The organism is Micromonospora sp. CA-240977 (genome assembly GCF_050942285.1).
GTDB lineage: Bacteria > Actinomycetota > Actinomycetes > Mycobacteriales > Micromonosporaceae > Micromonospora.
This window is the reverse complement of record NZ_CP192055.1, coordinates 3,696,964-3,750,481: the sequence shown is the minus strand read 5'-3', so window position 1 is coordinate 3,750,481 and position 53,518 is coordinate 3,696,964. Positions and strand designations below refer to the sequence as shown.

General features: G+C 72.2%; 60 protein-coding genes (2 of these 60 running past the window's edge). 22 read left to right on the top strand and 38 right to left on the bottom strand.

The window, feature by feature from the left end; all coding sequences use genetic code 11:
- Together ACQPWW_RS17335 and ACQPWW_RS17330 are read right to left on the bottom strand one after the other, a co-directional pair.
- On the bottom strand, positions 1–245 hold the beginning of the coding sequence (locus ACQPWW_RS17335) for a DUF664 domain-containing protein (protein ID WP_433133984.1). It extends 262 nt beyond the left edge of the window; the window shows 245 of its 507 coding nt (coding positions 1–245); the start codon lies at positions 243–245; its stop codon lies off the left edge, out of view.
- Positions 242–1,273, bottom strand: a complete 1,032-nt coding sequence (locus ACQPWW_RS17330) for an aldo/keto reductase (protein WP_433133981.1) — start codon at positions 1,271–1,273, stop codon at positions 242–244. Before ACQPWW_RS17330 ends, ACQPWW_RS17335 begins: the two co-directional genes overlap by 4 nt.
- A 122-nt stretch (positions 1,274–1,395) precedes the next feature.
- Between ACQPWW_RS17330 and ACQPWW_RS17325 the strand changes: the two genes are divergently transcribed.
- Positions 1,396–2,940, top strand: coding sequence for an ArnT family glycosyltransferase (locus ACQPWW_RS17325; protein ID WP_433133979.1), 1,545 nt, complete (start codon positions 1,396–1,398; stop codon positions 2,938–2,940).
- Between the two features lie 6 nt (positions 2,941–2,946).
- On the opposite strand, the gene ACQPWW_RS17320 is transcribed toward ACQPWW_RS17325, so the two are convergent.
- Positions 2,947–3,429, bottom strand: coding sequence for an RrF2 family transcriptional regulator (locus ACQPWW_RS17320; RefSeq protein ID WP_433133977.1), 483 nt, complete (start codon positions 3,427–3,429; stop codon positions 2,947–2,949).
- A gap of 124 nt (positions 3,430–3,553) precedes the next feature.
- Between ACQPWW_RS17320 and ACQPWW_RS17315 the strand changes: the two genes are divergently transcribed.
- Together ACQPWW_RS17315 and ACQPWW_RS17310 are read left to right on the top strand one after the other, a co-directional pair.
- Positions 3,554–4,294, top strand: coding sequence for an SDR family oxidoreductase (locus ACQPWW_RS17315; protein WP_433133975.1), 741 nt, complete (start codon positions 3,554–3,556; stop codon positions 4,292–4,294).
- A gap of 131 nt (positions 4,295–4,425) precedes the next feature.
- Positions 4,426–5,160 (top strand): SMI1/KNR4 family protein, encoded by a 735-nt coding sequence (locus ACQPWW_RS17310; RefSeq protein WP_433133973.1) that lies wholly within the window; start codon positions 4,426–4,428, stop codon positions 5,158–5,160.
- 29 nt (positions 5,161–5,189) lie between these two features.
- On the opposite strand, the gene ACQPWW_RS17305 is transcribed toward ACQPWW_RS17310, so the two are convergent.
- Complete coding sequence (locus ACQPWW_RS17305; RefSeq protein ID WP_433133972.1) at positions 5,190–5,672, bottom strand: NUDIX hydrolase; 483 nt, start codon at positions 5,670–5,672, stop codon at positions 5,190–5,192.
- 136 nt (positions 5,673–5,808) lie between these two features.
- Complete coding sequence (locus tag ACQPWW_RS17300; protein ID WP_433133971.1) at positions 5,809–6,927, bottom strand: FAD-dependent oxidoreductase; 1,119 nt, start codon at positions 6,925–6,927, stop codon at positions 5,809–5,811.
- Positions 6,928–6,980: 53 nt separating this feature from the next.
- Here ACQPWW_RS17300 and ACQPWW_RS17295 point away from each other — a divergent pair, with 53 nt between their 5' ends.
- A complete protein-coding gene (locus ACQPWW_RS17295) occupies positions 6,981–7,673 on the top strand; it encodes a TetR/AcrR family transcriptional regulator (RefSeq protein WP_433133968.1) in 693 nt (230 codons plus the stop codon).
- A gap of 3 nt (positions 7,674–7,676) precedes the next feature.
- On the opposite strand, the gene ACQPWW_RS17290 is transcribed toward ACQPWW_RS17295, so the two are convergent.
- A complete protein-coding gene (locus ACQPWW_RS17290) occupies positions 7,677–8,501 on the bottom strand; it encodes a hypothetical protein (RefSeq protein WP_433133966.1) in 825 nt (274 codons plus the stop codon).
- On the bottom strand, positions 8,429–8,860 hold the full coding sequence (locus tag ACQPWW_RS17285; protein WP_433134397.1) for an SDR family NAD(P)-dependent oxidoreductase: 432 nt from the start codon (positions 8,858–8,860) through the stop codon (positions 8,429–8,431). Before ACQPWW_RS17285 ends, ACQPWW_RS17290 begins: the two co-directional genes overlap by 73 nt.
- Between ACQPWW_RS17285 and ACQPWW_RS17280 the strand changes: the two genes are divergently transcribed.
- The gene (locus tag ACQPWW_RS17280) at positions 8,820–9,368 is read left to right on the top strand and encodes a TetR/AcrR family transcriptional regulator (protein ID WP_433133964.1); all 549 of its coding nucleotides are present in this window, start codon (positions 8,820–8,822) and stop codon (positions 9,366–9,368) included. The two genes, ACQPWW_RS17285 and ACQPWW_RS17280, sit on opposite strands and share 41 nt — an antisense overlap.
- Before the next feature lie 21 nt (positions 9,369–9,389).
- Positions 9,390–9,851, top strand: coding sequence for an HNH endonuclease (locus ACQPWW_RS17275; protein ID WP_433133961.1), 462 nt, complete (start codon positions 9,390–9,392; stop codon positions 9,849–9,851).
- Between the two features lie 524 nt (positions 9,852–10,375).
- On the opposite strand, the gene ACQPWW_RS17270 is transcribed toward ACQPWW_RS17275, so the two are convergent.
- From ACQPWW_RS17270 to ACQPWW_RS17255, 4 genes are all read right to left on the bottom strand, one after another.
- Positions 10,376–10,687 (bottom strand): methyltransferase domain-containing protein, encoded by a 312-nt coding sequence (locus ACQPWW_RS17270; protein WP_433133958.1) that lies wholly within the window; start codon positions 10,685–10,687, stop codon positions 10,376–10,378.
- Positions 10,688–10,695: 8 nt separating this feature from the next.
- The gene (locus tag ACQPWW_RS17265) at positions 10,696–12,597 is read right to left on the bottom strand and encodes a S9 family peptidase (RefSeq protein ID WP_433133956.1); all 1,902 of its coding nucleotides are present in this window, start codon (positions 12,595–12,597) and stop codon (positions 10,696–10,698) included.
- Between the two features lie 134 nt (positions 12,598–12,731).
- A complete protein-coding gene (gene rox, locus ACQPWW_RS17260; protein WP_433134395.1) occupies positions 12,732–14,207 on the bottom strand; it encodes a rifampin monooxygenase in 1,476 nt (491 codons plus the stop codon).
- Between the two features lie 258 nt (positions 14,208–14,465).
- Positions 14,466–15,191, bottom strand: coding sequence for a TetR/AcrR family transcriptional regulator (locus tag ACQPWW_RS17255; protein ID WP_433133953.1), 726 nt, complete (start codon positions 15,189–15,191; stop codon positions 14,466–14,468).
- 85 nt (positions 15,192–15,276) lie between these two features.
- On the opposite strand from ACQPWW_RS17255, the gene ACQPWW_RS17250 reads away from it, so the two are divergent.
- A complete protein-coding gene (locus tag ACQPWW_RS17250) occupies positions 15,277–16,140 on the top strand; it encodes an NmrA family NAD(P)-binding protein (protein WP_433133950.1) in 864 nt (287 codons plus the stop codon).
- Between the two features lie 95 nt (positions 16,141–16,235).
- Here the strand turns inward: ACQPWW_RS17250 and ACQPWW_RS17245 are convergent, their stop codons facing one another.
- Positions 16,236–16,853, bottom strand: coding sequence for a TetR/AcrR family transcriptional regulator (locus ACQPWW_RS17245; protein ID WP_433133948.1), 618 nt, complete (start codon positions 16,851–16,853; stop codon positions 16,236–16,238).
- 94 nt (positions 16,854–16,947) lie between these two features.
- Between ACQPWW_RS17245 and ACQPWW_RS17240 the strand changes: the two genes are divergently transcribed.
- The 4 genes from ACQPWW_RS17240 (at position 16,948) to ACQPWW_RS17225 (ending at position 19,228) form a co-directional block, all read left to right on the top strand.
- Complete coding sequence (locus tag ACQPWW_RS17240) at positions 16,948–17,373, top strand: nuclear transport factor 2 family protein (protein WP_433133946.1); 426 nt, start codon at positions 16,948–16,950, stop codon at positions 17,371–17,373.
- An 80-nt stretch (positions 17,374–17,453) separates the two neighbouring features.
- The gene (locus ACQPWW_RS17235; protein ID WP_433133944.1) at positions 17,454–17,996 is read left to right on the top strand and encodes a histidine phosphatase family protein; all 543 of its coding nucleotides are present in this window, start codon (positions 17,454–17,456) and stop codon (positions 17,994–17,996) included.
- An 80-nt stretch (positions 17,997–18,076) separates the two neighbouring features.
- On the top strand, positions 18,077–18,553 hold the full coding sequence (locus tag ACQPWW_RS17230) for a hypothetical protein (protein ID WP_433133942.1): 477 nt from the start codon (positions 18,077–18,079) through the stop codon (positions 18,551–18,553).
- Between the two features lie 147 nt (positions 18,554–18,700).
- Positions 18,701–19,228, top strand: coding sequence for a DUF4396 domain-containing protein (locus tag ACQPWW_RS17225; protein ID WP_433133940.1), 528 nt, complete (start codon positions 18,701–18,703; stop codon positions 19,226–19,228).
- 281 nt (positions 19,229–19,509) lie between these two features.
- Here ACQPWW_RS17225 and ACQPWW_RS17220 read toward each other — a convergent pair whose 3' ends face one another.
- Genes ACQPWW_RS17220 through ACQPWW_RS17210 form a run of 3 tightly spaced genes read right to left on the bottom strand, consistent with a single transcriptional unit; the run spans position 19,510 to position 22,074 of the window.
- Entirely contained in the window at positions 19,510–20,292 is a 783-nt protein-coding gene (locus tag ACQPWW_RS17220; protein WP_433133938.1) for an ABC transporter permease, read from the bottom strand.
- A 31-nt stretch (positions 20,293–20,323) separates the two neighbouring features.
- On the bottom strand, positions 20,324–21,082 hold the full coding sequence (locus ACQPWW_RS17215; protein ID WP_433133936.1) for an ABC transporter permease: 759 nt from the start codon (positions 21,080–21,082) through the stop codon (positions 20,324–20,326).
- A gap of 14 nt (positions 21,083–21,096) precedes the next feature.
- Positions 21,097–22,074, bottom strand: a complete 978-nt coding sequence (locus ACQPWW_RS17210; protein ID WP_433133933.1) for an ABC transporter ATP-binding protein — start codon at positions 22,072–22,074, stop codon at positions 21,097–21,099.
- Positions 22,075–22,188: 114 nt separating this feature from the next.
- Between ACQPWW_RS17210 and ACQPWW_RS17205 the strand changes: the two genes are divergently transcribed.
- Positions 22,189–22,764: a maleylpyruvate isomerase N-terminal domain-containing protein gene (locus ACQPWW_RS17205; protein WP_433133930.1), complete on the top strand. Its 576-nt coding sequence runs from the start codon at positions 22,189–22,191 to the stop codon at positions 22,762–22,764.
- A 6-nt stretch (positions 22,765–22,770) separates the two neighbouring features.
- Here the strand turns inward: ACQPWW_RS17205 and ACQPWW_RS17200 are convergent, their stop codons facing one another.
- Together ACQPWW_RS17200 and ACQPWW_RS17195 are read right to left on the bottom strand one after the other, a co-directional pair.
- Complete coding sequence (locus tag ACQPWW_RS17200) at positions 22,771–23,313, bottom strand: GNAT family N-acetyltransferase (protein ID WP_433133927.1); 543 nt, start codon at positions 23,311–23,313, stop codon at positions 22,771–22,773.
- 42 nt (positions 23,314–23,355) lie between these two features.
- Entirely contained in the window at positions 23,356–23,841 is a 486-nt protein-coding gene (locus ACQPWW_RS17195) for a DUF1992 domain-containing protein (protein ID WP_433133925.1), read from the bottom strand.
- Positions 23,842–24,068: 227 nt separating this feature from the next.
- Between ACQPWW_RS17195 and ACQPWW_RS17190 the strand changes: the two genes are divergently transcribed.
- Positions 24,069–24,719, top strand: a complete 651-nt coding sequence (locus ACQPWW_RS17190) for a LysE family translocator (protein WP_433133923.1) — start codon at positions 24,069–24,071, stop codon at positions 24,717–24,719.
- Between the two features lie 10 nt (positions 24,720–24,729).
- Here the strand turns inward: ACQPWW_RS17190 and ACQPWW_RS17185 are convergent, their stop codons facing one another.
- The 3 genes from ACQPWW_RS17185 to ACQPWW_RS17175 are packed head-to-tail and all read right to left on the bottom strand — an operon-like array spanning position 24,730 to position 27,596.
- On the bottom strand, positions 24,730–25,551 hold the full coding sequence (locus tag ACQPWW_RS17185; protein ID WP_433133921.1) for an SDR family NAD(P)-dependent oxidoreductase: 822 nt from the start codon (positions 25,549–25,551) through the stop codon (positions 24,730–24,732).
- Entirely contained in the window at positions 25,548–26,891 is a 1,344-nt protein-coding gene (locus ACQPWW_RS17180) for a flavin-containing monooxygenase (protein WP_433133918.1), read from the bottom strand. Before ACQPWW_RS17180 ends, ACQPWW_RS17185 begins: the two co-directional genes overlap by 4 nt.
- Before the next feature lie 57 nt (positions 26,892–26,948).
- The gene (locus ACQPWW_RS17175) at positions 26,949–27,596 is read right to left on the bottom strand and encodes a TetR/AcrR family transcriptional regulator (protein WP_433133916.1); all 648 of its coding nucleotides are present in this window, start codon (positions 27,594–27,596) and stop codon (positions 26,949–26,951) included.
- 57 nt (positions 27,597–27,653) lie between these two features.
- On the opposite strand from ACQPWW_RS17175, the gene ACQPWW_RS17170 reads away from it, so the two are divergent.
- The 3 genes from ACQPWW_RS17170 to ACQPWW_RS17160 all read left to right on the top strand — a co-directional run bounded on the left by ACQPWW_RS17170 (position 27,654) and on the right by ACQPWW_RS17160 (position 30,789).
- Positions 27,654–29,015 (top strand): MFS transporter, encoded by a 1,362-nt coding sequence (locus ACQPWW_RS17170; protein ID WP_433133914.1) that lies wholly within the window; start codon positions 27,654–27,656, stop codon positions 29,013–29,015.
- Between the two features lie 50 nt (positions 29,016–29,065).
- A complete protein-coding gene (locus tag ACQPWW_RS17165) occupies positions 29,066–30,214 on the top strand; it encodes a hypothetical protein (RefSeq protein WP_433133912.1) in 1,149 nt (382 codons plus the stop codon).
- A 233-nt stretch (positions 30,215–30,447) separates the two neighbouring features.
- Positions 30,448–30,789, top strand: a complete 342-nt coding sequence (locus tag ACQPWW_RS17160) for an RNA polymerase-binding protein RbpA (protein WP_030489777.1) — start codon at positions 30,448–30,450, stop codon at positions 30,787–30,789.
- Positions 30,790–30,857: 68 nt separating this feature from the next.
- On the opposite strand, the gene ACQPWW_RS17155 is transcribed toward ACQPWW_RS17160, so the two are convergent.
- From ACQPWW_RS17155 to ACQPWW_RS17115, 9 genes are all read right to left on the bottom strand, one after another.
- Complete coding sequence (locus ACQPWW_RS17155; RefSeq protein WP_433133910.1) at positions 30,858–31,376, bottom strand: FxsA family protein; 519 nt, start codon at positions 31,374–31,376, stop codon at positions 30,858–30,860.
- 67 nt (positions 31,377–31,443) lie between these two features.
- A complete protein-coding gene (locus tag ACQPWW_RS17150) occupies positions 31,444–32,253 on the bottom strand; it encodes a polyprenol monophosphomannose synthase (protein WP_433133908.1) in 810 nt (269 codons plus the stop codon).
- 34 nt (positions 32,254–32,287) lie between these two features.
- The gene (lnt, locus tag ACQPWW_RS17145; protein WP_433133906.1) at positions 32,288–33,997 is read right to left on the bottom strand and encodes an apolipoprotein N-acyltransferase; all 1,710 of its coding nucleotides are present in this window, start codon (positions 33,995–33,997) and stop codon (positions 32,288–32,290) included.
- 504 nt (positions 33,998–34,501) lie between these two features.
- A complete protein-coding gene (locus ACQPWW_RS17140) occupies positions 34,502–35,839 on the bottom strand; it encodes a glutamate mutase L (protein WP_433133903.1) in 1,338 nt (445 codons plus the stop codon).
- Positions 35,836–36,228 carry a hotdog domain-containing protein gene (locus ACQPWW_RS17135; protein WP_357814941.1) on the bottom strand — a complete coding sequence of 131 codons (393 nt, stop codon included), beginning with the start codon at positions 36,226–36,228 and terminating at the stop codon, positions 35,836–35,838. The genes ACQPWW_RS17140 and ACQPWW_RS17135 overlap by 4 nt, the downstream gene beginning before the upstream one ends.
- Positions 36,225–37,010: an OAM dimerization domain-containing protein gene (locus ACQPWW_RS17130; RefSeq protein ID WP_433133900.1), complete on the bottom strand. Its 786-nt coding sequence runs from the start codon at positions 37,008–37,010 to the stop codon at positions 36,225–36,227. Before ACQPWW_RS17130 ends, ACQPWW_RS17135 begins: the two co-directional genes overlap by 4 nt.
- Positions 37,007–38,563 carry a lysine 5,6-aminomutase subunit alpha gene (locus tag ACQPWW_RS17125; RefSeq protein ID WP_433133897.1) on the bottom strand — a complete coding sequence of 519 codons (1,557 nt, stop codon included), beginning with the start codon at positions 38,561–38,563 and terminating at the stop codon, positions 37,007–37,009. The genes ACQPWW_RS17130 and ACQPWW_RS17125 overlap by 4 nt, the downstream gene beginning before the upstream one ends.
- Before the next feature lie 39 nt (positions 38,564–38,602).
- Positions 38,603–40,168, bottom strand: coding sequence for an amidohydrolase (locus ACQPWW_RS17120; RefSeq protein ID WP_433133894.1), 1,566 nt, complete (start codon positions 40,166–40,168; stop codon positions 38,603–38,605).
- Positions 40,169–40,172: 4 nt separating this feature from the next.
- Entirely contained in the window at positions 40,173–41,222 is a 1,050-nt protein-coding gene (locus tag ACQPWW_RS17115) for a zinc-binding alcohol dehydrogenase (RefSeq protein ID WP_433134393.1), read from the bottom strand.
- A gap of 152 nt (positions 41,223–41,374) precedes the next feature.
- Between ACQPWW_RS17115 and ACQPWW_RS17110 the strand changes: the two genes are divergently transcribed.
- Entirely contained in the window at positions 41,375–42,766 is a 1,392-nt protein-coding gene (locus ACQPWW_RS17110) for a KamA family radical SAM protein (protein ID WP_433133892.1), read from the top strand.
- A gap of 232 nt (positions 42,767–42,998) precedes the next feature.
- Positions 42,999–43,334, top strand: coding sequence for a low temperature requirement protein A (locus ACQPWW_RS17105; RefSeq protein WP_433133890.1), 336 nt, complete (start codon positions 42,999–43,001; stop codon positions 43,332–43,334).
- 18 nt (positions 43,335–43,352) lie between these two features.
- On the opposite strand, the gene ACQPWW_RS17100 is transcribed toward ACQPWW_RS17105, so the two are convergent.
- Entirely contained in the window at positions 43,353–44,015 is a 663-nt protein-coding gene (locus ACQPWW_RS17100) for a polysaccharide deacetylase family protein (protein WP_433133887.1), read from the bottom strand.
- Positions 44,016–44,372: 357 nt separating this feature from the next.
- On the opposite strand from ACQPWW_RS17100, the gene ACQPWW_RS17095 reads away from it, so the two are divergent.
- Entirely contained in the window at positions 44,373–44,891 is a 519-nt protein-coding gene (locus ACQPWW_RS17095) for a DinB family protein (protein WP_433133884.1), read from the top strand.
- 4 nt (positions 44,892–44,895) lie between these two features.
- Entirely contained in the window at positions 44,896–45,186 is a 291-nt protein-coding gene (locus tag ACQPWW_RS17090) for a YciI family protein (protein ID WP_433133882.1), read from the top strand.
- A gap of 9 nt (positions 45,187–45,195) precedes the next feature.
- Here ACQPWW_RS17090 and ACQPWW_RS17085 read toward each other — a convergent pair whose 3' ends face one another.
- Entirely contained in the window at positions 45,196–45,537 is a 342-nt protein-coding gene (locus ACQPWW_RS17085; RefSeq protein WP_433133880.1) for a YnfA family protein, read from the bottom strand.
- Between the two features lie 74 nt (positions 45,538–45,611).
- Entirely contained in the window at positions 45,612–45,806 is a 195-nt protein-coding gene (locus tag ACQPWW_RS17080; RefSeq protein ID WP_203125302.1) for a CsbD family protein, read from the bottom strand.
- Positions 45,807–45,962: 156 nt separating this feature from the next.
- Between ACQPWW_RS17080 and ACQPWW_RS17075 the strand changes: the two genes are divergently transcribed.
- Positions 45,963–46,574: a histidine phosphatase family protein gene (locus tag ACQPWW_RS17075; RefSeq protein WP_433133878.1), complete on the top strand. Its 612-nt coding sequence runs from the start codon at positions 45,963–45,965 to the stop codon at positions 46,572–46,574.
- On the opposite strand, the gene ACQPWW_RS17070 is transcribed toward ACQPWW_RS17075, so the two are convergent.
- The 3 genes from ACQPWW_RS17070 to ACQPWW_RS17060 all read right to left on the bottom strand — a co-directional run bounded on the left by ACQPWW_RS17070 (position 46,504) and on the right by ACQPWW_RS17060 (position 49,363).
- Positions 46,504–47,010, bottom strand: coding sequence for an Lrp/AsnC family transcriptional regulator (locus ACQPWW_RS17070; RefSeq protein ID WP_357101411.1), 507 nt, complete (start codon positions 47,008–47,010; stop codon positions 46,504–46,506). The genes ACQPWW_RS17075 and ACQPWW_RS17070 overlap by 71 nt on opposite strands.
- Before the next feature lie 104 nt (positions 47,011–47,114).
- Positions 47,115–48,257: an acyl-CoA dehydrogenase family protein gene (locus ACQPWW_RS17065; RefSeq protein WP_433133876.1), complete on the bottom strand. Its 1,143-nt coding sequence runs from the start codon at positions 48,255–48,257 to the stop codon at positions 47,115–47,117.
- A complete protein-coding gene (locus ACQPWW_RS17060) occupies positions 48,254–49,363 on the bottom strand; it encodes a M24 family metallopeptidase (protein ID WP_433133874.1) in 1,110 nt (369 codons plus the stop codon). The genes ACQPWW_RS17065 and ACQPWW_RS17060 overlap by 4 nt, the downstream gene beginning before the upstream one ends.
- Positions 49,364–49,564: 201 nt before the next feature.
- Between ACQPWW_RS17060 and ACQPWW_RS17055 the strand changes: the two genes are divergently transcribed.
- The gene (locus tag ACQPWW_RS17055) at positions 49,565–50,932 is read left to right on the top strand and encodes a glycosyl hydrolase family 18 protein (protein ID WP_433133872.1); all 1,368 of its coding nucleotides are present in this window, start codon (positions 49,565–49,567) and stop codon (positions 50,930–50,932) included.
- A 37-nt stretch (positions 50,933–50,969) separates the two neighbouring features.
- Here ACQPWW_RS17055 and ACQPWW_RS17050 read toward each other — a convergent pair whose 3' ends face one another.
- The 3 genes from ACQPWW_RS17050 to ACQPWW_RS17040 form a co-directional block, all read right to left on the bottom strand.
- Positions 50,970–51,857, bottom strand: coding sequence for a winged helix-turn-helix transcriptional regulator (locus tag ACQPWW_RS17050; protein ID WP_433133870.1), 888 nt, complete (start codon positions 51,855–51,857; stop codon positions 50,970–50,972).
- A 257-nt stretch (positions 51,858–52,114) separates the two neighbouring features.
- Entirely contained in the window at positions 52,115–52,765 is a 651-nt protein-coding gene (locus ACQPWW_RS17045; RefSeq protein ID WP_433133868.1) for a hypothetical protein, read from the bottom strand.
- 14 nt (positions 52,766–52,779) lie between these two features.
- Positions 52,780–53,518, bottom strand: partial view of a WXG100 family type VII secretion target gene (locus tag ACQPWW_RS17040; protein WP_433133866.1) — the 3' portion only. The gene runs 152 nt beyond the window's last position; the window shows 739 of its 891 coding nt (coding positions 153–891); its start codon lies beyond the right edge, outside the window; the stop codon is at positions 52,780–52,782.

Genomic DNA, 53,518 nt, shown 5'->3' with positions numbered 1-53,518 from the left:
TCGCCCCACGGCTCGGCGACGTCCCGGCCCTGGAAACCCCACTCGATCCAGCGCCGCTCGACGTGCCGCAGGTGTGTCAGCAGCTCCAGCGGTGTCCACCCGGACGGCAGCCGGCTGTGCCGCAGCTCCGACTCGGCAAGCGCCGACACCCGGGCCACAGTGGACTCCCGGAAGTAGTCCAGGTAGCGCAGGAAGACCTCGGTGCGACTGCCGGCCGGGACGGTCGGCTCGGGAAAGGGAATCACGACCCGGTCGGCAGGTCCCGGGCGCGCTGTCGCACACCCGCCCCGCCGTACGGGTAGTCGCCCACCAGCGGGGCGCTCGCCTCGTCCAGCAGCCGCATCTGCTCGGCGTCGAGAACCAGGTCGGCGGCGGTCAGGTTGTCGTCGAGCTGCTCGGTGGTACGCGCGCCGAGGATCACCGAGGTGACCGCCGGTCGAGCCGCCAGCCAGGCCAGCGCCACCGCCGACATGGACACGCCACGGTCCCCGGCCACCTGGCGCACCGCGTCGAGCACCCGCCAGGTGCGCTCCTCGGCGTTACGACCGGCGTACGCCTCGACGCCGCGCTGCGGGTTCTCGCCGAGCCGGGTCGCGCCGGTGGGCGTGCTGTCGCGCTGGTACTTGCCGGTCAGCCAGCCGCCACCCAGCGGCGACCACGGCAGGATGCCGATGCCCTCGTTCTCGCAGACCGGCACCAGCTCGAACTCGATCTCGCGGGCCAGCAGGTTGTACTGCGGTTGCAGGGTCACGATCGGGGTGAGGTTGAGGTGCTGGGTGAGCAGGGCCGCCTTCTGCAACTGCCAACCGGTGAAGTTGCTGACGCCCGCGTAGCGGATCTTGCCCGCGCGCACCGCGTCGTCGAAGAACCGCAGCGTCTCCGGCAGCGGGGTCAGCGGATCCCAGGCGTGCGCCTGGTAGAGGTCGACGGCCTCGACGCCGAGGCGGCGCAGGCTGGCGTCCAGGGCGCGGGTGAGGTGCACCCGGGACAGGCCGGCGTCGTTCGCCCCCGACCCCATCGGGAACCGCCCCTTGGTGGCGATCACCAGTCGATCGCGCAGGTCGGGCCGGGTCCGCAGCCAGCGCCCCACGATGTCCTCGGAGACACCGGCGGAGTAGACGTCGGCGGTGTCGACGAAGGTGCCACCGGCCTCGACGAACCGGTCGAGCTGGGCGAAGCTGCCGGCCTCGTCGGTCTCCGCGCCGAAGGTCATCGTGCCCAGGCAGAGGGTCGACACCACAGTGCCGGTGGCGCCCAGAGTGCGATAGCGCATATCGTCCTTTCGGTCCGAGTGACAAAGCCGATCTTCGCACCCGGTGGGGCCACCCGCACACGGAGGCCGCCGGGCCCCGGCACGGGCACCCGCGCGGCCACGGCGCCGGTCATCATGAGCGGGTGAGCGAGCCCGCGATCGACATCGACCGACCGCAGCAGCCGACCCAGTCGCCACCGCCGGCGCAGCCGGGTTCGCCCACCCGCGGCCCGTGGCTGGTGGCCCTGACGACAAGCGTGATCCTGCTGCTGCTCGCCGGTCGCTACGGCTATCACCGTGACGAGTTGTACTTCCTGCTCGCCGGCCGGCACCTCGACTGGGGTTACGTCGACCAGGGCCCGCTGGTCCCGGCGCTGGCCCGGCTGCTGGACACGATCGCGCCGGGCAACCTGGTGATTCTGCGGACCCCGTCGGCGCTGCTGGCCGGCGGCGCGGTGCTGCTTGTCGCCGCCATCGCCCGCGAGCTGGGCGCCGGTCGCGGCGCGCAGACCTGCGCGGCGGTGCTGGCCGCGCTGTCCGGCATCGTGCTCGCCAGCGGGCACCTGCTCAGCACCACCACCGTCGACCTGCTGGTCTGGCTGGCCGCGGCGTGGTGTGCGGTGCGGTTGCTGCGCACCGGCGACAGTCGCTGGGCCCTGGGCATCGGGCTGGCGCTCGGCGTGGGCATGCTCAGCAAGCTGCTGCCGGCGCTGCTGGCCGTGGGCCTGGTCGCCGGGGTGCTCATCGCCGGGCCGCGTCGGCTGTTGCGCGACCGCTGGGTGCTCGCCGCCGCCGGGATCGCCGTGGTGCTTGCCGCGCCGAACCTGATCTGGCAGGCGGCGCACGGCTTTCCGCAGCTCGGCGTGGCGGCCTCCATCGCCGACGGCGACAGCTCATACAGTGGCCGCCTCGACGCGTTGACCCTCCAGTTCGTCATCATCAGCCCGTACGCGGTACCCATCTGGATCGCCGGCCTCGTCGCGCTGTTGCGCCGACCGGCGTGGCGGGCCTACCGGGCGGTGGGCTGGGCCTGGGTGGTGGTGGTCGGCATCGTGCTGATCGCCGGTGGCAAGGGCTACTACGACGCGCCGCTGCTGCTGGTGTTGACCGCCGCTGGCGCGGTGGTGACCGTCGGGTGGGCGTCGCGCGGGTCGGTCCGGCTGCGTCGGGGGCTGCTCGCGCTGGGTGTGGTGCCGTTCCTGTTACCCAACATCGTGCTGCTGCTGCCGGTGCTGCCCGCCGAGCGGCTGCCCGGTTTCGTTGTCGACGTCAACTACGACGCGGGCGAGACGATCGGTTGGCCGGCGTTCGCCGACTCGGTCGCCGCGGTCCATCGTGCGCTGCCGCCCGAGGACCGCTCCCGGGCGGTCATCCTGACCGGCAACTACGGCGAGGCCGGCGCGCTGGCCCGTTACGGTCCGGTCCGTGAGCTGCCCCGGGCGTACTCCGGGCACAACAGCATGGTCGACTTCGGCCGGCCGCCCGCCGACGCGGACGTGGTCATCGCCGTCGGCTGGGAGCGCCCCGACCAGCTCGACGCGTGGTTCGACGAGTGCACGCTCGCGGGGCGGGTGGACCAGCGGGTCGAGGTGGACAACGACGAGAACGGCGGCCCGATCCACGTGTGTCGGGGGCTGCGGCGTCCGTGGGCGCAGATCTGGGACACCGAGGTACGCCACACCGGCTGACGATGGTCAGCCGGCTCCGCTGGTCAGCCAGGTCTGGATGCCGGCCAGGGCCTCGGGGCCGGAGTTGGTGTCGACGTCGCGGGCGAGGTCGGCGATCGTGACCGCGGCGAGCGCCTGACGCCAGGCGTCCTCGGCTGCCCACATCGCGCGGGCGACCGGGCACGGTGTGGTGCAGGCGTCGGCCGGGGTCGCGAAGGGGCCGCGCTGGCGGATCTCCGTGCAGACGAAGGTCGGGCCGGGGCCGTCGACGGCCCGGACCACGTCGAGCAGGGTGATGCTCTGCGGCGCCCGGGTCAGGACGTAGCCGCCCGACTTGCCCTGCACCGAGTGGATCAGGCCGGCGCGGGCCAGCGACTGGAGCTGCTTGGCGAGGTAGCTGCTGGAGACGTCGTGCAGCTCCGCCAATTTGGCCGCCGGGACGGGCGCGCTGCTGGCGGTGAGCACCACGCAGCAGTGCAGCGCCCACTCGACCCCGCCGGACATCTTCATGCTCTCACCCTAGCCACCCCGCTACTCGGACTCATTGTGTCCGAGTATAGTTCTCGGACAAGAGAGGTCCGAGTTTGTTTCGCGTCAGCGACCGGGCCTCACAACCAGGGGAAGGTGCATGGGCATGAAGATCGCCGTACTGGGTGGGACCGGGCTCATCGGGTCGCAGGTCGTCAAGATCTTGCAGGCCGCGGGGCACGAGGCGGTGCCGCTTTCGCCGTCCACCGGGGTGGACCTGCTCACCGGGCAGGGCCTGGTCGACGGGCTCACCGGCGCCGAGGTCGTCGTCAACCTGACCAACTCACCGACCTTCGACGACGCCTCCCCCGCCTTCTTCCAGACGACCATGGACAACCTCCTCGCCGCGGCCGGTCGCGCGGGCGTCGGTCACGCCGTGGTGCTCTCCATCGTCGGCGTCGACCAGGTGCCCGACCTGGCCTACTACCGCGCCAAGGTCCTCCAGGAGGACATCCTGAAGGCCGGGCCGATTCCGTACTCGATCGTCCGCGCCACCCAGTTCTTCGAGTTCGTCGACGCGATCCTGTCCTGGACGTCCGACGACACCACCGTCCGCCTGCCCAGCACCCCCGTGCAGCCCATGGCCGCTGCCGACGTGGCGCAGGCCGTCGCCGAGGTCAGCATGGGAGCACCCCTGCGCGGTGTCCGCAACGTCGCCGGCCCCGACGTCTTCGCCCTCGACGAGCTGGGACGGATCACGCTCGCCGCGCGCGGCGACAAGCGCACCGTCACCACCGACGACAGCGCCGGCATGTTCGCCGCCGTACCCGGTGCGGTTCTCATCGCCGCCGACGACGCCGTCCTCGCGCCCACCAGCTACCGGGAGTGGCTCGACCGCCAGGGCTGACGTGTCCACCGGCCCGCACGCCGCCGTGGCCGTCGAGGACCACGGCGGCGTACGGGCCGGGGCGGTCGTCAACCCCCGCTGCCCGTGGCTGGGGCCGCGAAGACGAACCGGTGATGGATAGAGTTCGCGTCGTGATCGACACCGGAGCCGAGGTCGACAGGCGCGTCGCCGAGGCGTGGGCGCGGATCGAGGCTGGCCTCGGTCGCGTCCTGCCGTCCTCCCTACGGCAGCTCAACGCGCCGGCCCCGGCACACGCGATCGATGCGGTGGAAACCGCCCTGGCCCTGACACTGCCGCCCGATTTCCGGGCAAGTCTCCGCATCCACAACGGGACCGACCCCGGTACGACACTGCCGTCTGTTGAGCCCACCCCGGTACCGCTGGACAACCTCTGCGACACCGACCAGATCATCGAGATGACCCGGATGTGGCGCGACAACTACGGTCCGGAGCCGGACTGGGACGACCCTCAGGTCTGGGCCTACCTGGTCGACAGGGGAATGCTCTGCCTGAACGGCCCGGTGCGGCCAATCGTCGGCACGCCGGGCGCAGTGGTCGTGGGGCACATGAACGGCGACGTGCTGTGGCTGCTCGACGGTGATCCGGCACCGGGGGGCACGCCCGGACAGGTGGTCCGGGTGGATGTCGAATGCGCCTCATGGGACGTGTTGGCTCCATCGTGGACGCTGCTACTGGTCCGCTACGCCGAGGATCTGGCGCTGTTCTCGGCGGACCCGGCCACCTCGCCTCTCAAGATCGATCCGTTCGTGGGGCCGGAATGCGAGTGGGGCAGCACCCCGTCGGCCTCGTGGGGGACGCGTCCGGCATGGCTTCGGGACGTCCAGGCGCGCAGCCCCTACACCTGATGCCCGTCGACGAGACCCGCACGGGGCGGTCAGTGTCGCAGCAGGCCGGTCGTGCGGATCGGCTCCACGTGCCCGGTAGGTGGCGCGCTGCGGTGCAGCTCCAGACCGATGTCGACGACGACGGAACGCTCCAGGGTCACGACCCGCGCCATCGGCACCCACTGCGCCAGGTCGGTCGTGCCAGCCGTCTCGGATCGAAGCGCACCGCCCACGACCCGGGCCCGATAGAAGACCGCGAGCATGTGCAGCTCGACAACGTCGTCGTCGAGCCGCTCCACGTGCCTCGTGCGCGAGTTCACCCCGAGCAACTGCTCGACCCGCGCCGCGTACCCCGTCTCCTCCGCCACCTCGCGCACGACGGCGTCGAACGGATCCTCGGTGTGCTCGACCCCGCCGCCGGGCAGCGTCCAGTGCCGCCGAGCCCCGTCCGGCGACACCCAGCGGGCGAGCAGCAGACTCTCGTCGCGCAGACACACCGCGTACGCGGCCACCCGAAGCCGTTGTGTGATCACAGTGACCAGGATCGCGCAGTTGCCGGGAACGCGCCCCCCTGCACACCCGTTCGGCAGGCCTTTTCTCCTCTTTCAGGACGATCACCGGACGTCGGGCCGGCTCGGTAGCTCGCTGCCCTCGTCGGTGTCCTGGCGCTCAGGAGGGCTGGACGTGGTCGAAGAGGGCGAGGGCCTCGGCGGGGTCCGGGCTCACGAGGCGTTCCAGACCGGCCGTCGTGATCTTCGCCCACCGCCCGGCCCGTACCCACATCTGTTCCTCGAAGGCGCGGACGGCCTCGTCCAGATTGTCGGGGTCGGCAGCGATGAACTCGGCGAGCTCGGCACCGTCGAGCATCGCGAGGTTCGCGCCTGCCCCCAACGGTGGCATCAGGTGGGCGGCGTCGCCCAGGAGCGTCACCCCGCGCACGTGGGCCCAGGTGTGGGATTCGGGCAGGACGTAGAAGGGGCGGTAGGTGAAGGCGGCGCCGTGGCCGAGCAGGTCGAGGACGGGAGCCGCCCAGCCGTCGAACAGCGCCAGCAGGCCCGATCGTGTGGCCTCGACGTCGACCAGGTCCAGGTCGGCGTGCCAGTCCAGCGGTGCGCGGAACTTGGCGTACACCTTGACGTGACCGCCGCTGTTGCGCTGGGCGACGAGAGACCGGTTCACGCCGTACACGGCGACCGAACCGTCGCCGACCAGCCGGGCGAGGTCAGGGTGGCGGGTGTCGATGTCGTCGAGGGAGGTCTCGACCGAGGTGACGCCCGTGTAGTGCGGAGTCACCGGCGAGACTGCCGGGCGGACCCGGGACCAGGCGCCGTCCGCGCCCACCACGAGATCGAACGTCTCCTCTCGCCCGTCCGCGAAACGAACCAGTACGCCGTCCTCGGTCCCGGGCACCACCTGCGCCACCTCGTAACCCCACCGCACGTCGAGAGAGTCGAGCAGCAGGTCACGGAGTTGCCCGCGGTCGATCTCCGGATTGGCCCGCTCGTCCGGAGAGGGTCGCCAGTCGCGCAGAACGGTCCCGGCGGCGTCCAGGATGCGCATGGCCTGCCCCTCGGGACGAGACAGCGCCTCGAACTCTGCCCGCAGCCCCGCCTTGTCCAGTGCCAGCTGGCCCAGCCCGTCGTGCAGGTCCAGCGTGCCGCCCGGGGGGCGGGAGTCGGGCGCGGGATCGCGTTCGAGGACGGTGACGGGGTAGCCGTGGCGGTGCAGGACGCGGGCGAAGGTAAGACCCCCAGGGCCACCCCCGACCACCGCGATACGCTGTCTCATAGCGATACACCGTATCTCACCCGTACAATGCATCGCAACAACAGGGAGTGATCATGACCGTGTGGGACCGGCCGGAGCCGCCGAATCGCCCCGTGCCGCTCAGCCGGGAACAGATCATCGCCGCTGCCATCGCGCTGGCCGACGAGGGCGGCCTGGAGGCGGTGTCGTTGCGCAAGGTCGCCGCCCGGCTGAACGCCGGCCCGATGCGGCTGTACGGATACATCTCCACCAAGGACGAGCTGCTCGACCTCATCGTGGACGAGGTCCACGCCGAGATTCTCCCCGAGAAGCGGCCCGGTGACTGGCGGGAGGCGCTGCGCATCCTCGCCCACCGCACCAGGCAGGCCGCCCTGCGACACGTTTGGCTGGCCGATCTGCTCGGCGGCCGCCCCACCCTGGGACCCAACGCCATGGCCGTGACCGAGGCCAACCTGGCCGCCCTCGACGGTCTCGCCGACGTCGACACCGTCCTGCGCGCCGTGCAAACCGTCAGCGCCTACGTCACCGGTGCGATCAGGCGCGAGATCGCGAACCTGCGGGCCGAGCGCGCCACCGGCCTGTCCAAGCGCGACTGGCAACGCGCCTTCGGCCCGCACGTGACGAAGATGTTGGCCACGGGCCGCTTCCCGGCGCTGGCCAAGGCCGTGCACGACGGCACAGAGGTGGACCCCGAGGAGTCCTTCGCGGCCGGCCTGGACTGGGTCCTCGACGCCGTGGCCGCCAAAATCACCCGGCCGCCGGCGTGACGCTCACCTCCCGCCCAACCCTCGGACACGCAGGTAGGCGCGGTCATCGAAGCTCACCTGACCAGGCAGCACCGCCTTGGTTCCGGCGAGTTCGGCCACGCACCACGGGTCCTTCTCCAGGAGCAGGGCAAGCGTCGACTCGGACTCGGCCAAGGTCTCGCCGATGACCGGATAACCGTCGCTGGCGATCACCAGCTCGTCAACGTCGTCAGGCACCGGATGCACAATCACCAACGACGGCGGAACCGGACGGCCGTCGATGGCGGCATACGCGTACGGTCCGGTGCTGTTGCGCAGGGCACCCTGCCGCCCGGTCAGCGCTCGCGCCGCGAGTTGTCCCGGATCCACCTCCACCGGCCGATCCATGCTGATCGTCCCGGCGGCTACCTCCGCGGCGAGAACCGCGGCGCGGAAGGACGCCGCGACCTGGTCGACCAGCTTGCGCGGCTGACCGACCGACGTGGGGAGCCCACGGTACGCGAATCCGACATCACCGACCTGCCAGATCTCTCGACGCGCTCGCGAGTAGACGGTTACCGCCGCGCTCGGCCGTTCCGCTGCGCTCAACGTCGAGTCGATGCGGGCCGCCAGCTCGGCGGTCATGGCCGCGACCGCGCTGTGCGAGTCGACGTCGCGCGGAAGCCGCCGCACGGCGTCCCGGCAAGCCGTCATGGCCCACCACCCGCCCGCCCCGTTTCCGTAACGCCTGCCGCTCACGTCCGTAGCGCCATCGATAACCGCGACGTGCTCGGCGGTCACGACGATCGCGTCCTCACACACGTCAGGATCCCCATGCTTGCCCAGCACGAGCTGTTCGACGATCTCCACAGATCCGATGCTCTCCCACAGTCCCCCGACTCAGGCTCAGGCCTGAGCGGTGACCAGGTAGAGGGTGAACCCGGCAAGAAACGGTCCGGAGGCGCTGAAGCCACCCCGCGGCATCCGTTTCGGCGACCACACCTGCCTCGACGGCCCGCGCCGAGTTGCCACCACAGACCGGCGTTGTTGATCAGGATGTCGAGTCGCTCGAAGCGCTCGTGCAGGTCGCTTGCCGCCTGCCGCACAGTCTGGAGGCTGGCGAGTTCGAGTGCGAGGACGCTGCCTCTGCCGGGTAACGCGCGTAGGGCGTCCGCACCGCGTGCCGCGTTGCGAGCGCCGATCACCGCGTGGGCTCCTTGTGCGCTCAGAGCTATCGCCGTTTCCAGGCCGATGCCGGCGGTAGCTCCGGTCCTGGATGCCGCCTACGAGACCTTGGCCGCCGAAGGCCTGAGCGTGCCCATCGACGAGATCGCCCGCCGCGCGGGCGTCGGCGCCGGCACCGTGTATCGACACTTTCCGACCAAGGAATCGCTCATCGAGGCCGTGGTGCTCGACCGCCTCCAGGCCCTGACCGACAAGGCCCGTTCCGGCATCGACTTCGCCGGGTTCTTCACCGTCATGGTGGAGGCCGGCCTCACCAACCGCGCCATCGCGGACGCTCTGGCCGGCGGCGGATACCAGATACCCGCGGACGCTGACGCCGCCCTCAACGCGGCCATCGCCGAACTCCTGAACGAGGCGCAGCAACGAGGCACCATCCGTCCGGACGTCACGCTCGACGACATTCAAGCCCTCGTGATCGGCTGCGTCGCGACGGCGCGGCACCGCGGCGCCACAGTCCTCGTCGAGATCGTCGTCGCCGGCCTACGCGCCTGACGCCCGGAGTACGGTGGCACCGTGCTTTCGGCCGTGAAGGGTCTGTCCCGGTACCACACCGAAGAGTCGCTGCGGACCTACCTGCTGGAGCGCTCGCATCGCACCGAGGACGGCTGCCTTGTCATCGAAGGTTACGGGCGGCGACGCGGGGTGCACCAGAAGGTCGCCGGTCGCGCGTGGGCGCACATCGCCGCGTACGTCGTCCTCGTCGGCGGGTATGACCCCGCTCTCGACGTCGACCAGACCTGCGGCGCCGCCGACTGTATCGAGCCGACACATCTGCGCCAGCTCAGCCGGGCCGAGGCCTGCCGCAGCCGAAACCAGCCGGCACAGTGCCGCAACGGTCACGACCGTGAACTCGACCCGGCGACCGCCCGCTACCGTCGAGTCTGTCGGATGTGCAACCAGGAGGCTCAGCGCCGGTGGCGTGAACGCGAGGCCGCCGAGGTAGCCCAGGCCCGCTCCGCGTACGGCCGCTCGTAGTCAGCCCGGCCACGTGGTCCGACGCCGGGACCGCCACTCACGGCTGCAATTCGGCGCTCGGGCACTTCCGAGACAGCGCGGAGGCGCTAGGCCGCACATTGGACTACCTGCAGTCGGGACCGCTACCCGTGCCGCCCCGGCTCACCAAGGGTACTACACCATCCTAAATCCTTACGCACAAGAACTGTCATTATGATGCGCGCACCTTTCGCCCCTTTTGTAGGGACGATTTATCGGATTACTGTTACCGGCAAACCATTAATGACCGCAATGGGGTCGATGACGTCGACCGGGGGGCGGTACGGGGGAGGTGTCGCTCCACGGTTGAGGTGGCGAGTTAGCTCGCCGTGTGGCGCGAACTCTCGACCATGGCGAGCAACGTCAGGCGGGGCGCGCTTCCCCACGAGATCCTTCTGGGGTCGTGACATCAGCTCAGGTCAGTAACGACCGGCCGGGAAGCGACAACACCTGCGGCCGCACGTCGACGCTGACCACGCCGCGGCAGGCCCACCCAGTGAGCGTCGTCAGGGACGGCGGAGGCGGAGGGCTACGAAGCTCGAACGCTCGGTCAGCCGCTCGTAGCGCTCCGGGTTTATCGCGCGAAGCGACTCGACCGCCCTCGGTTCGACGAGGAACCGGGCCCGGTCGGTCAGGTGATGCAGGACCAGCGCGCAGACGACCCCGTCGAACGACGCGTCGGCCGCGAATTCCAGCGGGGCCTCCAGGTCGTGCTGCTGGACTTCGGCGCCTCCCCCGACGTCGACCTCCGCTTCTTCGCCCGGACGGCGGGTTCGCGAGGATGAACGCCTCCTGCGACGCTGAGCGGGATCGTGCAATCCCGCGGTCAGGGCATGAGCCAGCGATCAAACCAGGCACGGGTACGGCGCAGGACGTCAAGTTGGTGGCGGCGTTCCCGGATCGAGTGGCCCTCCCTCGGGTACATCACGAACTCGTGCTCGACGTCGAAGTGGCGCAGCGCCCGGTGGAGGTACACGGCCTGTCCGAGGGGAACGTTGGTGTCCTCGGCGCCGTGCAGGATGAGCACCGGAGTACGGATGCGGCTGGCGAAGGAGATCGGGCTGACCGCGTCATGGGGGTGGGGGCCGATGCCGGACCAGCCGGTGCTGCCACCGAGCGCGGCTTCGAACTGGCCGTTGTCCCCCGTCGCGGCGAGCATTCCCCAGTCGACGATGCCGGCGCCGACCAGCGCGGCGCGGAAGCGGTCGGTCTGGCTGACGGCCCAGGCGGACAGGAAGCCACCGTGGCTCCAGCCGGCGATGCCCAGCCGGTCAGGGTCGGCGATGCCCTCGGCGATGAGCAGGTCGATGCCGGTCAGGATGTCGGTCCACTCCTGCTGTCCGACCCGGCCGGCGACGCTGGCGGCGAACTGGTGGCCATGGCCCTGACCACCACGCGGGTTGGGCAGCAACACGGCGTAGCCGGCGGCGGCCAGCCACTGCGCGCTGGGGAACCAGAACAGCTGGCAACGATCGGCGTAGCGATCGTACGGGCCTCCGTGCACGATCGTGACAAGCGGGAACGGGCCTTCCGACGCGGTTCTTTCGACCGGCAGTACGAGCAGGCCGTCCAGGTCGAGGCCGTCGGCGGCACGGTAGGCAAGCGGTCGTTGCGTGCCGAGTGCGATGCCGTTCAGTTCCGGGCGGGTGTCGGTGATTCGTCGCAGCGGCCCGGTTGGCGGTCCGACATGCACGTTCGGAGGTTGGTAGCGGGTGCCGGTCAGGGCGGCGATCTCGTCACCGGCGGGGGTGGTGGTGAGGGCGTCGAGGCGTCCGGGGTGATGCGACAGAATCGTGAGGTCGGTGGGGCCGAGCCGGGCCACTGTCGAGTTCAGGCCGTCGGCGAACACAACGAGCGGGGCACCGTCGGTCTCACCGAGGGTGGTGGGGCACATCGAGAGACCAGCGGTGCGGTTGCGCAGGACGCGGCTGTCCACGGCCAGGTCGAACACGGCGGTGCCGGCCTGCAGAACCGGTGGGGTGAGCGCGAGGTAGCAGAGGTGCCAGCCGTACTCCCCCGGCCACCAGGCCAGAGATCGTGCGTCGGCTCCGACCGGTCCGAGGTTCTCGGCGGTCCCGGTCGCCGGGTCGAACAGGTGCAGGTGGCCGGTGCGGGGGCCGTAGTCGCTGTCGGCGCTGGCTCCGGTCAGCACGGCGAGTGGCCCGCCGTCGGGGCGTTGCCGCAGTTCCAGGACGTGCCGGTCGGCGAACACGTCCGGGGTGGTGATCCGGCCGGTGCGCAGGTCGAGCAGGCGCAACCGGGCCCGCGGCTCGCCCTCGCCGACGACGATGGCGTCGTCGCGGTCCCGGGCGCGGCGCGCGTCGTGCTCGGTGGGTTCGTCCTCGGCGAGCAGCGCGACCAGGTCGGGGTCGACGAGCGGCAGATGGTCGATGACGCCGGCGCGCCAACTGGTCAACGTGGACGTCGTACCGTCGGCGAGGTTGAGCCTGTGCAGCTGCGGGGTGCCCCGCTCGGCGCGGTCGGACAGGAAGAACAGCGTCGCCGAGTCGGCCGACCAGCGTGGCCGGGACTCGGTTGCGGTGTCGGCAGTCGCCCGGCGCGACGCGGCGGCGTCTTCGGTGTCGACGAGCCAGAGTGCGGTGTCGAGGCGGTCACCGGTCCGGCTGATGGGGGCGAGGACGTAGCAGACAAGGCGCCCGTTCGGGGCGAGCGCCGGGGTCCGCGGTTCACGACCATCGACCACGAGCTCGGCGGTCAGACCACTCATGCGATCAGTCTGCCAGCACGACAGGGCACCGCTCGATCGGCCGGTTGCTGGACAGCGGCACGGCAAAGGCCGGCCTGGTTGGGCGCGGCATCCGTGCTCAACCAGGCCGGCTCCGAACTCGTGACCGCTGTCCCCTACTTCGGGCTCACACCGCTTGCACCACCGGCCGCCCGCGCTGCCAATCCGTCGGTGGCGGGCTCGCCGAACCAGCGGGAGAGATGGTCGTCCAGGTCCTGCTGGTTGTCGCCGATCCAGGCGACATGGCCGTCGGGGCGCAGCAGGACGCAGGGCGCGTCAAGCTCCGCGGTGGGATCGGCCAGGTAATCGACCCGGTCTGACCAGCCGCCGACGGTCAGGCGTTCGGTGCGGTCCAGCAGCAGGCCCCGGCCGCGGTGCAGCAGTCCGTAGAGGTTGCCCTGTTTCACCGCGAGGTCGCGCACGCGGCGGCCGACCAGGTCGGGGCCTGGGCCGAAGTCGTAGCGGATGCCGACCCCGGCGATCTTCTCGATCAGGTGGCGGTTCACCTCGTCGAAGTCCATCAGTTCGGTGAGCAGCCTGCGCACGGCGCGCGGGCCCGGTTCGGTGGAGAGCAACTCGGTCTGGGCGCGGGTGTTGTCCAGCACGTCCGCGGCGACCGGATGACGTTCGGCCTGGTACGTGTCCAGCAGAGTCTCCGGCGCCCAGCCGTGGACCTGTGCGGCCAGTTTCCAGCCGAGGTTGACCGCGTCCTGAATGCCCAGGTTGAGGCCCTGTCCCCCGATGGGCGGGTGGATGTGTGCGGCATCGCCGGCCAGGAGTACCCGACCGACGCGGTAACGCTCGGCCAACCGGGTGGCATCCCCGAAGCGGGACAACCAGCGCGGGGAGTGCACACCGAAATCGGTTCCCGCGATGGCGCGCAACTGTTGTTGGAAATCCTCGAGGGTGGGCGGCACCTCGCGGTCGCTGACTCCCGCGGCGGGGACCAGGACGCTGTAGACCCCGTTGCCGAAGGGCCGGAGCCAGAAGGGATGAATTGTTGCGCTGATCTCGGCGACCTTGGCGGCGATCTCCGCCTGTGGCGCGCGTACTTCCATCTCACCCATCAGCGTCTCGGTGCGCGCGGGCTCGCCGGGGAAGCCGACGCCGAGGAGTTTCCGCACCGTGCTGCGCCCGCCGTCACAGCCGACGAGGTACCGCGACCGCAGCCGTTCCCCGTCGGCCAGCTCGACTGTCACGCCCTCGTCGTCCTGCTCGATGCTGACGACCGCGCCGCCGCGCCGGACCTGCGCGCCCAGTTCGGTGGCGTGGTTTTCGAGCAGGTCGACGATGACCGGCTGCGGGATCCCCAACAGATAGGCGTACGCGGAATCCAGGCCCTTGGGCACGGGTTTGGCGATGGCGGCGAAGAAGCCGGCGGCCGGGCGCTGCCTTCCGTGCGGAAGGATGCGATCCAGCAGCCCGCGCATCGCCATCAGCTCAAGACTGCGAATGTGCAGACCGACGATGCGCACGAACGACGCGGGCGCTGTTTCCCTTTCGAGAACGAGTACCCGCACGTCGTGCAGCCGCAGTTCGGCGGCCAGCATGGCACCGGTCGGCCCGCACCCGGCAATGATCACATCGAAGATGAGGGGCCCGCGACCGGCGCGGTCGGTCGACGGCTGCTCGGCGGTGGATTGCAGAGAACGCATAGGTGTTGCCCTTCGAGAGTGCCTTGTTGGCGAGGCGCTCCCGGCGACACCTACGTCAGTCGCGCGGCCATGACGGGAAGGGGAGCACCCACGTCGATACAGCGTTCATGGGTCTCACCTCCTCGGGCGGTGTCACGGTCAGCTGCAAGCTACAAGCCGAGCACCATCTCGTCCAGTGCTTTTGCCGCCACGTGATCAGGGGTTCTCGTGCGGCGAGGTCAGCGATCGGTGGAGCCACTCCGTCATGAGCGCGCGTTCGGCGTCGGTGAGCCCCGGGAGGTCGGGCACCACAGTGGCGAACGTGACCGCCACGGCGCTCACCGTCGTGTCGGGTGTCGCCGGAGTGCTCACGAGGATGCTGCTGAGCACGGCGTCGAACATGGCGTCACCCAGGCCACTGTCGCGCTTCGCCGGGGGCGTCTCCAGCAGGGCGAGCACTGTTCCGTTGCCGGCAGCGTGGATCATCGTGAGTGCGCGCCGCTCGTCGACAGCCAACAGGCCGGCCGCGGCCAGCCGCCGTACGCGGGTGCGCAGCACCTCGATGCCGGCAGCCGTCGCCGGCGACAGCCCGGCGGTCCCCCGACCGGCGATGAGCGCGTACAGCTCGGGATTCGCCAGGCCGAACTCGAGGTGCGCCCGCCATCCGAACCGCAGGTCCGCTACCGGATCACCCTCGGCGGCGTGCACGGCGGCGGATTTGGCAGCGACGTAGGTGGCCATCACGTGCTCCGCGACGGCATCGATCAGGCCGTTCTTGTCACCGAAGAGGCGGTAGATGGTGGGCGCCTGCACGCCGGCCGCCTGGGCGACGGCCCGGGTCGTCACCGCGTTCGCGCCCTGCTCGCGCAGCAGCTGACTGGCTGCCGCGACGATGCCGAGCCGCACCTCGTCCCGGGATGCCGTGTCCTGCGCCGCAGTCATGAATCAATGCTAACAGCATCTTGTTATCTCTCTGCTATCGCTGCTAACGTCTCACCCATATCGACGATAACAAGGAGACGTCATCATGTTCGTCATCACCGGCGCCACCGGTCAACTCGGCTCGCAGATCGTCGATCGGTTACTCGAGCGGGTGCCCGCCGAAACCGTCGGCGTCAGCGTGCGCGACGTGACAAAGGCCGCGGATCTCGCCGCACGCGGCGTACGGGTCCGCGCCGGCGACTTCACCGACCCGACCACGCTGCGACACGCCTTCGAGGGTGCCGAGAAGGTCCTCGTCGTGTCCGCCGCCATTCGCGGCAGCGGCGCGGTCGTCGCGAACCGCGCCGCCATCGACGCCGCCCACGCCGCCGGGGCGAAGCGCGTGCTGTACACCAGCCACCAGGCGGCGTCCAAGGACTCGCTCTTCCCCGCCCAGCTCACGCATGCCGAGACCGAGGAGCATCTGGCCGGGCTGGGTGTCCCCTTCACCGCCCTGCGCAACGGCTTCTACGCGAGCACGCTCAGCTTCGCCGTCGGTGCGGCCCTGGAGACCGGTCAGCTCGTGGCACCGGCGGACGGTCCGGTCTCCTGGACCGCACACGCCGACCTTGCCGAGGCCGCGGCCATCGCCCTCGCCGAGGATGGCGCGCTCGACGGGGTCACGGCCCCGCTGACCGCGCCGGAGATGCTCGACCTGGAGGCGGTGGCCGGCGTCCTGAGCGCCATCACCGGCCGCACCATCCGGCGCGTCGTCGCCGAAGACGAGCAGTGGCGCGCCGATGCCATCGCTCGCGGCCTCCCCGCGGCAGCAGCCGACTTCACCCTCGGGCTGTACCGCGCGGCTCGCCGTGGCGAGTTCGCCGTCACCGACCCGACCCTGGAGACCCTCATCGGTCACCGTCCGACGTCCGTCCGTTCGGTGCTCACGGCCATCGCCGCCCAGGCCTGAGGGGGCCTCGTCCTCCGTACGGTTCGCTGGGCCGCCAGCCAGCGGCCGTACTCCCCCGACCGCGCGGTCGGTGTGCGTCGCGGCCAGGCCGCCGCTCAGCTCGCGCCGGCGGGCCGGACCGTTGACGGCGGCGTCCCGGCCGTGGCCAGCGCCTGGAAGCACGGACGAAGCAGCTCGATGATCTGGTCGGGCGAGGCGTCCGCGAGGCGGCCGAGCCGAAGCAGGTAACGCTCGATGATCACGCCGTGGACGATGGCGCTGAGCAGGCTGGCGCGCAGGTCGGCGTCCTCGGTGGGTATCGCGGCGGTGATCCGACTGAGCTCGGGCCCGGCGGCGGCCCTGTATCGCTTGGCGGCGTCGCTGTTGGTGAGCATGGAACGCAGCACCGCCAGTGAGGCGACCGGTTCGCCGTCCAGGCGGCTGGAGAGCGAGGCGAGCAGGACTTCGACGATCTCGTCACTGCCGCCGCCGGGCAGCTCCTCGGCGGACGGCTCGGCGGCGGGCAGTTCGGCGGCGCGGGAGAAGAGGTTGTCCTTGGTGCCGAAGTAGTGCATCACCAGGCCGGCGTCGACCCCGGCCACGGTGGCCACGGCACGGATCGTGGTGCGCTCATAGCCGAGTTCGGCGAACATCTGCCGGGCCGCCGCCAGGATGCTCTCTTCGGTCTGGCGGCGTTGCTGGGCTCGAGTCAACCGGGGGCTCGGTTCAGTCACCTGGTCATCCTACGGTCGTTGACCGGCCCGCCCGTTCGTTCTACGCTCGTTCAATCAACGCTTGTTCAACCAACGTCGGCCCCGGGAGGTCGCGATGACACCCTCGTCCCGCACTGTCGTCGAGAAGGTCCTGCGGGCCGGCCGCGAGGTCGACATCGAGACGTTCGTGGAGTTGATGGCGCCGGACGGATACCTCGAGTGGCCGTACCGCCCGCCAGGCGTGCCCGGCCGACTGCGGGGGCGTGCGGAGATTCGCCGCCATCTCACCGAGACGGCCGGCGCCTTCATCACGTTCGACGAATACCGCGACGTGGTGCTGCACGAGACCACCGACCCCGAGGTCGTCATCGTGGAGTACGAGGCGTACGGCAGCGTCGTCGCCACTGGCGGGCCGTTCGTGCAGACGGTGATCGCGGTCATCCGGGTCCGGAACGGCCAGATCGTGTCCTATCGCGACTACGTCAATCCCCTGCCACTTGTCGAGGCGCTGGCCAGCGTCACCGCCGCGCCGTCAGACTGACGTCTGGAGAGTTCCCGACGACCCGCGCCGAACAGGGGACATGGTCCGTGTACGCCGAGGTGGTTCTGGTCCGTCACGCCTTGTCCGTCCCACGAGCGGCGGACGGCCCGGACGAGTCCACACGTCCGCTCACCCCGAGCGGCCTCCAGCAGGCACGCGACCTGGTGGACGCGCTCGTCGGGCCGAGGCCGGTGGCGGTGTGGTCCAGCCCGTACGACCGCGCGGTCCAGACCGTCCGGCCCGCCGCCCAGGCGCTTGGCCTTCCGGTCCGCACCTGCGCGGGCCTGCGGGAGTGGGACGACGGGCTCCCGTTCACCACCGACTGGGAGCCCCACTACGAGCGGAGTTGGGCCGATCCGTCGTTCGCGCGGCCCGGTGGCGAGAGCCTGGACGAGGTCACCGCCCGTGCCGTTGCGGCGGTGCGGGCGCTGGCCACGGCGTACCCCGGTCGGGGTGTCGTCGCGGCCAGCCACAGCACCCTGATCGCCCGAGCGCTCGGCGGTCTCGGCGCTGCCGCGGACCAGGCCTTCGAGCGGCGTATGCCCATGCCGGCGGTCTATCGCCTCCGCTTCACCGACCCGAGCGCCAGGCCGACGATCCGCGGCCCCCACCTGACGGAATGAGGCACGGTGGCTGGTCAGGTGCCACGACTGCCACACGGTTATTTGACCCTCGACCGGGTCGAGGCCCGAGCATCGCCGACATGGACGACCAACCGACACCCGACCCGACCATGACGCGCATCATCGAGGCGGTGCAGCTCGGCCAGTCCGGTCGGCAGGCCCAGGCCCGCGAGCTGCTCAGCGCGTTGTGGGACGAGATCGGCCCCACCGGCGACCCCCTGCACCGCTGCACCCTCGCGCACTACCTGGCCGATCTCCAGGACACCACCGAGGCGGAGCTGAGCTGGGACGAGCGGGCCCTGGCCGCCGTGTCCGACCTGACCGACGAACGCGCCAAGCGGTACCTGTCCTCGCTCCAGGTTCAGGCGTTCCTGCCGTCGCTGTATCTCAACCTGGCCGACTGTCACCGGCGGCTGGGTAACACCGCCCTGGCCGCCGAGCACCTGTCCCGGGTCCGCGCATACCTCGGGCAACTGCCGGACGACCCGTACGGCGAGTCCATCCGCGCCGCCGTGCGCGACTTCAGGGTGGACGACCCGACCGACCTGCGGCGGTAGGGCAGGCCGACCGTTGCCCGCGGTGGGTCGGGCTGCCGAGCGCAGCCCGTCGACAGTTACGTGATCCGGGGCGGCAGATTCCTCGCCGTGGGCCCTTCCCACTGATACCCCCGGGGGGTATGGTCGGTGATGACCAAGGAGGACGCCATGACATACCCGAGGGGCCACCAGGCTCACCACGTGGCGACGGCCGCCCATGCCGGACACGCCCACCACGCCCCGGCGGGCGGGGGTGCGGGCGCGTCGTGGCGGATGGCGGCACAGGCGACGCTGCACTGCTTGACCGGCTGCGCGATCGGCGAGGTCCTCGGCATGGTCATCGGCACCGCGCTGGGCTGGCACGCCGGCCCGACCGTTGTGCTGTCGATCGCCCTGGCCTTCGTGTTCGGCTACGCGTTGACCATGCGGCCCTTGCTCGCCGCGGGCCTGGGGCTGCGGGCCGCGCTGTCGGTGGCATTGGCCGCGGACACCGTCTCCATCGCGGTGATGGAGGTCCTGGACAACACGATCATGGTGGTGGTTCCCGGGGCGATGGACGCCGGGCTGTCCAGCGTCCTGTTCTGGGCGGCGCTGGCGTTCTCCCTGGCCGTGGCGTTCGTGCTTACCGTGCCCGTCAACCGGTGGCTGATTTCGCGGGGCAAGGGCCACGCGGTCGTGCACCAGTACCACCACTGAGCTTCGACCGGACGAGCGGCCGGGCACCCCCAGGGGGTGCCCGGCCGCCGCCGTGTGCGGGTCTGCACCTTGGCGAGCAGGTCCTTCATCACCGTGATCTCGGCCTGCTGATCCGTGACGATCTTCGCGGCGAGTGCCTTGACCTGCGGGTTCGGGCATGGACTCGTGCCCGCTGCCGTGACCCACCGCCGGAGCGGACTGCCGCAGGTCCGTCACCGAAGCGTCCATCGTCGCCGGATGCCCGTGTTCGGGCCGAGCTGGGCTCGTCCGCGACCGGGGAGTCAGCGCAGCATCGCCCGGGTCATGCGACGGGTGGCGACGGACATCGCGATCGAGCCGAACGCGACGAGGTAGACCACCGGGATGAGCAGGTCCCAGCCGAGTCGGCCCAGGGCGGGTTCGCGAACCAGTTCGATGCTGTGGTAGAGCGGCAGCGCCTGGATCAGGGGCCGGACCGCCTCCGGATAGACCGACAGCGGATAGAACGTCGTCGCGAACAGGTACATCGGCAGCATGAAGAGCTGGATGTACTGGAAGTCGGGGAAGTCGCGCAGGTACGTCGTGACGGCCAATCCGCCCGCGGCGAACGCGTACGCGATAAGCACCGACGCGGGTAGGGCCAGCAGCACCCAGGCCGAGGTGACAAGCCCGCCGACCGCCATGAGGGTGAGGAATCCGATCGACGTCAGCAGCGCGTTGATCATCGCGCTGGTAACCTCGCCGACGGCGATGTCGGTGACGGACAGCGGTGTCGGCAGGATCGCCTGGTAGGTCTTCTCGATCCTCATCCGGGTGAAGACGCCGAAGCTGGTCTGGTTGAACGCGGTGTTCATCGCGGTCGTGGCCAGGATCGCCGGGGCCACGTAGCTGGCGTACGGGACGTCGACCCCGGGCACGGTGCCGACGAGCAGCCCGACGCCGACACCGATCGACAGCAGGTACAGGATCGGCTCGACGAGAGCGTTGAGCAGCGGCGTGACCGACCGACGGTAGATCATGAAGTTGCGTTCGATGAGCGCGAGAGCTCGGCGTGCCGTCCAGGCGGGTACGACGACGGTGCTCATGCTGTCTCCACTGGGCTCGGTGGGTGGGCCGTCACTGGTGCAACCGTCGGCGGTAGGTGATCCGGGCGACAAGGAAGCCGCCGAGGGCGAGCGTCAGCAGGTAGGCGATGTGGACGCAACTGCCGGTGATCGTCGCCGTGCCGAGGCTGAGGGTGCGGCACAGCTCCACCCCGTGCCACAGCGGCAGCACATAGGACACCGGGCGGATCCACTCCGGTAGCTGGGAGACGGCGAAGAACGTACCGGAGAACATGTACAGCGGCATGATGACGAAGCGGAACACCGTGTCGATGTGGCGCAGCTTGCGGACCCCGACCGCCCACGCGGCGGCCGGCGCCGCGAACGCCACCCCGGTCAGTGTCGCGCCGAGCAGGGCGCCGAGCGCCCACCACCCTCCGACCAACCCGAACGCGGCCATCACCACGACGAAGGCGCCGCTGGCGATGAGCACCCGGAAGGTGATGAAGAGCAGGTGCCCGGCGGCGAGTTGCTCCGGGTCGAGTGGCGTCGGGGTGGCGCTCCGGTAGGCCCCGAAACCCGCGGCCCGGGCGACTCCCCCGGCCCCCTCCAGGAACGCGTTCTGCATCGCCGCGGCGGCCAGCATGCCGGGGGCGAAGAACGCCGCGTAGGAGACGCCGGCGATCTGGGCTGGCGCGTTGTCGTCGACGAGGGCGCCCAGGCCGGCGCCGATACCGACGAGGAACAGCAACGGGTTCAGTACGTTGATCACGATCGAGCCACGCCAGGTGCGCCGGTAGCGCATGGCCCAGTATCCGAATGCGTGCAGCACCGTGGTCTCTCCTGCTACTCGATGAGCGATCGGCCGGTGAGCGTGAGGAACACGTCCTCCAACGTCGCGCGGCGGACCAGCGCGGTGAGCGGGGTGAGCGACATGGCGTGCACCGCGGCGAGGGCGGCCTCGCCGTCGGCGGTGTAGACGAGCACCCGGTCGGGAAGCGACTCGACGCGGCCGTCGGTGGCGTTGCCGCCGGTGACAAGTGCCGACGTCCGGAGCTTCTCCGCGACGGTGTCCCGCTCGTCGAGGCGGAACCGCAGTTCCAGGACCTCTCGGGTCGCGTACCTGGTGATCAGGTCCCGGGGGGAGCCCTGCGCGACGATCCGGCCGTGGTCGACCACGATGAGCCGGTCGCAGAGCTGTTCGGCCTCGTCCATGTAGTGCGTGGTGAGGATGAGCGTGACGCCCTCCTGCTTGAGCTGGAAGAGCCGGTCCCACAGGATGTGCCGGGCTTGCGGGTCGAGGCCGGTGGTGGGCTCGTCGAGGAGCAGGATGTCGGGTTCGTTGATCAGGGAACGGGCGATGGTGAGCCGTCGGCGCATACCGCCGGAGAGGGTCTCGACCTGGTCGCCGGCCTTCTCCTGCAGTTGGGCGAAGTCCAGCAGTCGGGTCGCGCGGTCCCGGATGACGGCCCGTGGCAGGCTGAAGTACCGCCCGTAGATGTGCAGGTTCTCCCGGACGGTCAGCTCGTTGTCCAGGTAGTCGTCCTGCGTCACGACGCCCAACCGGGCGCGGATCTCCGGCCCCTGTCGCATCGGGTCCATGCCGAGCACGCGCAGGCTGCCGCCGCTGATCGGCGAGGTCGCGGCGATCATTCGCATGGTGGTGGACTTGCCGGCGCCGTTGGGGCCGAGCAGCCCGAAGGACTCGCCCCGTCCGACCTCGAAGTCGATGCCGTCGACCGCGTGGAACTCCGCTGTGGACCCTCGTGGCGGATAGATCTTGGTCAGCTGTCTCGCGTGGACCAGGGGCTCTGCGATCACCACGGCAGCCTACGGAAATTCAACAGCAGTCTGCAAGATTTGAGCATGGGCTTGAAATTTTCGGTGCGGCGGCAGATTTCGCTTGCTCCGCCCGACCGGCGCTGCGAGAGTCGTCGGATGTCAACGGTGACCAGTGCGGACCTACTCCAGGCGGCCGACGAGATGACAGGGGTGTTGCACCCGCACCGCGAGCGCGACTGGTCAGTGCCCGCCGGCCCCCTGACGTGGAGCTGCTGGACCACCGCCGCGCACGTCGCGCACGACCTGCTCGCGTACGCCGGCCAGGTCACCGGCCGTCCGGAGGACGGGTACCTGCCGTACGACCTTCGGGTCTCCCCCGACGCGAGCCCGGCGCGGACCCTCACCGTGGTACGGGCCTGCGCCGGGTTGCTCGCCGCCGCCGTCGACGCCGCCGCACCGGACACGCGGGCCTGGCACTTCGGTCCCTGCGACCCGGCCGGCTTCGCCGCGATGGGGGTGGCCGAGACGCTGCTGCACACCCACGACATCACCGTCGGTCTCGGCGTGCCCTGGCAGCCGCCGCGGCGGTTGAGCGCGGCGGTGCTGCGGCGACTCTTCCCGGACGCCCCGGACGGCGCGGCGCCCGAGGTCCTGCTGTGGATGACCGGCCGCGGTGACCTGCCCGGCCGGGCGCGACGCACCTCGTGGCGGTGGCGCGCGGCGGTGGACTGAGCAGCGCTAGCCGGCGCTCAGCGAGTGCCGGTGACCGTCCAGCGGAAAGGGCGGCCGGGCCGGCAGCACCTCCTGGAACACGTAGCCGCTCTTCTGCGCCACCCGGCAGGACGCCACGTTGTCCACCTGGTGCAGCAGGTCGAGGCGCTCCAGCGCGGGGAACTCGTCGAACGCCCACCGGCTGAGCGCGGTGACCGCCCGCGGGGCGACGCCGCGGCCGCGCGCCCACGCCGCCGTCCAGTAGCCCACCTCGGGCGTCGGCCAATCCACGCTGACCTTCTTGAGCACCACGTTCGCCGCCAGCCGTGGCTCGTCCGCGTCGTCCTCGAGCACCGCGAAGCTGTACCGCCGACCGGCGTCCCAGTCCTGGCGCGTGCGCTCCAGCCACTGCCGGCCCTCGGCCGGGTCGGTCACCGGCACGCGGGTCCACCGGCGCAACACCGGGTCCCGGTACGCGTCCAGTAGGGCGGCCAGGTCGTCGTCCCGCCAGGGACGCAGGACGAGGCCCGGCGTCGAGGAGGTGCCGGGCACTCGTAGGTCGATCACCATCGGTACAGTCTGCCGGTGCCGGGCAGGGCCCACCCGGACGGGTCAGCGCGACCGGCGGCGCCACGGCAACCACCAGGCGCGCCGCGGCCGGTCCGGCGCGACGACGGTCACCCGGTCGGTCGCCGGCGACGCGAGGCGGGGCGCGGTGTGCTCGGCGCGCCAGCGGCGTACCACCTCGTCGACGTTCACCGGACGCACCGCGACGCGGGGCCCGTCGGGGTTGCGCAGCCACGCCACGATCTGCGCGTTCAACTGCCCCACGAAGTCGCGTACGGCCTGTTCGGTGGGCAGGTCGCGGACCTCGTCGGGGACCTGCTCGACGCGTCGGCGCAGTTGCAGCGGGGTGGGCAGCAGCAGGTCGCTGGGCAGCGCCTCCCGCTCCAGGAAGCTCTTGATCCACCACGACTCGTCGTACGGCGCGCCCCGGCCGGGGATCGGCTTGCCCATGCCGGGCAGGTCGTCGAACTCGCCGCGTTGCACGGCTCCCCGGATCTGCGCCTCCACCGTCGCTTCCCACGCCTCGGTCACTCTGCGGCACCTCCCCCGGCCACCGTAACGCGCCGCCGCGGCCCGGCGACACGCACTCGCACCAGGTCAGCGCGCCCACGCCGGTGGCCATTCCCGGCGGCCACCGGCCGAGGAGGTTCCGGCCCGGGTGACCGGATTCAGGGCCACGGCCTGCCAGGTGGCCCTGGGCCGGCGCGGTCACCTCGGCCTACGGTCGGTGCGGGAGCTGTCGAACGGGGGGAATCGTCATGGTGAGCACTGGGGCGCTGCTGGGCATCGCGCTTGTCGCGTTGGGGCTGGTGCTCACGCCCGGCCCGAACATGGTCTACCTGGTGTCCCGCTCGGTGGCGCAGGGCCGCCGAGCCGGGCTGATCTCGCTGCTCGGGGTGGCCGCCGGTTTCGGGGTGTACCTGGCCGCGGCGGTCGCCGGCCTGGCCACCGTCTTCGTGCTGGTGCCGACCCTGTACGCCGTGGTGAAGCTGGCCGGGGCCGGTTACCTGCTCTGGCTGGCCTGGCGGACGCTGCGTCCGGGCGGCCACTCGCCGTTCACACCCGCGCCGCTGCCGCCGGACGCGCCCCGGCGGCTGTTCACCATGGGTCTGGTCACCAACCTGCTGAACCCGAAGATCGCGATCCTCTACGTGTCGCTGCTGCCGCAGTTCATCGACCCGGCGCGGGGGCATCTGGCGGTGCAGAGTCTGGTGCTGGGCCTGACCCAGATCGCCGTCGCGCTGAGCGTGAACGGGCTGATCGTGCTCAGCGCCGGCACGTTGGCCGGGTTCTTCGCCCGCCGACCGGGCTGGCTGCGGGTGCAGCGGTGGGTGACCGGGACGGCCCTGGCCGCGCTGGCCGTCCGCATCGCCGCCGACCGGTCGCGCGCGGCGGTCGCCACGCCCTGACCGCGCAGCCTCACCGTTCCCGGTGGCGGCGGACCATCCCGGCGGCCAGCGGCGCGGCGTCCAGGTCACCGGCGGCGAGCCGGGCGGTGAGGGTACGACGGACCAGCCGGTCGGCCAGCGCGGGCGCGTGCCGGCCGACGGCCAACTCCAGCCGACCGCGCGTCGTGGTCGCCACGTCGCGGGGAGCCCGCCGGGCGGCGGCGGTACGCAGGATCGCCGCGACCACCCCCTCGACGGGCTCGGGACGGGACACCCCCCGCAGGGACAGGCCGGCCTCGGCGGTGCTGTGGTGGATGGGTGAGACGACCATGCTCGGGTAGACGACGCTCACCCCGACGTGCGTGCCCACCTCGTGGCGCAGCGCGTCGGCGTACGCGACAAGCGCCCGTTTGCTGACCCCGTACGCGGCGGCGAGCGGCAGCGGTAGCACCGCCATTCGACTGGCCACGAAGATGACCCGTCCGCGCGCGGTGAGCAGCGGTGGCAGCGCCGCGGCGGTGGTCCGCCAGGCGGCGAGCAGGTTGACCTCCAGTTGTCGGCGGACCACCTCGTCGGGTGGCAGCTCGGCGGGGGCGGGACCACCGACACCGGCGTTGTTGATCAGCAGGTCCAGCCCGCCGAGCCGGTCGACCGCGGCGCGCACCGCCGGTGCCGCGGCGTCCGGGTCGGTCAGGTCGCAGCCGAGCACCGGCGGGTCACCGTCGGGGCGCGCGTGCAGGTCGAGCCCCACCACCTGGGCGCCGGCGGCGGTGAACGCCGCGCCGAGATGCCGGCCGAAGGTTCCGCTCGCGCCGGTCAGCAGCACCCGGCGGCCGGCCAGCCGACCGGTCACCGCTCCGCCCCGGCCGAGGAGGCCCCGCTGGCGGCGCGGGCGCGGCGGGTTCCGGCGGCCAGCTCGCGGGCCAGTTCGGCAAGGTAGACGTCGAAGTCCACGCGCATCGCCGGACGGCGCTGGCCCCACCGGGCGGTGGCGGCCCGCAACTCGGCCCGGCACGCGGCCCGCTGCCGGTCCGGCTCCGGCAGCGCGTAGCGGCCGGCGAGGTGCGCGGCGATCACCCTGGCCTGCGCCTCCACCAGGGGGAACGCGGAACCGGTGGACTGCATCAGTCCCACGAAGCTCAGGCCCGGGGCGTCGGTGTGGAACACGTGCCGGTACAGCGGCAGGGTGTCGGCGCCACCGCCGAGCAGCGCCGGGTCGAGGAACGGGATCTCCACCCGGTAGCCGGTGCACCAGATGATCAGATCGACGCTGTCGCTGCGCCCGTCGGTGAACTCGACCCGGTCCCCGTCGAGGGCGGCGACGCCGGGTCGGGCCTCGACGTCGCCGTGGGTCAGCCGGGACAGCAGCCCGTCGGAGAGCGTCGGATGGTCCTGCAGGAAGCCGTGCGTCGGCGCGGGCAGCCCGTAGCGGGCGGGGCTGCCGACGGTGGCGCTCAGCGTCGCCTGGCTGATGCGTTGACGCAGCCGCCACGGCAACCGCCGGGCCAGCGCCCCGTTCAGGGTGTCCGAGGGGCGGCCCAGCAGGTACTTCGGCACCACCCAGACGCCCCGGCGCAGCGAGAGCAGGGTGCGGGCGGCGGCGTACGAGGCGTCCACCGCGATGTCCATCGCGGAGTTGCCGCCGCCGACGACAAGGACCCGCCGGCCGGCCAGCTGCTCCGGGCCGCGGTAGTCGTGGCTGTGCAGCTGCTCGGCGGTGCACCTGCCGGGGTACGGCGGGTCGGGCAGCCGGGGCACCCGGTTGTGCCCGTTCGCGACGACAACGGCGTCGACGGTGACAGTGACCGGCCCGTCCGGTCCGCTCGCGGTCACCGTCCAGGTGCCGCCGGGATCCTGGGTGACCCGCTCGACGGTGTGCCGCAGCCGGATGTCCTCGCCCAGCCCGAAACGGTCGGCGTAGTCGGCGAGGTAGCCGGCGACCCGGCGGTGGTCGGGGTAGTCGGGCCAGTCGGTCGGCATCGGGTGGTCGGCGAACTCGGTGCGCCCCCGGCTGGTGTTCAGGTGCAGCGTGCGGTACGCGGGCGAGTCGGGTGCCCCGTACACCCAGAGCCCGCCGACCTGCTCGGCGGCCTCGAAGCCGAGCACCGGCACCGCGGCGTCGCGCAGTGCCTTGACGGCGGCGAGTCCGGCCGCGCCGGCGCCGATCACCGCCACCTGAGGTGGTACGCCCATCGCCGCCCCCCACTTAATCCAACGTCTGATGGATAATCGTCGGGCGGCGGTGACGCGTCAAGTGCGCGACGACCCGTACAGGCCGTCGAGCAGACGGTGCACGAACGCCCGGAACTCGCGGCGCTCCCGAGCGCCCGGCGCGCCCGAGGCCAGCGCGACCACGTGTCCGTGGGTCGCCCACACCAGGCTGCGGACGGTGATGTGCGGGGTCGGCTCCACCAGCGCCCCGGTCGCCGCGGCGGCGGTGAGCAGCTCCGCGACCAGCCGGTACAACGGCTCGGCGTAGCGCGCGTCGAGGTCGGCGTGCCGCTGCGGTTCGAGCCAGCGACGCAGCCACAGGGCGGTGGTCTCCGGGCGGTCCTCTAGGAAGTCGACGAAGACGTCGACCAGCTCGTGCAGGGCGCGCCGGGCCGCGTCCGGGCCCGCGTCGAGCGCCGTGCGGGCCTGCGCGGCGGCCTGGGTGAGCACCTCCTGCTCGGCGGCGAAGACCCGGGCGAAGCAGGCGTCGTAGAGCGCCGCCTTCGTACCCGTGTGGTGCGCGACAGTGGCGACGTCGACCCCGGCGGCGGCGGCGACCTCCCGCAGCCCGACCGCGTCGAAACCACGCTCGGCGAACAGCGCGGTCGCCGCGGTGAGCACCACCTCGCGGGTGGGCCGGGTCTCGTCGCGGCGGGGCCGACCCGGCCGGCGTCGGGGCATGGTCATGGCCGCCATTCTGCCCCTAGAATCCAGCAACCGTTGGATTACCGAGGGGATGCGGCGATGACCGGGCTCGACCGGCGGCCCGCGGCCGCCACCCACGCGACGCTGGCCCGGGGCCCCCTGGCGGGCTTCGCGACCGGTTCGCTCGGCATGGGTGTCTGGGTGACGGTGCCCGGCCTGCTGCTGCTGTACTTCCTCACCGACGTGCTGGCGGTCGGGCCGTGGCTGGCCGGCCTCGCGCTGCTGCTGCCGAAGATCGCCGACGTGCTGCTGCACCCCTGGGTGGGGCACCGCGCCGACGTCGAGCAGACCCGTCGGGGCGACCGGCGTCGCCTGCTGCTGCTCGGCTGCGCCCTGCCGATCGCGTTCGCGGCGCTCTTCGCGGTGCCCGGCGGGTTGACCGGCGTGCCGGCGGCCGCGTGGGTGGCGGTGTTCTTCGTCGCCGGCAACCTGCTCTTCGCCGCCTACCAGGTCCCCTACCTGGCCACCCCGGCCGACCTGCGGATCGGTTATGACGAACGCACCCGGCTGATGGCGTTCCGGATGGTCGTGCTGACCCTGGGCATTCTGCTCTCCGGGTTGCTGGCCCCGCTGCTCACCGGCGGCGACGCCGCGACCCGGGGCGGCTACCAGCGGATGGGCGTGCTCCTCGCCGTCGGGATGCTGGCCGCCATGCTTGTCGGTGTCGCCGGCATCGCCCGGCTGCGCGGCGGCGCGGCGGACCCCACCCCGGCGGGGCACGGCGGGTGGCGGGCCCTGCGCACCGCGCTGCGCGACAGGCAGTTCCGCTGGCTGGTGACCGCGTACCTGGCCATGTCCACCGCCACCCACCTGGTGCTCGCCGGGGTGCCCTACTACGCCGAGTACGAGCTGCGCGCGCCCGGTCTGACCACGGTGCTGGTGGCCGCGTTCGTGGCCCCGGCGCTGCTGGTGACCCCGGCCTGGCTGGTGGTGGCCCGCCGCGTCGGTAAGCAGCGGGCGTTGCTCGGCGCGCAGGGCGCGTTCGCGGTCGGCGCGCTGGTGCTCGCGGTGGGTCGCCCGGCCGGCCTGCCGGTGCTCATCGGCGCGGTGGCGGTGCTCGGGGTGGCGTTCGCCGGTATGCAACTGCTGCCCTTCTCGATGCTGCCCGACGTGATCCGCGCCGCCGCCACCGGGCGCGCGGCGACCGGCGCCGGCACCTACACCGGGGTGTGGACGGCCACCGAGGCCACCGGCGCGGCGCTGGGCCCGTACGCGTACGCGCTGTGCCTGGCCGTTGGTGGTTTCGTGGCCTCCACGGCCGGTGCGTCACCGGCGCAGCCCGACGCGGCGCTGGCGGCGGTCCGCTACGGCTTCGGGGTGCTGCCGGCGGTGGCGATGCTCGCGGCGCTGCTGCTGCAACGCCGCTACACCCTGGACGCGAGCGCCCGCACCGCGAACTGACCCCCGGCGCGGTGCGCCGGTCGCCGCGGCGGCACTAGACTGCCACCTCGATGGACGCCCAGCCCACCACCACCGAGACCCGCCCGTGCGCCCACTGTGGACAGCCGGTGCCGCAGCGTGTCGGCGCGGGCCGGCCATTCCGGTACTGCCGGGACAACGACGGCGCCTGTCAGCGGGCCTCCCGCAACAGCCGGATGCGCCACCGCAACGCCCCCGGCCTGCCGGGGCAGGTGGCCCGCACCTGGGAGGCGGTGGACCGTCTCGACCAGATCGTCGAAACGTTGACCGAGTCCCTGCACGCCGAGTTGTCCCCGGTGGGTGTGCAGCGCCAGATCGCCCAGGCCCGCGCGGAGGCCGCCACCGAGGTCGCGGCGGCGCAGACCGAACGCGACGAGGCCCGCGAGGACGCCGAGACCGCCGCCGCCGACGCGGCGCGTGCCCGGGAGCAGGCCCGTACGGCTCTCGCCGAGGCCGACGAGGCCGGGCGGCGCGCCGAGCAGGCGCACCAGCGGGCCACCGCTGCCGACGAGCGGGCGCGGCACGCCGAGGCCGTCCGCGACCAGGCGCGCCACGACGTCAGTGCCGCCGAGGCGTTGCGCGCCCAGGCCGAACGCGACCGGGACCAGGCCCGCGCCGAGGTGCGGGACCTGCGCACCCAACGCGACGCCGAGCGGCAGCGGGTGGCCGACCTGACCGGGGAACGCGACGCGCTGCGCGCCGACGCCGAGCGGGCCACCCGGGTCGCCGCCGACGCGACCGAGCGGGCCGGGCGGTGGCAGGCCGAGGTGCAGGACGTGCGCCGCCAGATCGAGCAGGCCCGCGCCGACGCGGCGCGTGCCCGCGCCGAGGCCGCCGACGCCACTCGCGCGCGGGAGCAGGCCGACCGGGCCCGCGACCGGGCCCAGGTCGCCGCCCGCCAGGTCGACGACGCCCGGCAGGAGGTCGCCGAGGTGGCGGCGCGGCTGCGCGCGGAGCTGGCCGCCACCGCCGCCCAACGGGACACGCTCACCGCCGAGCTGAGCGCCGCCCGGCAGGCCGCGGCCACCGCCGAGAGTCAGGTCACCGCCCTGACGGTACGGCTCGACGCCGCCGAGGGTGACCGGGACCTGGCCCAGCGGCGGGTGGCGCAGCTCGGTGACCAGGTCAGCGACCTGGCGCTGGCGCTGGCCCGGCTGGGCTCGACGCCGACGCCCGGTTGACCCGGCCGGGGCGCAACCTTCACTGCCCCGGGTCGGTTAACCTCCCCGGTGGCAGCGGGCGGCATCGCCGTTGCGACCCGCCCGGGGGATCACCTGGCCGGGTGCGCGTCCCGGCCGGCTACCCTTGGTCGCGGCCCACCCGTGGACGCCTCACGCCCTCGGGCGGGAATGGCTCGACGGGAACGCACCGTTACACCCAGAAGACCAGCACCACGAACGAGGGGAAGTCGATCATGGGCGAGCGTATGCTGCGCGGAAGCCGCCTTGGCGCGGTGAGCTACGAATCCGACCGCAACACGGAGCTCGCGCCGCGTCAGACCCGCGAGTACCTCTGCGCCAAGGGCCATCAGTTCGAGGTGCCGTTCGCCGTCGACGCCGAGGTCCCGATGACCTGGGAATGCAAGTTCGACGGCAGCGTCGCCCGACTCGTCGACGGCAACGAGCCGGAGCAGAAGAAGGCCAAGCCGCCGCGTACCCACTGGGACATGCTGCTGGAGCGGCGCTCGATCGCCGAGCTCGAGGACATCCTCGAGGAGCGCCTGCAGGAGGTCCGGACCCGCCGCGGCCGCGCCTGAGCCGCACGACAACAGCGCCCCCGGGGTCATCCCCGGGGGCGCCGTCGCGTCTGCGTGCGGTACGCGGCCTACTGGCGACCGGGCTCGATGATCTCGCCCTCGATGGCCCGACCGCCGTCGACCACCACCGGCTGCTGCGGTTGCGGGGCCGGTTGCGGCGCACCCTGGCGCACCCGCACCGTGCGGGGGCCGAACAGGTCACCGGCGACCATCGACGACACCCGCCGCTCGGTGGCACGTCGCACCCCGGCGCGGGCCAGTCGACGCAGCGGCGGCACCAGCAGCAACAACCCGACCAACCCGCTGACCAGGCCGGGCGCCGCCAGCAACAGGGCGCCGGCCAGACCCACCAGCCCGTCGGTCACCTGCCCACCCGGTGGCTGCCCGGCCGCCGCGGCGGAGCGGAACCCACGCCAGGCGCGCATGCCCTCCCGGCGCAGTAGCACCAGCCCCAGCAGGGACGCGGCGAACACCAGCAGCACCGCCACCCCGAACCCCAGCGCCCGCCCGACCCCGACGAACACCGCCAACTCCAGCACCACCGCCAGCAACAGGGCCAACGGCACGAACCTCAGTCCTCGGCGCATCTCACCTCATCGCCATTCCCGCGACACCATGGGCGTGTCCCGCTCATCCAGCATGACACGGCCGCGCTCACGGCCACCGCGCCTGACCGGTCGAGGTGCCGTGCAGGCCACGGCGTACCGCCTGCCGCCGGTCCCGCACCCCCCAGGCGGTGATCCGCCACAGCGCCTCGGCCACGATCCGCGGGCTCATCTTGCTGTCCCCGCGTTCCCGTTCGGCGAAGGTGATCGGCACCTCCACGATCCGCACCCCGGCCCGGTGCGCCAGCCGGGACAGCTCCACCTGGAACGAGTACCCCTGTGACGTCACCGATTCCAGGTCGATGGCGTCCAACGCGCTGATCCGGTACACCCGGTAACCGCCGGTGGCGTCCGAAACGGGCATGCCCAGGGCGAAGCGGGCGTACAGGTTGCCGCCGCGCGACAGCAGCAGTCGCCGCAGCGGCCAGTTGAGCACCCGCGCGCCGCTGGTCCACCGCGACCCGATCACCACGTCGGCGTCGCGGGCGGCGTCCAGCAGCGCCGGCAGGTCCTCCGGCGCGTGCGAGCCGTCGGCGTCCATCTCCACGACCGCCTGGTAGTCGCGCTCCCGGGCCCAATCGAACCCCGCCAGGTACGCCGCGCCGAGGCCCTCCTTGCCCTGGCGGTGCAGCACCTGCACGTGCGCGTCGCCGTCGGCAAGGGCGTCGGCGATCGCGCCGGTGCCGTCGGGGCTGTTGTCGTCGGCGATGAGGATCCGCACCGCCGGAACGGCACGCCGGACCCGGCCCACGATCGCGGCGATGTTGTCGGCCTCGTTGTAGGTGGGGATCACCACCAGCACCCGGCCCACACCCGGCACCTCGTCCGGGCGTCGGATCGTATCGGTCGCCTGGATCACGGTTCCTCCGCTCCCGCCGGCGTACCGGCTGTTGCTATCCGGGCATGACCCGTTGCCGCCGGCGCAGCACCGCCGCGCCGACCAGGGCCGCCGCGGCCAGCGCGGCGAGCGTCACCTCCGGCCACCAGCCGAGGCGGGTGGCGAGGGTACGCCCGTCGTCGAGGCGCACCTGCCGCACCACGACCTCCCGGGTGTTGAACCCGGTGGCATCGCTTACCCGCCCGTCGGGTGCGACGAACCCGGACACGCCGACCGTGGACGCCATCAACGCCGGTCGGCCGTGCTCCACCGCCCGCAGCCGCACCATGGCCAACTGCTGCCGGGCCTCCGCCACGTTGAAGGTGGCGTTGTTGGTCTGCACGACGAGCAGCTGCGCGCCGCCGGTGACGGTGTCGCGGACCACCTGGTCGTAGGCGACCTCGAAACAGATCACGTCACCGAGCACGGCCGGGCCGGCGCGTACCACGCCCGGGGTGCTTCCGGGGACGAAGTCGCTGCGGATCAGGTCGACCTGCTTGCTGACCCTCCGGGCGATGTCGCGCAGCGGCACGTACTCGGCGAACGGCACCGGATGGCGCTTCGTGTACAGCTGGCTGAGGTCCGCGCCGGTGCCGGGCCGCCACAGGATGCCCGCGTTGCGGACCTGCCCGGGGCCGGGGCCGAGCAGTACCGCCCCGACGAGGATCGGCGCGCGGATCGTGTCGGCGGCCTGGGAGATCCGCGCCCCGGCGGCCGGGTTGCGCAGCGGGTCGATGTCGCTGGAGTTCTCCGGCCACACCACCAGGTCGGGTTGACGTTCCTGACCGGCGGCGACCCGCGCGGCCAACTCCAGGGTGGCGTCGACGTGGTTGTTCAACACGGCCTGCCGTTGGGCGTTGAAGTCCAGCCCGAGGCGCGGCACGTTGCCCTGCACGATGGCCACTGTGGCGGTGGCGCCGGACCCGGCGGTGGCGACCGGCACGAGCAGGCCCCCGACGGTCAGCGCGAGGGCCACGGCGGCCGGTACGGCCACGGGCGCCCACCGCCGTGCCGGCCCGACGGCCGTCGCGTTGCCGGTGGTGGCCGTCTCGGTGGTGGCCGGCTCAGGGCTCGCGTCGGTGCCGCTGGGGCCGGTGAGCGGGGTGGGACGCAGGGAGACCCCGGCGTGCCAGGCGGCGGTGACCAGCAGCCCGCCGAGGAGCGCCACGGCGAAGGTCACCAGCGGCGCGCCGCCCAGCACGGCGAGGCGCAGCAGCGGGGAGGTGTCCTGGCTGAACGCCAGCCGCCCCCACGGGAACCCACCGAACGGGGTGCGGTCGCGCAGGGCCTCCTGCCCGACCCACAGCAGCCCGGTCAGCACCGGCCACGACCAGCGGACCCGGTCGACAAGCGGTGACACCCAGGCGGTCGCCGCCCCCAGCAGGGCCAGGTAGCCGGCCTGCAGCAGCGACAGCAGCACCCACGGCAGGTAGCCGGTGTGCAGGTTCGTCCAGGCCAGCAGGGGGGCGAACAACGCCACCCCGGTGAGGAAGCCCAGACCGGCGCCGGCGCGCAACCGCCGCCGGTGCGCGGCGGCGGCCAGCAACGCCACCCCGACGGGCGCGAGCGGCCACACCCCGTACGGGGGGAACGCCACAAGCAGGGCCAGCCCGGCGGCGATCGCCAGGGGCACGGCGACCCGCAGCGGCAGCGACCGACGACCGGTCCCGACCGGCTGACTCGGCGCGGCCGGGCTGTGGGTGTCGTCCCGGTCCAGAATCGTCACCGCTTCACCTCGATCACGGGGCGAAGGCTACCTGGCTGGCGGTCCCGGCGGCCGCATCGGGCGGCCGGAAGTGAGCGGAGGGGCGCGATGATCAGATGATGAAAAAGAGGTAAGTGAAATCGGGGCGCGGCTTGCGCCGCGCCCCGATGCTCCCAGGCCCTTCCCGGCCGGTGTGGCGAGGATGGGGCACGACGACCTTCGGACCGACCGGACGTGGACTGGCTGCCCCCGCCGGGCCGTTGTCTACTGGCCGTGCACCTCACCCTGCCCGTACACCGGTAACCGCGGCCGGTTCGCGCCGCCCCGCCGACCCCCGCCCGCTGGACCTGGCCGCCGCGACGATGACGCTGAAACATGTCGCTCGGCCAGCGGACGAGAGGACGAAGCGAACAACAGCCGCTTCCCGTGGTAGGACTCAAAGACGGTACGTGCCGACCCCCGTCGGTTGTCAACCCACCCCCGGCCTGTCGTGTGTTGCGCCACGGCGTGTCGGGTCGGCGAGTCTCAATGCGTGCGCAGATGGTGGCGCAGTAGCGCCCCCGCCGCCGCCCGGTGCTCCTCGGCGAGCAACCCCCCGGCGGCCAACACGTAGTCGGCGTCGACGACAGTGGCGGCGGCGCGGGGCAACGCCCACCCGCCGGCGTGGTCGGCGAGGACCGTCGCCAACACCTGCCCGGACGTGCCCGTCGGCGCGTGCCGCAGCACCCCACCGGAACCCACGAGCAGCCGCACGTCGCGTAGATCCCGCCCGGCCCGTTCGCCGGTGGCGGCGCCCCGGGCGTGTCGGCGTAACGCCACGGTTGCCGCGAGGGTGGCGATGCGGGCGTCGACGGCCCGCTCCACCGCGTCGGCGGCCAGAAACGCCGGGTCGGCGGCCCGGCGCGCGGCGGCGGCGCTCAGGTCGTCGGACTCGTCGGCGGTGAGCAGCCGTTCCTCGGCGGCGGCCCGCACGACGCCGGGGGCGCTCCACCGCATGCCCAGGTCACCCTCCACCGTGCGGGCCCGCCACAGGTTCCCGGCGACCTCCCGCGCGGGCCCGGTGGCCCGCTCGTCGGGGGTGAGCACCGAGTACACGTCGGTGGTGGCGCCACCGACGTCGACAACGGCGAGGTCCCCGCCGAGGGTGTCGGCGAGCACCTCCACACCGGTGAGCACCGCGTCGGGGGTGGCCGCCCGGACCAGCCGCGCGAACCGGCCGCCCTTCGACAGCCGCTTGCCACCGATGACGTGGCGCAGGAACACCGCGCGGATCGCCGCCCGCGCCGACGCCGGGGCGAGCACCCCGATGCGGGGCAGGACGTTCTCCGCGCCCGTCACCGGCACCCCGGCGGCCTCCAGCAGCCCGGTCAGCTCCGCGCGCACGTCAGCGTTGCCGGCGAACACCACAGGCACCCGCCACCGGGCCCGCGCCAGCCGGGTCGCGTTGTGGGTGATCGTCTCGGCGTCACCGCCGTCGGTGCCACCCACGAGCAGCACCACGTCCGGCCGGGCGGCCCGCACCGCCGTCAGGTCCGCCGCGCCGAGCCGACCGGCCGCCACGTGCACCACGTGCGCGCCGGCGGACAACCCGACCCGCCGGCCCGCCTGCGCGGTGACCAGCGGCTCGTAGCCGATCACCGCCAGCCGCAGCCCGCCACCGGCCGACGAGCACACGTACCACGGGGCGTCGCGCACACCGAGGCCGGCGGTGGCCGCCGCGACCGCGGCGTCCAGGCCGTGCAGCACATCGGTGCCCACCGTGGTCGGCGCGGCCGCCGATCCGACAAGCACACCGGCGCTCAGGTCCACCACCGCCACCTTGGTGTACGTGGACCCGACGTCCGCGCAGACCGCCAGGCTCACGACGCGGCGGGAACGACCACGGTGCCGGTCGCGGTGACCGCCACGATCGGCGGGTCGAGGACCTCCGCGGCGGACTCGGAGCGGTCCGGGCGGCCCCGGCACACCACCACGCACGACAACTCCAGGGTGCGGCTGCGGGTGCCGACCCGCGACACCTGGGCGGTCACCTCCACCACGTCACCGGCCCGGATCGGGGCGCTGAACCGCACGTCGGCGTACCCGGCGAACAGGCCCTCGTCGCCGTCGGTGCGGATGCACACCTCCGTGGCGACGTCCCCGAACAGCGCGAGGGCGTACGCCCCGTCGACGAGGTTGCCGGCGTAGTGGGCGTGCGAGTACGGCACATACCGCCGGTGCGTCACCGTCAACCCGAGCCGTGCGTCGGTCATGCCATCGCCTTCCGTTGCGTGATCAGGGCGTGCACGAGGTAGCTGGCCACCTCGCCGGGCGTGGTGCCCCGACCGAAGATCCGGTCCACGCCCAACTCGTCGGTCATCGTCTCGTCGAACCGGGGGCCGCCCACGATCAGCAGCGGCCGCCGCCCCGCCGGCATCGCCTCCCGGAACGCCGCCGACATCTCCCGGGTGTTGTGCAGGTGCGCGTCGCGTTGGGTGACCACCTGCGACACCAGCACCGCGTCGGCCTTCTCCGCCCGGGCGGTCTCCACCAACTCCGGCACGCTGACCTGCGCACCCATGTTGGTGACCTTCAACTCCCGGTAGTACTCCAGGCCCTTCTCCCCCGCAATGCCCTTGACGTTGAGGATCGCGTCGATGCCCACGGTGTGCGCGTCGGTGCCGATGCACGCCCCGACCACTGACAACTTGCGCCGCAACCGCTGCTTGATCACCGTGTTGACGTCCTTCGCCGACAGCAACGCGAAGTCGCGTTCCACCACCTGCACCGCGTTCAGGTCGACGAGGTGGTTGACCCGCCCGTAGACCACGAAGAACGTGAACCCGCCACCCATCGGCTTGGCGTGCACCACCATCGCCGGGTCGATGCCCATCTTGTTGGCCAGCTGCACCGCCGCGCCCTCGGCCCGCTTGTCGTGCGCCACCGGCAGCGTGAACGACACCTGCACCATCCCGTCGCCGGTGGTGTCCCCGTACGGGCGCACGATCGCCTTGCCGGTGGGCACGCTGCCATGCTGGCCGCCGTGCTCGCTCATGCCGCCGCCTCCAGGATGTCGGTGGCCGGGTTGTAGTAGTCCGCCTCGTGCGCGGCGACCCCGGCCAGGCCCTTACCCCGGTCCGCGGGCCGCTTCATGATCCCGAAGGTGCCCTCGGCGATCGCCGTGAGCAACGTCTGCTCCCCGATGCGCTCCAGCAGGTCCAGCGCCTCACCGAGGACCTGGTTGGCGCGGCGGCGGATGAACCCGCCGGGCGCCGGCACGAAGTCCTCGTGCAGCCCACCGGCCGCGCCCAGCACGTACCGCACGTTCTGCAACGCGATGTCCCGGTCCGACAACCACGGCGTCACCACCGCCTCGGTCATCATCCCCACCAGCAGGATCCCCTGACCGGTCAGCGCCCCCGCCAGGTTGAAGAACCCGTCGAGCAGGTTGCCCCGGAACACGTCACCGGTCATGTGCTTCGTCGGCGGCATCCACTTCAGCGGCGCGTCCGGGAACAACTCCCGGGCCAGCAGGGCGTGCGCCAACTCCAGGCGGAACGACTCCGGCACCTCCGGGTTGATCTCGAACGCGTGCCCCAACCCCAACTGCCAGTCCGCCAACCCCGCCTCGTGCGCGAAGAACTCGTTGAGCAGCTGCGACACCGTCACCGTGTGCGCCTCGTCGACAGCGTCGGCGGTAGTCAGGTAGTTGTCCTCACCGGTGTTGATGATGATCCCGGCGCGGGCGTGCACCTGCCGGGAGAACCGCTGGTCGACGAACGTGCGCACCGGGTTGATGTCGCGGAACAGGATCCCGTACATCGAGTCGTTCAACATCATGTCCAGGCGTTCCAGCCCGGCCAGGGTCGCCATCTCCGGCATGCACAACCCGGACGCGTAGTTGGTCAACCGCACGTAGCGGCCCACCTCCTTCGACGACTCGTCCAGGGCCGCCCGCATCAGCCGGAAGTTCTCCTGCGTGGCGTACGTGCCGGCGAACCCCTCCCGGGTCGCGCCCTCGGGCACGTAGTCAAGCAACGACTGCCCGGTGGAGCGGATCACCGCGATCACGTCCGCGCCCGCCCGCGCCGCCGCCTGCGCCTGCGGAATGTCCTCGTAGATGTCGCCGGTCGCCACGATCAGATAGATCCACGGCCGCTGCTTCGGGTCACCGTGACGCCTGATGAGCCGGTCCCGCTCGGCGCGCCGCCGGTCGATGCGCCGGACACCCGCGCCGACCGCTCTGCGCGCCGCCGACCGGGCGGCCGTGGCGGCCCGACCGGACGGCACGGCGAACCGCACCGACCCGGCGGCGGCCTTCTGCGCCAGCAACGTCACGTCGGCGCTGCCCTCGCGCGCCAGCGCATCGAACACCGGCACCGCCACCCCGTGCCCCAACCCCACGTCCGCGACCACCGCGTCGACGAGCCGGTTCACCCACGGAATACCGTCCGGGTCCGCACCGGTCACCCCGGCCAGCCGCAGCACCGCCCGCTCCACCGACACCGTGGTGTGGCTACGCGCCAGGTCCACCACCGGCTGCCCGGCACGGCGCGCCAACTCCCGCGCCCGCCCCACCAACACCGGATCAAGATCAAGCTTGCTCATCGACCATCCACTCGTTCCTGTGCCCGATGGGTCGCTCGCTCACGACGACCCCTCCTCGTAGATGACCTCACCGCGCAGCACCAGCCGCCGGCACACCGGCAACGGCGTCGGGTCCTCCGGACCCCGCACCTCCGGGTCCTCGGCCAGCAGCACCGGCAGGCCCCGATCCACCCCCGCCGGCGTCGACCACACCGCGAACGTCGCCGGCGCACCCAACGCGAGGACCCCCTCGACGTCCAGGTGCACCGCCCGCCACCCACCACGGGTGTGCGCGGCGAACGCCGCCCGCACACTCATCCGCTGCGCCGGGTTGTGGTGCGCCGCCGCCGCCCGCACCGACCCCCACGGGTCCAGCGGCGTCACCGGCGAATCCGACCCGAACGCCAACGCCACCCCCACCGAGTGCATGGCACCCATCGGGTTCGACTCCAACGACCGGTCCAACCCCAACCGGGACTCGTACATCCGCCCCGCACCACCCCACAACCTGTCGAACGCCGGCTGCATGCTCGCCACCACCCCGTACTCCACGAACCCGGCGATCAACCGCTTGTTCATGATCTCCGCGTGCTCGATGCGGTGCCGGGCGGCGCGCAGCCGCTCCACACCCAGCGTCCGCGCCGCCCCGGCGAAACCGTCGAGCACCGTGCCGATCGCCGCGTCACCGATCGCGTGAAACCCGCCCTGCAGGCCGTGCGCCGCACAGTCCAACAGGTGATCACGCACCTGCTCGGCCGTCAGGTACCCGTGCCCACACCCGTCACCGTCGCCGTACGCCTGCGACACGTGCGCCGTCCGCGCACCCAACGCCCCGTCGGCGAACAGGTCACCACCGGCGCCCACCGCACCCAACTCCCGGGCCCGCGCCGCGCCACCCAACTCACCCCAGTACCCGTACACCTCCGGCAACCCCGCACCCGAGATGCCCAGCAGGCCGGTGAAGTCCTCCTCGTCGGAGATCTCCGGGCCACCACACTCGTGCACCGCCGCGATCCCCAACGACGCCGCGTGCGACAGGGCCACCCGCTGCGCGGCGACCCGCTGCGCCCGACTCACCGACCCCTGCGCCGCCGCCCGCACCACGTGATGCGCGTCGCGCCGCAACCACCCCGACGCGTCGTACCCGACCGCCCCGACCACCTCCGGGCACGCCGCCAGCAACGCCGACGACACCACCGCCGAGTGCAGCGACGCCTGCGACAGGTACACCCGCCGCCCACCGGCCGCCCGGCCCACCGCCGCCGCGTCCGGCACCGTCGGATCCGACCAGCTCGACTCGTCCCAGCCGTGTCCCAACACCACGGCGTCCGCCGGCAGACCCGCCGCGAACCCGGCCACCGCGTCCAGCAACTGCGCGGCCGTTCGCACCCCGGCCACATCCAGCCCGGACAGGGCCAACCCGGTGTCGGTGGCGTGTACGTGCGCGTCCACGAACGCCGGCGTCACCAGCGCACCGTCCAGATCCACCACCCGGTCGGCCGGCGGCGCGTCACCGTCGGTCCCCAACCAGGTGATCCGCCCACCGGACACCAGCAGCGCGGTGGCGCTCGGGTCGGCGGGGCAGTGCAACACGCCGCCGCGGTACAACGTCGAGGGGTTCGTCATGACCTCAGTCTGCCGCGATCCGCGCCGCGAACAGCTGACGCACCCCCGGCTCGGCCCGCAGCAGGCCCAGCGCCAACTCCGCGTGCCCCGGCACGTACCCGTTGCCCACCAGCATCGTCACGTCCGCCGCCAACCCCTCGGCGCCCAACGCCGCCGCGGAGAAGCTCGTCGCCATCGAGAAAAAGATCACCGTGCCGCCGTCCGCGGTGGCCAACACCGCCCCGTGCTCACACCCCGGCACGTCCACGCAGACCACAGTGACGTCCGCCGGGACCCCCAGGGCCGTGGTCACCGCCGTGGACAACCCCACCGGGTCCCGCGCGTCGGCCAACGCCACAGCCGACGCCAGCCCGGCGGCCGTCAGCGCGTCGCGCTCCGCCGCCACCGGCACCACCCCGACGGTACGCGCGGCGCCCGCCCGTCGTGCCGCGGCGAGCGACAGCGACCCGCTCTTGCCCGCCCCGCCGATCACCGCGACCCGCACCGGCGTCGGGTCACCGGCACGCCGACGATCCTCGACGTAGCGCGACACCACCCGGGCGGTCAGCGCGGGCGCCCCGCACACGTCCAGCACCGCCAGGGACAACTGTGGGTCCTCGTCGTCGGGCAGCACCGCGGCGATGGACCGCGCGAACAGGATCGCCCACCCGTCGCACGGCACCTGCTCGCTACGCCCGTCCCAGCGGGCCAGCCCGTCGGTGATCACCAGCGGGGTCAGCGTCAACGACACAAGCGTGGCGACCCGCTCGCCGGCCTTGAGCCCGAGCGGGGAGCGCCGACCGGCCTCCTCGACCGTGCCGATCAGCATCCCACCGGACCCGGTCACCGGGTTCTGCATCTTCCCCCGCGTGGCGATGATCTCCAGCACCTCGGCGCGGACCGCGTCACCGTTCCCGCCGTGCTTCTCCGACAACTGCCGGAAGCTCGCCGCGTCCAGGTTGAGCCGCTGCACCCGGATCCGCACCTCGTTCGGGGCGATCGCCGCCGACGTGTCCAGCCGCCAGGCCGCCTGCGGCAGCACCCCCGCCGGCTGTACGACGCGGTGCAGTCCCACCGGTGACGTCACGCCAACCTCCCCCTGCCGCCGTTCGAAGCCCCGGTCAAGGCTCGCGTAACGGGAAAACTTACGGCAGACTAATTTCTTCGCCGGATATTTTCCAGTAGCCTTCGGACTTCGATGATCAGCTGCACCACCGAGGAGGGGCCGTGACCCAGACCATCCCGCAACCCCGTCACGCCCCGGTCGCCACACCGACCGCCGGGCAGCCCTACGAATACCACCGCCGCCCCCTTGTCGAACCCGACTGGACCCGCTTCCCCGGCTGGCGCCACGTCACCCGCGACCAGTGGGAATCCGCCCAGTGGCAACGCGTCAACTGCGTCAAGAACACCAAGCAGCTCCGCGCCGTCCTCGGCGACCTGATCGACGAGACCTTCTACGCCGACCTCGAGGCCGACCAGAAGGCCCTGGCCACCATGTCCATGCTGGTGCCACCCCAAATGATCAACACGATGGTGCCGTTCGCGACCCCCACCACCGAGGCCCTGCTCGCCGACCCCATCCGCCGCTACATGATCCCGGTCGCCTCCGACCGACGCACCGACTGGCCGTCACACCCCTACGCCAGCCGCGACAGCCTCCACGAGCACGACATGTGGGTCGCCGAAGGCCTCACCCACCGCTACCCCACAAAGGTCCTCGCCGAACTGCTCTCCACCTGCCCCCAGTACTGCGGGCACTGCACCCGCATGGACCTCGTCGGCAACTCCACCCCCACCGTCGACAAACTCAAGCTCACCCTCAAGCCCGTCGACCGCTACGACGCCCACATCGCCTACCTCAAGGCCCACCCCGGCGTCCGCGACGTGGTCGTCTCCGGCGGCGACGTGGCAAACGTCCCGTGGCGCAACCTCGAGTCGTACCTCATGCGCCTGCTGGAACTGGAAACCGTCCGCGACATCCGGCTCGCCACCAAGGCCCTCATGGGCCTGCCGCAACACTGGCTGCAGCCCGACGTCGTCGAGGGCCTGGAGCGCGTCGCCCGCACCGCCGCCCGCCGCGGCGTCAACCTCGCCATCCACACCCACGTCAACCACGCCCAGTCGCTCACCCCACTGGTCGCCAAGGCCGCCCAGACCGCCCTCGACGTCGGCGTCCGCGACGTCCGCAACCAGGGCGTCCTCATGCGTGGCGTCAACGCCACCACCCCGGAACTGCTCGACCTCTGCTTCGCGCTCCAGGGCGAGGCCGGGATCCTGCCGTACTACTTCTACATGTGCGACATGATCCCCAACGCCGAACACTGGCGCGTCCCGGTCTGGCACGCCCAGCAACTCCAGCACGACATCATGGGCTACCTGCCCGGCTACGCCACCCCGCGGATCGTCTGCGACGTGCCCTTCGTCGGCAAGCGCTGGGTGCACATGCTCACCGACTACGACCGCGAACGCGGCATCTCCTACTGGACCAAGAACTACCGCACCTCCATCGAGTCCGCCGACCTGGAGGCGCTCAACAAGCGCTACGCCTACTACGACCCGATCGACACCCTCCCCGAGGGCGGCCAGCAGTGGTGGACCGACCACCGCGACGACTGACCCACCACCCACGGCACCCCCGGGAGAATCACCAACCCGGGGGTGCCGTGCATTTGGGACGACTACCGTCCACCCCCAGGGGACACCCGCGCCCCGCCGACCGGGCCACCCCCGTCGAGGTCTTCTTCGACGTCGTCTTCGTCCCTCACCATCACCCAGGCTCACCCACACCCTGGAGACCGACCTCACCTGGGCCGCCCTCACCGACGCGGCACCCGCGGCACGCAGCCGCATGGCAACCCGCACCTACGTTCTGCCGCACTTCCTGCTGCTGCTCGGCGTCATCCCCACCGTCGCCGGACTGCACGCGGCCGTCGCACATCCCGGCGAGCCGGCCACCCCGGGCGGCGCCCTCGCCCTCAGCGGCGGCGTCGCGCTCTACCTGGCCGGCGTCTCCGCCGCCCGCCGCGCCCTGCACCTGCCCATCCCACGCAGCCGGCCCATCGCCGTCCTGCTCATCCTCGCCACCGCCGCCGTCCCCCTCCCCGCCGACGTCCAACTCGTCACCGTCACCGCGGTGCTGATGCTGCTCACCCCCGACCGGCGGGCGCTGCGCTCATCCCGGTAGGGGCGGCAGGCCCTCCGGTCAGTCCGGGGCCAGCACCTCGGACAGCGGCGCCGGAACCAGACCACGCGCCCGCAATCCCGCCAGGATGTGCGGCAACGCCTCGTCGGTCATCGCCGCGTTCGCCTCGGTCACATGCATGATCACCACCGAGCCCGGGCGCACATGATCCAGCACCGCCCGCACGATCGGCTGCCACGCGGTCGCGAACGGGTCACCGCTGACCACGTCCCCGTCCACCACCGTCACACCCAGCGGCGCGAGCGCGGCCAGCGCCGCATCGTCGTGACACAGCCCGGGAAAGCGGAAGTACCGGGTCTGCCGCCCGCCGTACGGCTCGATCACCCCGAACGTCCTTGCCACATCGGCGGCCAGACCGCCCACCGGCGCCGACGGCAGGTCGTAGCAGCCGCTCGTGTACGCCGCGTGCCCGTACGTGTGGTTGGCCACCTCGAACCGCGGATTGGCGGCGATCCGTCGCGTGACATCCGGATACCGCTCGACCCACTTGCCGGTCAGGAAGAACGTGGCCGGCACCTGCTCGCGCTCCAGCAGATCCACGATGCGCACGTTGGCGTACGACCTGACCCGGCCCGCGCGCAGGTTGCCCAGCATCGCGTCGGTCATGTCGGCGTCGAAGGTCAGCGCCACCCGGCTCCCCGTACGCGGCCCGTGCTGCACCACCGGCGGCCGGCTCCCCCGCGACGTCGCCCCGGGCAGCGTGATTGGCGAACCGCCCGGAGTGGCGCCGCCCGGCGGCATGCTCAATTCGGCAGACGCGCCACCCGACGGCCCAGCCGACGTCGCGGGCCGAACTGGCACGCCGGCGGACGCGCCGCGGCGCACTGGCGCCGTGGAGAGTCCTACCGCCGACACGGCGATGGCGACGACCGCCGTCGCCATGAGCACACCGAGCAGCGAACCCGGCCGAGGTCGAAACACGCCAGCGATCATCCCAGACGCGAGAGACGCTCACTGTCCCCGTGGCGGTACCCACCGCGCTGGTGTCGACGGCACCCCGACGGATGGCATCATGACCCGATGACATGGACCGCCCCTGATGTGAACCGTCCCAGCGACGTCCTCAGCGCGCCGGAGGCGGACCACCTGCGCACCCTGCTCGACTGGCAGCGCGCCACACTGCTGCACAAGTGCGCCGGCCTCGACGGCGACCAACTGGCGCGAGCGCCACTGGCCTTCTCGAACCTCTCCCTCCTCGGCCTGCTCCGGCACATGGCCAAAGTGGAACGCACCTGGTTCCGGACCCTCTTTCGCGGCGAACCGTTGGAGACGCTCTACTCCACCCCACAGTGGCGCGACGCCGACTTCGACGGCGGTGACCCGACGACCGCGCAGTCCGACCACGCCCTGCTGATCGAGGAGACCGAACTCGCCCGCACGGCCGTGGCCACGGCCTCGATCGACGACACCTTCACCTTCCCCGACGGGGACGTGGCGTCGCTGCGCTACGTGTACCTGCAGATGATCGCCGAGTACGCCCGGCACAACGGGCACGCCGACCTGTTGCGGCAGGCCATCGACGGAGCGAAGGGCGTCTGACCCCGTGTTCCTCGTCCTGCTGCGTCGGTCCGGTCCCCGGTGGGACCCGGCACGAACCATCCAAGAGCAGTCCGAGTGGCCCGCGCACGCCGCGTTCATGGACGAGCTGGTGACCAGCGGCTTCATCGTCCTCGGCGGGCCGCTGGCGGACGAGCACCGGGTGGTGCTCGTCGTCGACGCCGAATCCGCCGACCACGTCCGCGCCATCCTCGCCCGCGATCCGTGGAGCGAGACTCATCTGCGGGTCGACAGCGTCGAGCCGTGGACCATCCGCCTCGACGGACGGTCCACCTGACGACACAGGTCACGCCGCGCCTCCGCGCGGCGCGTACATGATGACCGCGACGCCGAGTAGGCAGAGCGCCGCACCGGCCAGGTCCCAACGGTCCGGGCGGAAGCCGTCGACCACCATCGCCCAGCCCAACGAACCGGCCACGAACACCCCGCCGTACGCGGCCAGGATCCGGCCGAAGTTCGGGTCCGGCTGGAACGTGGCGACGAAGCCGTAACAGCCCAGCGCCACCACGCCGGCAGCGATCCACAGCAGCCCGCGCTGCTCCCGCCAACCCTGCCAGACCAGCCACGCCCCGCCGATCTCGGCCAGGGCGGCCAGCACGAACAACACCAGGGAACGGAGCACGGTCACGCCGCCGACCCTAGCGGCCCACACGCGTCGGGTCCCCGGGCAGCACCTGCCCGGGGACCCGACGACCGCTCAGGTCACTTGTTGAAAGCGTCCTTAATCTTGCTGCCGGCATCCTTCATGCTCTGCCCGGCCTGCTTGGCGCGCGCGTCGCCCTGCTGGCTCGCGCCCCCGCCACGCATCGACTCGTTGTCGGTCATATCGCCGACGCGCTCCCGCGCGGCACCGGCCATCTGCTCAACCTTGTTCTTTGCCTTCTCGGTGAAGCTCATCGCGCCTCCTCGGTCTGGCGGTTGTCCCGGCTCGCTTGCCCGGTCTCCGGGTGCCGAAACCGGTGGTGCCGGTCGGCACACCCCGTAAGGCATCCTAGGAAGATAGGTTGAGGGAGGGTCGCCTGACGGGAGCGGTCACGATGGTTAACTGGCCGTATGGGAGAGCTCCTACTGATCCGGCACGGCGAGACCACCTGGAGCGCCAGCCTCCGGCACACCTCGTACACCGACCTGGAGCTGACCCCCGACGGCGAGCGACAGGCCCGCACCCTCGCCGCGTTCCTCGCCGGCCGGCGGTTCGCGACAGTGCTGTCCAGCCCCCGCTCCCGGGCGCTGCGCACCGCGCAGCTGGCCGGTCTCACCGTCGACGGGGTCGACGAGGACCTCAGCGAGTGGAACTACGGCGAGTACGAGGGCCGCACGACCGTCGACATCCACGCCGACCAGCCGCACTGGAACATCTGGACCGACGGCTGCCCCGGCGGGGAGTCACCCGCACAGGTCGGCGAACGGCTCGACCGGGTGCTGGCGCGGGTCACCCCACTGCTCGACCGGGGCACCGTCGCGCTTGTCGGTCACGCGCACAGCCTGCGCGTGCTCGGCGCACGCTGGATCGGCCTGCCCCCGTCCGCCGGCGGACGACTGCGCCTGGAGACCGCCACCGTCAGCGCGCTCGGTCACGAGCACGGCCGCCAGGTCATCCTGCGGTGGAACCAGCCGGCTCCTCCGGCGCCCGGGACCGCGACCGACTCGGTGCCGCGGCACTGATCTTCGGAGGCCGGTTCTCGTACGGGGTGGACAGCACCACGGTCGTCCGGGTCGTCACGTTCGCCGAGGTGCGGATCTCCTGCAGCACCCGCTCCAGGTCGGTGGGGCTGGCCACCCGCACCAACAACATGTAGAAGTCCTCCCCCGCCACCGAGTAGCAGGAGTCGATCTCGGGCAGGTGGGCCAGCCGCTCGGGCGCGTCGTCCGGCTGCGACGGGTCGAACGGGCGGATCGCCACGAACGCGGTGAGCGGCAGGTCCAGCGCCTCGAACGACACCCGCGCGGCGTACCCCTTGATCACCCCGCGCTGCTCCAGCCGGCGCACCCGCTGGTGCACGGCGGACACCGACAACCCCACCTTCTCGGCCAGGTCCGTGTACGACAGTCGGCCGTCGGCGGTCAGCGCGGCGACGATGGCGCGGTCGATCTCCTCCACGGCGTGCAACCTACCGGGAAAACCGCCCGACGGCGACGAGGTACCCCGCCGGGGTGGCCGCGGTGGATCCACCGCGGCCACCCCGGCGCTGCTCACCGGCCCGCTCAGCCCTTCGCCAGCGCCCGCGAGATCACCATCCGCTGGATCTGGTTGGTGCCCTCCACGATCTGCAACACCTTGGCCTCGCGCATGTACCGCTCCACCGGGTGATCGGCCACGTAGCCGGCGCCGCCGAGCACCTGCACCGCATCGGTGGTCACCCGCATCGCCATGTCGGTGGCGAAGAGCTTCGCCTTGGCCGCCTCGACCGAGTACGGGCGGCCGGCGTCGCGCAGCCGGGCCGCGGCGAGGGTCAACGCGCGCGCGGCGGAGATCTGGGTGGCCGCGTCCGCGAGGAGGAAACCGAGCCCCTGGAAGTCGATGATGGACCGGCCGAACTGCTGCCGCTCCCGGGCGTAGGACACCGCGTAGTCCAGGGCAGCCTGGGCCAGCCCGACCGCGCAGGCCGCGATGCCCAGGCGACCGGAGTCCAGTGCGGACATGGCGATGGTGAAGCCGACGCCCTCGGCACCGATCAGCCGGTCCACCGGCACCCGCGCCTCGTCGAAGGCGATCTGCGCCACCGGGGAGGAGCGCAACCCCATCGTCCGCTCGGCCACCTGCGGGTTGATGCCGACAGTGCCCGCGTCGGCGAGCAGGCAGGAGATCCCCTTCGGCCCAGGCCCCCCGGTACGGCAGAAGATGTTGTAGAAGTCGGCGGTCCCCGCGTGGGTGATCCACGCCTTGGTGCCGGACACCAGGTACGCGTCCCCGTCCCGAACCGCCCGGGTGCTCAACGCGGCCGCGTCCGAGCCACCCTGCGGCTCGGAGAGGCAGTACGCGCCAAGCAGCTCGCCGCCGATCATGTCCGGCAGCAGCTTGCGCTGCTCGTCGGTACCGAACGCGAACACCGGGTAGCAGGACAGGGTGTGCACGCTGACGGCCTCGGCGACCGCCAGCCAGCGGCTGGCCAGGATCTCCAGCACCTGCAGGTACACCTCGTAGGGCTGGGCCGCGCCGCCGTACTCCTCGGGGTAGGGCAGGCCGAGCAGGCCGGCCCGGCCGAGGGTCCGGAGCACGCCGCGGGGGAATTCGGCGCGCTCCTCGAAGGCGGCGGCTTGCGGCGCGAGCTCACGATCGGCGAGCTCGGTGGCGAGACCCAGCAGGTCGTGGGCCTCGTCGGTGGGGAGGATCCGGTCGACAGTCATAGCGCGATGAGCTCCGTGGGGGTGGTGTTGAGCCGTTGCACGCCGTCTGTGGTGCAGACGACGATGTCCTCGATGCGGGCGCCGTGCCGGCCCGCCAGGTAGACGCCCGGCTCGATGGAGAACGCCATCCCGGCCTCGAGCGGGCGATCGTTGCCGGCCACCAGGTAGGGCTCCTCGTGACCGTCGAGACCGATGCCGTGCCCGGTGCGGTGCAGGAACGCGGAACCGTAGCCGGCGGCGGCGATCGGCTCCCGCGCCGCGGCGTCGGCCGCCGCCCCGGTGACCCCGGGGCGCACCGCGGCGACCGCGGCGCGCTGGGCGTCGTGCAGCACCGCGTAGTAGTCCAGGAAGTCCGCCGGCGCCGGCCCGCCCACCACGTAGGTGCGGGTGCAGTCCGAGCGGTAACCCGAGGCCATCGTGCCGCCGATGTCGACCACCACGGGCTCGCCGACGCCGATCGGCCGGTCCGAGGTGCCGTGGTGCGGGCTGGCGCCGTTCGGCCCGGCCGCCACGATGACGAAGTCGACCCGGACGTGTCCGGCGGCCCGGATCGCCGCGGCGATGTCGGTGGCGACCTCGGCCTCGGTGCGCCCGGGGCGCAGCCACTGCCCCATCCGCAGGTGCACCTCGTCGATCGCCGCGCCGGCCTCGGCGAGCGCCGCCACCTCCGCCGGGGACTTGCGCACGCGCAGCTCGCCCAGCACCTCCCCGGCAAGACGTTGCGTGACGCCGGGAAGGGCGGCGCGCAACGCGAGGACCTGCTCGGCCCACATCCGGTCGGCCAGCCCGACCGCCGTGACCGGGCCGTCGAGGGCGGCGACGACAAGGGGGTACGGGTCGGTGCCGTCGACGTGGTCGACGATGCGGACGCCGGTGTCGGGCGCCGCCTCGGCCGCCGGGCGTTCCAGCCTGGGCACGATGAGGGTCGGCTCCCCCTCGGCGGGCAGCACGAGGCAGGTCAGCCGCTCCCCCGCGTGGGCGTCGTACCCGGTCAGGTACCGCAGGTCGGAGCCGGGGGTGAGCAGCAGGGCGTCCAGTCCGGCAGCGGCGGTGGCGCGCTGCGCGGCGATCAGCCGATCCGGCGGGTACAGCTCGTCGAGTCCCACACCACCAGCTTAACGGTCGTTTGGGTAAACCCCCATATTGGTGCCGGTACCGGGGAAATCCACAGATGTTGATTGACGGGGACAGTTAACACTCTTTAAGATTTGGCTGCCTCGAGGCCCACCCGTTCCTGCGTCCCCCACCACCCGCCCGCGACAACCCGCGCGGACGGGTGTCGTCCCCCGCCCACGGGAAGGCCCCCGATGTCCTCACCACTGCGCCGCGCCCTCGCCGCCGGCCTCCTCGCGCTGGCCACCGCCGGCGCCACCCTCACCGTCACGTCCACCGCCGCGCAGGCCGTGGTGCTCCCGAACAACTTCAAGAGCGTCGGCTACATGCCCTCCTGGGCCGGCAACATCAACACCATCCAGTACAACAAGCTCACCCACATCAACTACGCCTTCATCCTGCCCAACGGCGACGGCAGCCTGCAGGGGGTCGACGGAGCGCGACTCTCCTCGCTGGTCTCGCAGGGACACGCCAACAACGTCAAGGTCTCGATCGCGGTCGGCGGCTGGAACGACGGCAACGACTCGGCCTTCGAAGCCCTGGCGGCGAACTCCGGCAGCCGGACGAACTTCGTCAACAACCTTGTCAACTTCGTCAACCAGTACAACCTCGACGGCGTCGACATGGACTGGGAGTACCCCGACCCGGGCGCCTCGGCCAACAACTACACGGCGCTCATGACGCAGCTCGGCAGCGCCCTGCACAGCCGCGGCAAGCTGCTCACCGCCGCCGTGGTCTCCGAGGGCTACTCCGTCGACGGCGTCCAGACGGCAGTGTTCAACCAGGTCGACTGGCTCAACATCATGGCGTACGACGGCGGCAGCCCACACGCCAACTACGACTGGTCGATCAACAGCGTCAACCTGTGGAAGGCGCGCGGCCTGCCGGCCAGCAAGGCGGTGCTCGGCATCCCGTTCTACAGCCGCCCGGTCTACTACAACTACTCGTACCTCGTCGGTCTGGACCCGGCGAACGCCAACCGGGACTGCGCCAACGTCGGCGGGTCGCAGCAGTGCTGGAACGGCATCCCGACGGTCAAGCGCAAGACGCAGTGGGCGTTGGCCAACGCCGGCGGCGTGATGAACTGGGAGCTGAGCCAGGACACCAGCGGCTCGACCTCGCTGCTCAGCGCCATGTACGACACCATCATGGGCGGCACCACCCCGCCGCCGACCGGCCGGACCGGCCGGATCACCGGCATCGGCGGCAAGTGCGTCGACGTGGCGGCGGCCAGCACCGCCAACGGCGCGGCAATCCAGCTCTACGGCTGCAACGGCACCGCCGCGCAGACCTGGACGGTCGCCAGTGACGGCACGCTGCGCGCCCTCGGCAAGTGCGCCGACATCGCCAGCGGGTCCACCGCCAACGGCGCGAAGGTCCAGCTCTGGGAGTGCAACGGCAGCGGCGCGCAGGTGTGGCAGGCGCAGTCCAACGGCACGTTGCGCAACCCGCAGTCGAACAAGTGCCTGGACGCCACGGACAACAGCTCCGCCGACGGCACCCGCCTGCAGATCTGGGACTGCTTCGCCGGCGCCAACCAGCGCTGGACGCTCCCCGCCTGACCGAACGGCCCGCGCGGTCCCCGGTCGACGCCCAGCGTCAGCCGGGGACCGTCGCGTGCTCGCGGGCCAGGGTGAGCATCTCCTGCACCGAGCCGGCCGGGTCGGTGACCGGGAACTGCACGGCGCGTACCACCGCCGTCGGGTCGACGAGCAGCGTCAGCCGCTTGAACCGGGTCACCCCACCGGCCCGGAAGACCGGCAGCAGCAGCCCCGCGGCCAACCGGCCGTCCTGGTCGGACAGCAGCGGAAACGGCAGCTCGGCGTACGCGGCGAAGTCGGCGAGCTGGTCCGGGCGCTGGGTGCTGATCCCGTGCACCCGCACCCCGGCGGCCTCAAAGTCGGGGTGCCGCCTGGCGTACGTCGTCGACTCCAGGGTGCAGCCCCGGGCACCGGGGATCTGCGCCCAGCCCGGCGGATAGCCGGGTGTTCCCGGCGCGTAGGCCCCGGGGAAGAAGTAGAGGACCGTCCAACTGTCCGTCGCGGCGAGCGCGACCGGCCGCCCGTCGGGGCCGGGCAGGACGACCTCGGGCAGTCGTCGCCCGACCAGGTGGTGCGCGCGGCGCGCCTCGGCGGAGTCGGCGTCGGCCGTCGCGGTCAGTCCACCGTCACCCATCAGGTGCCTCGTTCCCCAGTCCTGCAGGGCGATCAGCACCGGCAGCAGCCCTTCGCCCTTCGCGGTGAGCAGATAGTCGTACCGGGGTGGGTGTCGCGAGTAGGGCCGGCGCTCCAGCACGCCGTGCTCGACCAGGGCGGCGAGGCGGTCGGTGAGCGCCCGCCGGCTGACGCCCAGCTCACGTTGCAGCGCGTCGAAGCGGGTCGTTCCGCCGGCGACGTCGCGCACGATGAGGAACGTCCACCAGTCCCCCAGCACGCCGAGCGCCTGCGCGATGCCGCAGTCCGCATCGGCAAGATCCTCTCGCCGCACCCGCCACCTCCCTCGGCCCCAGCCGACTATAGTGCGTTCCAGTTTGAAACGCATTGGTTTGGCGAACGGGGGCCGACGACACGCGCGTCGACGATCGAGCCAGACGTGCCGGCGCCGGTGGCCTCACCGACCACGACCGGACGACGACCCAGGCCGGGTCGCGTCGCCCGGCACCGTCGTGCGGCGGTGCGGCCACCGCCCGACCAGACGCCCCCGCCGCGGCCAGCAGCAGCGGGAGGCAGTGGGTGAGCGACGGATCACCTGGCGCGGGACGACGCCATCCGCAGCGCGGTCGCGGCGTCCGGCGGACCGAGCACGATCCAGGAACCGTCGGCGAAGAGCAGCGCGAGCCGCCCGATGGTGCCACCGGGCAGCGCGTCGAGGCGGACCAGCGACTCCACGCCCACCTGCCAGGCCACCTCCAGTGGCTGGTCGCGGGCCGCCGGGCCGGGCCCGTCCCAGGCCGCCCGCACCTGCCGAGCCGCCGCCGAGAGGCGGTCCCGGAGACCACCGCCCGCGGGCGGCTCCACGCCGGCCGGCCGACCGCTCTGCCGGCGGAGCACCAGCACCCGGCGGTTCGTCAACGCCAGCACCTGGGCGATCCTGGGCTCGGGCAGCTGCTCGTCCAGCCCGACGCCCACCGAACCCGGTGGACCGCCGAGCACCCCGTTGCGGGCCGCCTGATACCACTCCACCCCCGGCCCGGTGGAGGCCGTCACTCCGGCGGCATCCCAGGCCAGCCCCTCCGCCACCCGCAGCGGGTTCAACTCGGCACGGAGCACCTCCCCCGCCGAACGGCGACCCGGGACGCGGGTGAACCAGCACGCCTCCCGCAGGGCCTCGCCCGGGAGCAACTGGGTCTCCACCTGACCGAGCAGCTCCGCTCGGCGCGCTGCCGGCTCGTCCATCGCCCCTCCCCGCGTCACGGCGCCCGGTCGGCTGCCGGGTCCGTCCAGGAACTCACCGTACGCCGCCAGCGGCTGCCGTCGCCGTCGTCACCGCGCCGCTGATCCTCGTACTCGTCCGCGGAGGAGTTGATGACCAGGTCACCGACCGACTCCAACCCCTCGCCGACGATCGACCCGTCCAGCGGGGTGGCGAGCTTGATGCCCACCTTGAGCCAGTGCTTCGGGCCGTACAGCTTGTTGATGGTCCAGGCGGCGATCTTGCCGACGGTGCCCAGCGCCTTGAGGGCCTCCATCATGGCCTTGTACGCCTCCAGCGCCCGGTGCAGCTGCGCCAGGATCCGGGTGGTCCGACTGACCGCGATGCCGGTCTCGGCCGCCGAGGCGACGGCGGCGGCCGCCTCGGACGCACCGGCGGTGATGATCGCGAGCGCCTGGGCCGCGAGCCAGGTGATCACCAGCCACTCGACCAGCTCCCGGATGACGGTCCGGATGATCTCCTCGCAGTCGCGCAGGTCCATCGCGGTGTCGCCGAGGCTGTCGGCGGTCCGGGCCATCTCCCCGGCCGCCGTCTCCAGCCCCTCCACCAGCGCGGTGATCCGCCGGGCGTACGCCTCGGCCGCCTGGCCGGTCCACTCCGGACGCAGCGCCTCCAGGCCCTGCCGCTCCTGCTCGGCGACCTGCCGCAGTTGGGTGGCCGCGGTGCGCCAGGCGCCCGCGTGCGCGTCGAGCTGGTCGGGGTCGCCGACGCAGAGC

Excerpts from the sequence above, each read along its gene's own strand:
- ACQPWW_RS17220 (WP_433133938.1), bottom strand. The coding sequence starts at position 20,292 with ATGAGCACCGTCGTCGTACCCGCCTGGACGGCACGCCGAGCTCTCGCG.
- ACQPWW_RS17045 (WP_433133868.1), bottom strand. The coding sequence starts at position 52,765 with ATGGACGAGCCGGCAGCGCGCCGAGCGGAGCTGCTCGGTCAGGTGGAG.
- ACQPWW_RS17205 (WP_433133930.1), top strand. The coding sequence starts at position 22,189 with ATGTCAACGGTGACCAGTGCGGACCTACTCCAGGCGGCCGACGAGATG.
- ACQPWW_RS17080 (WP_203125302.1), bottom strand. The coding sequence starts at position 45,806 with ATGAGCTTCACCGAGAAGGCAAAGAACAAGGTTGAGCAGATGGCCGGT.
- ACQPWW_RS17300 (WP_433133971.1), bottom strand. The coding sequence starts at position 6,927 with ATGAGACAGCGTATCGCGGTGGTCGGGGGTGGCCCTGGGGGTCTTACC.
- ACQPWW_RS17095 (WP_433133884.1), top strand. The coding sequence starts at position 44,373 with ATGACATGGACCGCCCCTGATGTGAACCGTCCCAGCGACGTCCTCAGC.
- ACQPWW_RS17330 (WP_433133981.1), bottom strand. The coding sequence starts at position 1,273 with ATGCGCTATCGCACTCTGGGCGCCACCGGCACTGTGGTGTCGACCCTC.
- ACQPWW_RS17225 (WP_433133940.1), top strand. The coding sequence starts at position 18,701 with ATGACATACCCGAGGGGCCACCAGGCTCACCACGTGGCGACGGCCGCC.
- ACQPWW_RS17320 (WP_433133977.1), bottom strand. The coding sequence starts at position 3,429 with ATGAAGATGTCCGGCGGGGTCGAGTGGGCGCTGCACTGCTGCGTGGTG.
- ACQPWW_RS17200 (WP_433133927.1), bottom strand. The coding sequence starts at position 23,313 with ATGGTGATCGACCTACGAGTGCCCGGCACCTCCTCGACGCCGGGCCTC.
- ACQPWW_RS17190 (WP_433133923.1), top strand. The coding sequence starts at position 24,069 with ATGGTGAGCACTGGGGCGCTGCTGGGCATCGCGCTTGTCGCGTTGGGG.
- ACQPWW_RS17180 (WP_433133918.1), bottom strand. The coding sequence starts at position 26,891 with ATGGGCGTACCACCTCAGGTGGCGGTGATCGGCGCCGGCGCGGCCGGA.
- ACQPWW_RS17105 (WP_433133890.1), top strand. The coding sequence starts at position 42,999 with ATGGCAACCCGCACCTACGTTCTGCCGCACTTCCTGCTGCTGCTCGGC.
- ACQPWW_RS17075 (WP_433133878.1), top strand. The coding sequence starts at position 45,963 with ATGGGAGAGCTCCTACTGATCCGGCACGGCGAGACCACCTGGAGCGCC.
- ACQPWW_RS17120 (WP_433133894.1), bottom strand. The coding sequence starts at position 40,168 with ATGACGAACCCCTCGACGTTGTACCGCGGCGGCGTGTTGCACTGCCCC.
- ACQPWW_RS17055 (WP_433133872.1), top strand. The coding sequence starts at position 49,565 with ATGTCCTCACCACTGCGCCGCGCCCTCGCCGCCGGCCTCCTCGCGCTG.
- ACQPWW_RS17265 (WP_433133956.1), bottom strand. The coding sequence starts at position 12,597 with ATGAGTGGTCTGACCGCCGAGCTCGTGGTCGATGGTCGTGAACCGCGG.
- ACQPWW_RS17175 (WP_433133916.1), bottom strand. The coding sequence starts at position 27,596 with ATGACCATGCCCCGACGCCGGCCGGGTCGGCCCCGCCGCGACGAGACC.
- ACQPWW_RS17155 (WP_433133910.1), bottom strand. The coding sequence starts at position 31,376 with ATGCGCCGAGGACTGAGGTTCGTGCCGTTGGCCCTGTTGCTGGCGGTG.
- ACQPWW_RS17160 (WP_030489777.1), top strand. The coding sequence starts at position 30,448 with ATGGGCGAGCGTATGCTGCGCGGAAGCCGCCTTGGCGCGGTGAGCTAC.
- ACQPWW_RS17170 (WP_433133914.1), top strand. The coding sequence starts at position 27,654 with ATGACCGGGCTCGACCGGCGGCCCGCGGCCGCCACCCACGCGACGCTG.
- ACQPWW_RS17240 (WP_433133946.1), top strand. The coding sequence starts at position 16,948 with ATGACACCCTCGTCCCGCACTGTCGTCGAGAAGGTCCTGCGGGCCGGC.
- ACQPWW_RS17135 (WP_357814941.1), bottom strand. The coding sequence starts at position 36,228 with ATGACCGACGCACGGCTCGGGTTGACGGTGACGCACCGGCGGTATGTG.
- ACQPWW_RS17250 (WP_433133950.1), top strand. The coding sequence starts at position 15,277 with ATGTTCGTCATCACCGGCGCCACCGGTCAACTCGGCTCGCAGATCGTC.
- ACQPWW_RS17065 (WP_433133876.1), bottom strand. The coding sequence starts at position 48,257 with ATGACTGTCGACCGGATCCTCCCCACCGACGAGGCCCACGACCTGCTG.
- ACQPWW_RS17130 (WP_433133900.1), bottom strand. The coding sequence starts at position 37,010 with ATGAGCGAGCACGGCGGCCAGCATGGCAGCGTGCCCACCGGCAAGGCG.
- ACQPWW_RS17315 (WP_433133975.1), top strand. The coding sequence starts at position 3,554 with ATGAAGATCGCCGTACTGGGTGGGACCGGGCTCATCGGGTCGCAGGTC.
- ACQPWW_RS17165 (WP_433133912.1), top strand. The coding sequence starts at position 29,066 with ATGGACGCCCAGCCCACCACCACCGAGACCCGCCCGTGCGCCCACTGT.
- ACQPWW_RS17230 (WP_433133942.1), top strand. The coding sequence starts at position 18,077 with ATGGACGACCAACCGACACCCGACCCGACCATGACGCGCATCATCGAG.
- ACQPWW_RS17125 (WP_433133897.1), bottom strand. The coding sequence starts at position 38,563 with ATGAGCAAGCTTGATCTTGATCCGGTGTTGGTGGGGCGGGCGCGGGAG.
- ACQPWW_RS17255 (WP_433133953.1), bottom strand. The coding sequence starts at position 15,191 with ATGACTGCGGCGCAGGACACGGCATCCCGGGACGAGGTGCGGCTCGGC.
- ACQPWW_RS17295 (WP_433133968.1), top strand. The coding sequence starts at position 6,981 with ATGACCGTGTGGGACCGGCCGGAGCCGCCGAATCGCCCCGTGCCGCTC.